Source organism: Halochromatium salexigens, from assembly GCF_016653295.1.
Lineage (GTDB): Bacteria > Pseudomonadota > Gammaproteobacteria > Chromatiales > Chromatiaceae > Lamprobacter > Lamprobacter salexigens.
In genome coordinates, this window is the sequence record NZ_NHSF01000018.1 from 1 (window position 1) to 45318 (window position 45318).

Annotated in this window: 49 protein-coding genes, 1 tRNA gene, 1 other RNA gene and 1 pseudogene; 10 read left to right on the forward strand and 42 right to left on the reverse strand. The window is 64.1% G+C overall.

The window, feature by feature from the left end:
- Positions 1 to 196: 196 nt before the first annotated feature.
- On the reverse strand, positions 197 to 379 hold the full coding sequence (locus CCR82_RS03075; RefSeq protein WP_201243893.1) for a hypothetical protein: 183 nt from the start codon (positions 377 to 379) through the stop codon (positions 197 to 199).
- A 180-nt stretch (positions 380 to 559) separates the two neighbouring features.
- Here CCR82_RS03075 and CCR82_RS03080 point away from each other — a divergent pair, with 180 nt between their 5' ends.
- Both CCR82_RS03080 and CCR82_RS18430 read left to right on the forward strand, forming a co-directional pair.
- On the forward strand, positions 560 to 1096 hold the full coding sequence (locus CCR82_RS03080) for a hypothetical protein (RefSeq protein WP_201243894.1): 537 nt from the start codon (positions 560 to 562) through the stop codon (positions 1094 to 1096).
- A gap of 168 nt (positions 1097 to 1264) precedes the next feature.
- Positions 1265 to 1711, forward strand: a pseudogene (locus tag CCR82_RS18430) (SanA/YdcF family protein); the annotation flags it as partial.
- A 177-nt stretch (positions 1712 to 1888) separates the two neighbouring features.
- Here the strand turns inward: CCR82_RS18430 and CCR82_RS03085 are convergent.
- On the reverse strand, positions 1889 to 2068 hold the full coding sequence (locus CCR82_RS03085; protein WP_201243895.1) for a PLDc N-terminal domain-containing protein: 180 nt from the start codon (positions 2066 to 2068) through the stop codon (positions 1889 to 1891).
- A 41-nt stretch (positions 2069 to 2109) separates the two neighbouring features.
- Between CCR82_RS03085 and CCR82_RS03090 the strand changes: the two genes are divergently transcribed.
- The 3 genes from CCR82_RS03090 to CCR82_RS03100 all read left to right on the forward strand — a co-directional run bounded on the left by CCR82_RS03090 (position 2110) and on the right by CCR82_RS03100 (position 5999).
- Complete coding sequence (locus tag CCR82_RS03090; protein WP_201243896.1) at positions 2110 to 3018, forward strand: diacylglycerol/lipid kinase family protein; 909 nt, start codon at positions 2110 to 2112, stop codon at positions 3016 to 3018.
- Positions 3019 to 3112: 94 nt separating this feature from the next.
- On the forward strand, positions 3113 to 4510 hold the full coding sequence (gene sthA, locus CCR82_RS03095; protein ID WP_201243897.1) for a Si-specific NAD(P)(+) transhydrogenase: 1398 nt from the start codon (positions 3113 to 3115) through the stop codon (positions 4508 to 4510).
- 1 nt (position 4511) lies between these two features.
- Positions 4512 to 5999, forward strand: coding sequence for a 2Fe-2S iron-sulfur cluster-binding protein (locus tag CCR82_RS03100; RefSeq protein WP_201243898.1), 1488 nt, complete (start codon positions 4512 to 4514; stop codon positions 5997 to 5999).
- A 75-nt stretch (positions 6000 to 6074) separates the two neighbouring features.
- On the opposite strand, the gene CCR82_RS03105 is transcribed toward CCR82_RS03100, so the two are convergent.
- Together CCR82_RS03105 and CCR82_RS03110 are read right to left on the reverse strand one after the other, a co-directional pair.
- Positions 6075 to 6263, reverse strand: coding sequence for a hypothetical protein (locus CCR82_RS03105; RefSeq protein WP_201243899.1), 189 nt, complete (start codon positions 6261 to 6263; stop codon positions 6075 to 6077).
- Between the two features lie 378 nt (positions 6264 to 6641).
- Positions 6642 to 6726, reverse strand: a tRNA-Leu gene (locus tag CCR82_RS03110).
- A gap of 160 nt (positions 6727 to 6886) precedes the next feature.
- On the opposite strand from CCR82_RS03110, the gene CCR82_RS03115 reads away from it, so the two are divergent.
- Together CCR82_RS03115 and CCR82_RS03120 are read left to right on the forward strand one after the other, a co-directional pair.
- A complete protein-coding gene (locus CCR82_RS03115) occupies positions 6887 to 7618 on the forward strand; it encodes a hypothetical protein (RefSeq protein WP_201243900.1) in 732 nt (243 codons plus the stop codon).
- Between the two features lie 162 nt (positions 7619 to 7780).
- Complete coding sequence (locus tag CCR82_RS03120) at positions 7781 to 8644, forward strand: SDR family NAD(P)-dependent oxidoreductase (RefSeq protein WP_201243901.1); 864 nt, start codon at positions 7781 to 7783, stop codon at positions 8642 to 8644.
- Between the two features lie 75 nt (positions 8645 to 8719).
- On the opposite strand, the gene CCR82_RS03125 is transcribed toward CCR82_RS03120, so the two are convergent.
- The 30 genes from CCR82_RS03125 to orn all read right to left on the reverse strand — a co-directional run bounded on the left by CCR82_RS03125 (position 8720) and on the right by orn (position 37727).
- A complete protein-coding gene (locus CCR82_RS03125) occupies positions 8720 to 9505 on the reverse strand; it encodes a TatD family hydrolase (protein WP_201243902.1) in 786 nt (261 codons plus the stop codon).
- 41 nt (positions 9506 to 9546) lie between these two features.
- Positions 9547 to 9903: a PilZ domain-containing protein gene (locus CCR82_RS03130; RefSeq protein WP_201243903.1), complete on the reverse strand. Its 357-nt coding sequence runs from the start codon at positions 9901 to 9903 to the stop codon at positions 9547 to 9549.
- A 15-nt stretch (positions 9904 to 9918) separates the two neighbouring features.
- The gene (locus tag CCR82_RS03135) at positions 9919 to 10995 is read right to left on the reverse strand and encodes a DNA polymerase III delta subunit-related protein (RefSeq protein ID WP_201243904.1); all 1077 of its coding nucleotides are present in this window, start codon (positions 10993 to 10995) and stop codon (positions 9919 to 9921) included.
- A gap of 6 nt (positions 10996 to 11001) precedes the next feature.
- A complete protein-coding gene (gene tmk, locus CCR82_RS03140; RefSeq protein ID WP_201243937.1) occupies positions 11002 to 11697 on the reverse strand; it encodes a dTMP kinase in 696 nt (231 codons plus the stop codon).
- Positions 11698 to 11705: 8 nt separating this feature from the next.
- Positions 11706 to 12797, reverse strand: a complete 1092-nt coding sequence (gene mltG, locus CCR82_RS03145) for an endolytic transglycosylase MltG (protein WP_201243905.1) — start codon at positions 12795 to 12797, stop codon at positions 11706 to 11708.
- Positions 12794 to 13645 (reverse strand): aminodeoxychorismate lyase, encoded by an 852-nt coding sequence (gene pabC / locus CCR82_RS03150; RefSeq protein ID WP_201243906.1) that lies wholly within the window; start codon positions 13643 to 13645, stop codon positions 12794 to 12796. Before pabC ends, mltG begins: the two co-directional genes overlap by 4 nt.
- A gap of 19 nt (positions 13646 to 13664) precedes the next feature.
- Positions 13665 to 14903, reverse strand: a complete 1239-nt coding sequence (gene fabF / locus CCR82_RS03155; RefSeq protein WP_201243907.1) for a beta-ketoacyl-ACP synthase II — start codon at positions 14901 to 14903, stop codon at positions 13665 to 13667.
- Between the two features lie 152 nt (positions 14904 to 15055).
- Complete coding sequence (acpP, locus tag CCR82_RS03160; protein ID WP_200240133.1) at positions 15056 to 15292, reverse strand: acyl carrier protein; 237 nt, start codon at positions 15290 to 15292, stop codon at positions 15056 to 15058.
- Positions 15293 to 15425: 133 nt separating this feature from the next.
- Positions 15426 to 16169, reverse strand: coding sequence for a 3-oxoacyl-ACP reductase FabG (gene fabG / locus CCR82_RS03165; RefSeq protein ID WP_201243938.1), 744 nt, complete (start codon positions 16167 to 16169; stop codon positions 15426 to 15428).
- Positions 16170 to 16173: 4 nt separating this feature from the next.
- Positions 16174 to 17112 carry an ACP S-malonyltransferase gene (fabD, locus tag CCR82_RS03170; RefSeq protein ID WP_201243908.1) on the reverse strand — a complete coding sequence of 313 codons (939 nt, stop codon included), beginning with the start codon at positions 17110 to 17112 and terminating at the stop codon, positions 16174 to 16176.
- A gap of 21 nt (positions 17113 to 17133) precedes the next feature.
- Entirely contained in the window at positions 17134 to 18093 is a 960-nt protein-coding gene (locus CCR82_RS03175) for a beta-ketoacyl-ACP synthase 3 (RefSeq protein ID WP_201243909.1), read from the reverse strand.
- On the reverse strand, positions 18090 to 19145 hold the full coding sequence (gene plsX, locus CCR82_RS03180) for a phosphate acyltransferase PlsX (protein ID WP_201243910.1): 1056 nt from the start codon (positions 19143 to 19145) through the stop codon (positions 18090 to 18092). The genes CCR82_RS03175 and plsX overlap by 4 nt, the downstream gene beginning before the upstream one ends.
- A gap of 134 nt (positions 19146 to 19279) precedes the next feature.
- The gene (gene rpmF, locus CCR82_RS03185; RefSeq protein ID WP_201243911.1) at positions 19280 to 19456 is read right to left on the reverse strand and encodes a 50S ribosomal protein L32; all 177 of its coding nucleotides are present in this window, start codon (positions 19454 to 19456) and stop codon (positions 19280 to 19282) included.
- A 23-nt stretch (positions 19457 to 19479) separates the two neighbouring features.
- Positions 19480 to 20079 (reverse strand): YceD family protein, encoded by a 600-nt coding sequence (locus CCR82_RS03190; protein ID WP_201243912.1) that lies wholly within the window; start codon positions 20077 to 20079, stop codon positions 19480 to 19482.
- Between the two features lie 41 nt (positions 20080 to 20120).
- Positions 20121 to 21254 carry a sodium ion-translocating decarboxylase subunit beta gene (locus tag CCR82_RS03195; RefSeq protein WP_201243913.1) on the reverse strand — a complete coding sequence of 378 codons (1134 nt, stop codon included), beginning with the start codon at positions 21252 to 21254 and terminating at the stop codon, positions 20121 to 20123.
- 4 nt (positions 21255 to 21258) lie between these two features.
- Complete coding sequence (gene oadA / locus CCR82_RS03200; RefSeq protein ID WP_201243914.1) at positions 21259 to 23070, reverse strand: sodium-extruding oxaloacetate decarboxylase subunit alpha; 1812 nt, start codon at positions 23068 to 23070, stop codon at positions 21259 to 21261.
- 46 nt (positions 23071 to 23116) lie between these two features.
- On the reverse strand, positions 23117 to 23371 hold the full coding sequence (locus CCR82_RS03205; protein ID WP_201243915.1) for an OadG family protein: 255 nt from the start codon (positions 23369 to 23371) through the stop codon (positions 23117 to 23119).
- 46 nt (positions 23372 to 23417) lie between these two features.
- Positions 23418 to 24713, reverse strand: a complete 1296-nt coding sequence (locus CCR82_RS03210) for an adenylosuccinate synthase (RefSeq protein WP_201243916.1) — start codon at positions 24711 to 24713, stop codon at positions 23418 to 23420.
- 31 nt (positions 24714 to 24744) lie between these two features.
- Complete coding sequence (locus CCR82_RS03215; protein ID WP_201243917.1) at positions 24745 to 25938, reverse strand: ATP phosphoribosyltransferase regulatory subunit; 1194 nt, start codon at positions 25936 to 25938, stop codon at positions 24745 to 24747.
- Between the two features lie 10 nt (positions 25939 to 25948).
- Positions 25949 to 26134: a DUF2065 domain-containing protein gene (locus CCR82_RS03220; RefSeq protein ID WP_201243918.1), complete on the reverse strand. Its 186-nt coding sequence runs from the start codon at positions 26132 to 26134 to the stop codon at positions 25949 to 25951.
- A 180-nt stretch (positions 26135 to 26314) separates the two neighbouring features.
- Positions 26315 to 27244, reverse strand: coding sequence for a protease modulator HflC (gene hflC / locus CCR82_RS03225; RefSeq protein ID WP_201243919.1), 930 nt, complete (start codon positions 27242 to 27244; stop codon positions 26315 to 26317).
- Positions 27244 to 28413 carry an FtsH protease activity modulator HflK gene (gene hflK / locus CCR82_RS03230; protein WP_201243920.1) on the reverse strand — a complete coding sequence of 390 codons (1170 nt, stop codon included), beginning with the start codon at positions 28411 to 28413 and terminating at the stop codon, positions 27244 to 27246. Before hflK ends, hflC begins: the two co-directional genes overlap by 1 nt.
- 218 nt (positions 28414 to 28631) lie before the next feature.
- Positions 28632 to 29990: a ribosome rescue GTPase HflX gene (gene hflX / locus CCR82_RS03235; RefSeq protein WP_201243921.1), complete on the reverse strand. Its 1359-nt coding sequence runs from the start codon at positions 29988 to 29990 to the stop codon at positions 28632 to 28634.
- Between the two features lie 78 nt (positions 29991 to 30068).
- Positions 30069 to 30320 (reverse strand): RNA chaperone Hfq, encoded by a 252-nt coding sequence (gene hfq, locus CCR82_RS03240; RefSeq protein WP_201243922.1) that lies wholly within the window; start codon positions 30318 to 30320, stop codon positions 30069 to 30071.
- A 214-nt stretch (positions 30321 to 30534) separates the two neighbouring features.
- On the reverse strand, positions 30535 to 31467 hold the full coding sequence (gene miaA, locus CCR82_RS03245; RefSeq protein ID WP_201243923.1) for a tRNA (adenosine(37)-N6)-dimethylallyltransferase MiaA: 933 nt from the start codon (positions 31465 to 31467) through the stop codon (positions 30535 to 30537).
- Positions 31467 to 33473 (reverse strand): DNA mismatch repair endonuclease MutL, encoded by a 2007-nt coding sequence (mutL, locus tag CCR82_RS03250; RefSeq protein ID WP_201243924.1) that lies wholly within the window; start codon positions 33471 to 33473, stop codon positions 31467 to 31469. The genes miaA and mutL overlap by 1 nt, the downstream gene beginning before the upstream one ends.
- A 42-nt stretch (positions 33474 to 33515) precedes the next feature.
- Positions 33516 to 34826, reverse strand: a complete 1311-nt coding sequence (locus CCR82_RS03255; protein ID WP_242513222.1) for an N-acetylmuramoyl-L-alanine amidase — start codon at positions 34824 to 34826, stop codon at positions 33516 to 33518.
- Between the two features lie 201 nt (positions 34827 to 35027).
- Entirely contained in the window at positions 35028 to 35558 is a 531-nt protein-coding gene (tsaE, locus tag CCR82_RS03260; protein ID WP_242513223.1) for a tRNA (adenosine(37)-N6)-threonylcarbamoyltransferase complex ATPase subunit type 1 TsaE, read from the reverse strand.
- Positions 35555 to 37141, reverse strand: a complete 1587-nt coding sequence (locus CCR82_RS03265; protein ID WP_201243926.1) for an NAD(P)H-hydrate dehydratase — start codon at positions 37139 to 37141, stop codon at positions 35555 to 35557. The genes tsaE and CCR82_RS03265 overlap by 4 nt, the downstream gene beginning before the upstream one ends.
- 40 nt (positions 37142 to 37181) lie before the next feature.
- Positions 37182 to 37727 (reverse strand): oligoribonuclease, encoded by a 546-nt coding sequence (orn, locus tag CCR82_RS03270; protein ID WP_201243940.1) that lies wholly within the window; start codon positions 37725 to 37727, stop codon positions 37182 to 37184.
- Between the two features lie 117 nt (positions 37728 to 37844).
- Between orn and CCR82_RS03275 the strand changes: the two genes are divergently transcribed.
- From CCR82_RS03275 to CCR82_RS03285, 3 genes are read left to right on the forward strand one after another with little or no spacing between them, the layout of a single operon-like run.
- A complete protein-coding gene (locus tag CCR82_RS03275) occupies positions 37845 to 38132 on the forward strand; it encodes a cytochrome c (protein ID WP_201243927.1) in 288 nt (95 codons plus the stop codon).
- A 33-nt stretch (positions 38133 to 38165) separates the two neighbouring features.
- On the forward strand, positions 38166 to 39185 hold the full coding sequence (gene rsgA / locus CCR82_RS03280; protein WP_201243928.1) for a ribosome small subunit-dependent GTPase A: 1020 nt from the start codon (positions 38166 to 38168) through the stop codon (positions 39183 to 39185).
- 34 nt (positions 39186 to 39219) lie between these two features.
- Positions 39220 to 39696, forward strand: a complete 477-nt coding sequence (locus tag CCR82_RS03285; protein WP_201243929.1) for an EVE domain-containing protein — start codon at positions 39220 to 39222, stop codon at positions 39694 to 39696.
- On the opposite strand, the gene minE is transcribed toward CCR82_RS03285, so the two are convergent.
- From minE to ffs, 8 genes are all read right to left on the reverse strand, one after another.
- A complete protein-coding gene (gene minE / locus CCR82_RS03290) occupies positions 39693 to 39959 on the reverse strand; it encodes a cell division topological specificity factor MinE (RefSeq protein WP_201243930.1) in 267 nt (88 codons plus the stop codon). The two genes, CCR82_RS03285 and minE, sit on opposite strands and share 4 nt — an antisense overlap.
- 3 nt (positions 39960 to 39962) lie before the next feature.
- Positions 39963 to 40772 (reverse strand): septum site-determining protein MinD, encoded by an 810-nt coding sequence (gene minD / locus CCR82_RS03295; protein WP_201243931.1) that lies wholly within the window; start codon positions 40770 to 40772, stop codon positions 39963 to 39965.
- Between the two features lie 70 nt (positions 40773 to 40842).
- Positions 40843 to 41628, reverse strand: coding sequence for a septum site-determining protein MinC (gene minC / locus CCR82_RS03300; RefSeq protein ID WP_201243932.1), 786 nt, complete (start codon positions 41626 to 41628; stop codon positions 40843 to 40845).
- Positions 41629 to 41681: 53 nt separating this feature from the next.
- Complete coding sequence (locus tag CCR82_RS03305; protein WP_201243933.1) at positions 41682 to 42026, reverse strand: histidine triad nucleotide-binding protein; 345 nt, start codon at positions 42024 to 42026, stop codon at positions 41682 to 41684.
- A gap of 30 nt (positions 42027 to 42056) precedes the next feature.
- Positions 42057 to 42653 (reverse strand): recombination mediator RecR, encoded by a 597-nt coding sequence (gene recR / locus CCR82_RS03310; RefSeq protein ID WP_201243934.1) that lies wholly within the window; start codon positions 42651 to 42653, stop codon positions 42057 to 42059.
- Between the two features lie 37 nt (positions 42654 to 42690).
- Positions 42691 to 43014, reverse strand: a complete 324-nt coding sequence (locus CCR82_RS03315) for a YbaB/EbfC family nucleoid-associated protein (RefSeq protein WP_201243935.1) — start codon at positions 43012 to 43014, stop codon at positions 42691 to 42693.
- A gap of 59 nt (positions 43015 to 43073) precedes the next feature.
- Positions 43074 to 44852, reverse strand: coding sequence for a DNA polymerase III subunit gamma/tau (gene dnaX, locus CCR82_RS03320; RefSeq protein ID WP_201243936.1), 1779 nt, complete (start codon positions 44850 to 44852; stop codon positions 43074 to 43076).
- A gap of 76 nt (positions 44853 to 44928) precedes the next feature.
- Positions 44929 to 45025: signal recognition particle sRNA small type (gene ffs / locus CCR82_RS03325), an RNA gene on the reverse strand.
- Between the last annotated feature and the right edge of the window lie 293 nt (positions 45026 to 45318).

The window sequence follows — 45318 nt, forward strand, 5'->3', positions numbered from 1 at the left end:
CGCATCAAGCAGCGCTTTGAAGCGCGGCTCTTCCTCGTGCGCGACCGGGCGCAGGGTGATGTCGTGCACGTTCACGCCGCTACCTCGCCAACCAACAGTGGCGGGCAGTTTGGACCAGACGAAGGGAATTGTCCAGAATCGAGGGTAAATCCCTCAACTGCTGGTCAGTCAGAGTCAGAACGGTTTCGCCCTGCAGTCAAATCGCCGACCGAGAGACCAAACGCGCTTTAGGCACATCCGGTGTCAGAATATCCGACGGTACGCCCGGGTGTTGCATCAACGTCGTCTCGGTCACCTCCACCACCAGCGCCGGGGGCGAGCGCTGGCCACGGGGCAGCGCGTCCATCACCAACTCGGCGAAGGCCAACACGAGCGACAAGACATCGCTCAGTCCTATCAGATGTCGTTACAATGCAGCATCGAACAGTACGAAGATTGCGGAACAGCCGCACAAGGAGCACCGATGCCTCAGCCACAGCGCCAGCGCTTTCAGCCAAACGACGTCCTTCAGAAGCGCGATAGGTCTCTAGCCCGCCGAGCGCGCGAATCCTCCTGGCTGTTGGCACCGGTCGCATTCCTCGTCGTGCTTATCGTCACGCTTGGCGGCTGCGCGACCGAGGGCAAGGTCACCGATCCGTCGGTCTACATTGGCAACCCTTTTCACCGTCCTACGGAGTCTGGCTTTCGGGACATGGCACGAGCCGGCTGCGGTTCGATGAGTATCGGCGACAGCACGGTCGGCGCCCTGCTTGGCAAGAACCAGGCCTTCGACGGGCTGATCAGTGCACTTTATCAGGGTGATATCTCTAACGATGAGTTTATGAATCAGGTGTTGCTCCAGCATCCAGCCGCGGATGCCAACATCCACGCAACCGGGTGCATCATGGACCAGCTCGCCCAATGCTTCGCCGAGACCTGCAAGGCGGAGGCGGCGGTTGAACGCCAGAGCGAGGAGGCGGAAAACGACACGGAAGCCGAGAAGATCCGCAGCGCGGTCACGATCGACCCTAGCGAGCTGCCCACGGAAGACTTGCCAGAGATCGACGGGATGATCGAGCAGTCCAAGGAAGAAGATGGTCCGAAGCCGCTCCCCTAGAGACAGTCGCGCTACTTGCCGCCAAGCATGCCCGAGCATGGGCCTCGACCAGCTGGCAAACCGTTAATACCCGGGACCAACCGCGCGCGCCTGCTCAGGAGACCGGTAAAGGGCTGGCGCCAATGGCTGCGTCGCGGCCTGCTGTTCCTGGTGCTTGGCCTCGTCGGGATGCTGGCAGCGCTTGTTTTGGTCGATCTCAGGATCTCCCTCGCAACCCGCGACGCAATCACCGAGACCCTTGACGAGGTCGAGCCGACCGAGGTCGCATTGATCCTCGGCACCTCGCGCGGGCAGCGCGGCAAACCAAACCGCTTCTATCAGGCCCGCATTGAGGCTGCGGCCGCGCTCTACCACAGTGGGCGGGTGCTCGGCATCCTGGTCAGCGGCGACAACGCGACCCGCTATTACAATGAGCCGATCGCCATGCAGAGGGATCTGATGGCGCTCGGCGTGCCCGGCGAGCACATCACGCTCGATTATGCCGGCTTCCGCACCCTAGATTCGATGGTGCGGGCCAAGGAGGTCTTCGGCTTGGATCGGGTGCTGGTGGTCAGTCAGCGCTTTCACTTGGCGCGGGCGATCTTTCTGGCCCGGCGCTTCGGGCTCAACGCGCACGGCTTTGCTGCAGCCGATCCGCCGCATCTCGGTTATGTCAGGGTGCGCGCCCGCGAGATCCTAGCCCGCAGCGCCGCAGTGCTCGACCTCCTCACCGGCCAAGGCCCGCGGTTTCTCGGGGCACGCGAAACGGTGCGTCTCCAGGGGGAACCGCAGCACGACTTCCCTGCTAGCGACTCAGCTCGGTCCAAACAGCAACCAGATGATCAAACCGACGAGCGGCAGCAAGAGGATCACGACGATCCAAAGCACCTTGGCCAAGGTGCCAGCGCCGCTCTGGACGATCTTGATAAAGGCGTAGATCACAACGATCAGGTGTAACAATCCAAGCAGGCCGCCAACTTCAATACCAAGCACCTGTCTGTCTCCAGTCGATTTAAGAACCCAAGCATTAAACCATGTCTCAGGCCGTCATCGTCGTCAACCACCGCGCGGGCGCCGGCGCCCCTCAGGTCGCCGCCCTCGCCGATCGCCTCAGCGAGCACCTGAGTGCCCAAGGGCTGAGCGTCAGCACGATCGCCTTTGGCGATGACCAGGCGGCTCCCCCCTGGCGGCAACGCTTGCAGGCCGCACTGGCGGCGGGAAGCGAGCAGGTCTTTGTGCTCGGCGGCGACGGCACGGTCCTAGCCGTCGCCTCGCAGCTCTTTGGGCATTCGGTCCCGCTCGGCATCATCCCGCTTGGCACGGCCAATCTCCTGGCTCGGGATCTCGACATCCCGCTGCAGCCCGAGGCTGCGGTTGACACGTTGGCCGATGACCCGGCGATCACCGCGATCGATGTCGGCTGGGTCAACGGTGAGCCGTTCCTCTGTGCCTCGATGATCGGCCTGACCACGGCGCTGGCGCGAACCCGCGAGGCGATGCGCGGCCGTGGGCCGCTATGGGCTACCTTGCGATTCTTGCGCAAGGCGCTACTCTTGCTCTGGCGTTATCCATACCACCGTCTGCGCATCTGGCTCGATGGCGAGCAGTTGAATGTCGAGACGCGCGCGCTGGTGATTACCAACAACCCGATCCGCTCGATCGTCCGGCCCCACCCAAGCCGCGACCGCCTCGACGCCGGCCAGCTCGGCCTCTACGGAGTTCACCAAGGGCCGCTGTGGGAGCTTCCGCGACTCGCGTTGCGGCTGATGCAAGGCGACTGGGCGCATGATCCGCGCATCTTCCAACAACAGGCGCGGGCACTGCGTGTCGAGACCCGGCACGAGCATGAGCTGGTGGTGATGAACGATGGCGAGCGCCTGCGACTCAAGACCCCGCTCCTGTACGAGATTCAACCCGCCGCCTTGTGCGTGCTTTCGCCGTAGCAAAAGCGCTTGGCGGCCTGCCGAGCCAAAGGCCTGTGCTAACCTGAGCGTTTACGGCAGGCCGCGCCCCATAAGGCGCCGAGGTAGAGGCAGCATGGCAGTACGAACCTTCGACAGCATCGTGATCGGTACCGGACCGGCCGGCGAAGGCGCGGCGATGAAGCTGGCCAAGGCCGAACAGCGCGTTGCCGTGATCGAGGCTCACGACCAGGTCGGTGGTGGCTGCACGCATTGGGGCACCATCCCGAGCAAGGCCTTGCGGCATTCGATCCAGATGCTCGCTGATTATCGCCGCAATCCGCTGTTCCAACATACGCGCGATCAGGTCGAGGTCGCCTTCCCCGATCTGCTGCACGCGGCCGATTCAGTCATCGACCATCAGGTGCAGACCCGCTACCGCTACTATCAGCGCAATCGTGTCGAGCTGCTGTTCGGCCAGGCCCGCTTCGTCGATCCGCACCAGATCGAGGTGCGCCGTCCGGATAGTGTCGTCGAGCGGATCGAGGCCGAGCACATCGTCATCGCCACCGGTTCGCGCCCCTATCATCCACCGGATGTCGACTTCAGCCATCCACGTGTGCTCGACAGCGACTCAATCCTGCGCCTGCCGTACACCCCGCGCAGCCTGACCATCTATGGCGCTGGCGTTATCGGCTGCGAATATGCGTCGATCATGGCCTGCTTGGATGTGAAGATAAACTTGGTCGACACCCGCGAGCGGCTGCTCTCTTTCCTTGACAACGAGATCACCGACGCGCTCAGTTATCACTTGCGCGAGCAAGGTGTAGTCATCCGCCACAACGAGGCCTACGAACGCGTTGAGCCTAGTGACGAGGGCGTGGTCTTGCACTGCCAGTCCGGCAAGAAGCTCAAGACCGATATCCTGCTCTGGGCCAATGGTCGCAGCGGCAACACCGAGGCCTTGGACCTGGACGCGATCGGGCTAACGCCCAACAGCCGCGGCCAACTCGAGATCGACCAGTCCTATCGCACCGAGATTGCGCACATCTTCGCGGTCGGCGATGTTGCTGGCCCGCCCGCACTAGCCAGCGCCAGTTACGATCAAGGCCGTTTTGTCGGCGCCGTGATCGCCGATGGCCACTGTGACTGGTCGCTGATCGACGAATTCCCAACCGGCATCTACACGGTCCCCGAGATCAGCTCGATCGGTCGCACCGAGCGCGAGCTGACCGCCGAGAAGGTGCCCTACGAGGTCGCCCAAGCCCATTTCAAGAGCATCGCCCGCGCCCAAATCACTGGCCACACGGTCGGCATGCTCAAGCTCTTGTTCCACCGCGAGACCAAGGCCATTCTCGGCATCCATTGCTTCGGCGAGCAGGCTTCGGAGATCGTCCATATCGGCCAGGCGATCATGTCGCAGCCTGGCAACGCCAACACCCTCGAATACTTCGCCGAGACCACCTTCAACTATCCGACCATGGCCGAGGCCTATCGGGTCGCGGCCCTGAACGGACTCAACCGGTTGTTCTGAGATGACCGAGCTGCTTAGCCTCTCTCGCGCCGCACGCCTCGCCGGCGTCACCCGCGCCGAGATCCAAAAGCGCATCCGCCACGGCGAGATGCAGACCTTCGAGGGTCAGGTCGCGATCAGCGATCTGCTGCGCGTCTATCCCAGCGTCAGCCTCGAGAAGAGTGATGATTTCGAACGGGTCGAGCAGATCAAGGCCGAGGCCTTACCGCAAAGCCATGACGAGGAGACGCGCCTGCCAAGTCAGGAGGTGCTGATCACGCGCATCAAGGCGCTGGCCGAGGCGCTAGTGCAACGTGTCGCGCGCGTCGAGGCCCTAGAGCAACTGCTCGATGAGGTGCGCACACGGCTCGACGACCTTGCGCTCGGCACTGGCGATCAGCCTGGTACTCCAGACCTCTCAGCCGAGACTGTGCGCGACCTCGGCGCATGGCTGCAAACGCGTCGCACGGCCCTTGCCGAGAGCGCGGTCGAGGCGGCACAGACCCAACTCCTTGCGAAAGACAGCTTCCTGCGCATTATGTCAGCTAGCGTGCAGATGATCCCCTCCGGGCACGAGTTCTTTGTCGATGGCAACGAATCCATTCTCGAAGCTGCGGTCCGCTCGGGTCTGCTGCTGAACTACGGCTGTGCTAGCGGCAACTGCGGCGAATGCAAGGCGCGCTTGGTCACTGGTGAGGTCTATCGGCTACGCGAACACGACTATGTACTGAGCGAGCGCGAGAAGCAGATGGGTTATCTGCTCACCTGCTCCCACACCGCGGTGACCGATCTGCAGCTGGAAGCCGCCGAGGCGCATTCGCCAGCCGATCTGCCGGAGCAGAAGATCCAAGCCCAGATCCGCAAGCTGGAACCGCAGTCCGGCGGCCTAATGCTGCTCCATGTGCAGACACCGCGCACCAATACCCTCAGATTCATGGCCGGTCAGCGCGCCCGGCTACAGCTTGCGAATGGCGTGATCAACGAGCTGCCGATCGCAAGCTGTCCCTGCAATGGACGTAACCTATTATTTACGGTCCGGCAAGGCGACGACGCTTTCAGCCAAGCCGTTTTCGAGACCGTCACGCCGCGTCAGCCGGTGACCCTGACGGGCCCTTACGGGGACTTTGTACTTGTCGAGGATGCTACCGAGCCGGCGGTGTTTATCGCCCTCGGGGATGGCATCGCGCCGATCAAAAGCCTGATCGAGCATGCGGTCTCGATCGATAGCATCGAGGCCTTCCATCTGTACTGGTCGGTGTCGGCGCCGCGCATACACAACCATCAGCCTTGGTGCCGGGCGCTGCGCGAAACGCTTGATAACTTCGCCTTCACGCCGCTGGTCGACGCGGTCTGTGACGACCTGCTGGCGCTGCTGGAATCCGATCTCGAGAACCTCCAAGGCAATCGCTACTATGTTGCCGGTCCGAGTAGCGCCATTCAGGCCGTCGTCTCGGCGCTGCTTGAGGCTGGGGTGCCCGAAGCGCGCGTCGCTAGCGAGGAACTGGACTGAGCCTTGAGGGCTCGGCAGGGGGGTCAGTCGGGCGCGGCCAGATGCTGGCTAGTCTCTGGCTGGCTGGTCTCTGGCTCAGGCCGCTGCGCTATTGAGCATCCGATTCTGGCGGGGCGGCAGGAACACGGTGCCCTTGCCGAAGCGATTGACCGCCTCGTTGCGGACCCACGCCGGCGCATCGGCGTAGAAGCGGACATAGGTAAACCCGCAATCACCCCGTTCAAGGCTGGCGACCCACTCGTTGAAGCTGTTCGTGTCGTTCATTTGCACTCCTTTTCGGCCCGTTGACGGGCTCGCGTGTCACCTAAGCCTGGTGGCTCTGTGACCTGTTGTTGTGAGGACGCGATCACGTTGGATCGATCCTGATTATTGTGGCCCGACTCCTCGAAGGCTACTTTCCTTGCGATTCCTCATGGACATTTACACGCCAGAATCGACAGCGATCGACTTTACCGCCGATCCGAAACCTAAGGCAGCTTCTGTTTCGACAGTTGAGGGTCGAGAAAGTGCCATCAAGACAGAGGGCGCATCTGAACCGAGACCAATCGGCAGGGGGCTATTAGGGAGAGCGGCGCTAGAGAAATCAAGGGATGGAACAGGGGATCGATCTTGGGGCATGGTGCCGCCACGACGTTTTTGTTTTGGTGCGCGAGGGGGGACTCGAACCCCCACGGGATCACCCACTGGAACCTAAATCCAGCGCGTCTACCAATTCCGCCACCCGCGCGAGAAAAATGGCCGCACAGGTCCGACCATGGGGTTAAGTTTACCGGCTTTTATGCCCAGTGGTCACGTCCGGCGTCAATGCTGCGCGCCGTCGGTCCTAGGCTTGCTTTTTGTTCGCGAACATAGGATGGTCTTGCGCTCATTTTCACTTGGAGATCGAGATGCGTACCCTGCGTTTGTTCTGCGTGCTGGCCGTCGCGTTTGCGCTCACCGGCTGTTTCAAGATCGACCAGACCCTGACCCTGAACAAGGACGGCTCCGGCGTGCTGGATATGCGCTATGGCATGTCCGGGCAAGCGCTCGCTCAGCTCGAGACGATGGAAAAGATGGCGGAGGCGATGGGCGAGGATAGCGGTAAGGCAATGGAGATGGACGCCGATACCCCGTTCGACATGAACTTTGACGAAGCCCAGGTGCGCGAGGAGTTCGAAGCCAAGGGGCTCGACGGCGTCGAGCTCCTGTCCGCAACCTCGGAAACCATCGACGGCTGGCGCTATATGGACATCAAAATGGCCTTCGATAGCCTCGCGGCGCTCCAGCAGACCGACCTCTTCGAGAGTAATGAGGTCTCCCTGGCCAGGAATGCCGAGGGCAACTATGTGTTAACGCAGGCCGGTGGCGACGCCAATGCCAGCGAGGATGACGTCGACAGCGAGATGGAAACGCAGATGCTGCAGCAGATGGCGACCATGTTCGCCGGTATGCGAATTGCCAGTCGGGTCGTGGTCCCGACCGAGATCATCGAAACGGATGCCACCGAGGTTGATGGTCGCACCGCCGCGTGGATCTACGATATCGAAGAGAACCCGGACGTCCTCACCGAGCTGCAGAACATCAACATGCGGGTTGTCTTCTCGGGCGAGGGTGTCTCGATTGACGCCGATCAACAATAGACAATGCGACCATGATCGGCATCATGCGATAACGCGTTTTCATTCCGGCGGCACCCCGTCAAGCCGCCGCCTCTGCCCGATGGCATTGACCTGGAGACAGCAAGACCGACATCCGCAGCTAAAGACAGCCTACTCGACTGACCGACCGCAAGAGGATCTTCGATGGATCTAGCAGAAAAAACCGCCCTCGTAACAGGCGCTAACTCCGGCCTTGGCAAGGCGGTCTCGCGTGCGCTCGCGGCGAGGGGCGCACGCGTGCTGATGGTCGTCCGGGACCCGCGGCGCGGCGAGGCAGCCCGCGCGGAACTCGAGGCCGCCACTGGCAACACGCACCTCGAGCTTTTGCTCGCGGACCTAAAGTCGCAAGCCCAGGTCCGTAAACTCGCCGCCGAGGTCAGGGAGCGCGCGCCGACACTGGATTTTCTGGTCAATAACGCCGGCACCGCCTTTCCGAAATACTGCCTGACCGAAGATGGCATCGAATGCACGCTGGCCGTCAATCACCTAGCGCCGTTCCTGCTGACGAATCTACTCTTCGATCAACTCAAGGCCGCCGCGCCCGCCCGGATCGTCAACGTGGGGACCCGCATCAATGAGGCCATGGAACTCGGCGATTTGAACTGGGAGGGTCGACCGTTCCGCATGATGCGCGCCTATGTCGAGTCGAAGCTCGGGATGCTGCATTTCACACGCGAGTTCGCTAAGCGCATCAAGGGCAGCGGCGTCACCATCAACTGCGTGTTTCCCGGCGTGTTCAAATCCAACCTTGGCGGTACCGACGGCGCCCAGGGACTGTTCTGGCAATCGGTCAGTCTGCTGGTTGGCTGGGCGCTGGCACAACCTGAGCAAGCCGCCGAACGCGTGATGTACCTGCTTGAATCACCCGAGGTGGCTGAGATCAGCGGTGAATACTTCGGCGATTGCCGCGTGATCACGATGCCGGCTCAGGTGCGCGATCCAGCCGCTAACGCGCGCGTCTGGGAGATCAGCGAACGCCTCGCAAATCTCGACGACGCTACGCCGTGAGCCCCGTTGTGAAGCCTTCGCCGTGAGCGCCATGCGGGCTGTCAATCAAGCATCGACCGCCCTTCAACCGCGTGACTACTCGGCGGGCCGAGCAGCACGAAAGAGCCTGAAGAAGTTCTCGGTGGTGATCTCGGCGAGGGTCTCGACCGAGAGACCGCGTAGCGTCGCAATCCGCGTTGCCACATGGGAGACGAAGCGCGGCTCATTCTTCTTACCTCGATACGGCACTGGCGCTAGGTAGGGAGAATCGGTCTCGATCAACAGGCGCTCAAGAGGGACCGACTGCGCAACCTCGCGCAACGCATCGGCGTTCTTGAAGGTGAGGATGCCGGAAAAAGAGATATAGAACCCCAGATCCAGAGCCTGTTTGGCCATGTCCCAGGTCTCGGTGAAGCAGTGCATGACGCCACCGGCCTGCTCGGCGCCGGCGGCGCGCATCAGCGCGATGGTGTCCTCGCGGGCATCCCGGGTATGGATGATCAGGGGCTTTGCGAGTCTGCGCGCGGCTTCGATATGGGCCTCGAAACGCTGACGCTGCCAGCCGAGGTCGCCATCATTGTAGTGGTAGTCGAGTCCGGTCTCGCCGATCGCGACCACGGCTGGATCGGCACCAAGCCGAACCAGCTCATCGACGGACGGCTCTTGGCCGCCCTGTTCGTTTGGGTGGACGCCGAGCGAGACCGAGATATCCGGATAGTCGCTCACGCGCTGGCACATCGCCTCGTAGTGCTCAAGGTCGATGCAGACGCAGAGCATGTGTTGCACGCCCTCCTCGCGGGCCTGCATCAGCATCGCATCGAAATCGCCTTGATAGGGGGTCAAATCGACCCGGTCGAGGTGGCAATGAGAATCAACGAACATCAATGAATCACCTTGGGGAGAGCAGGCTGTGGGGCATGTCCTCACAGCGTATGAGTCGGGCGTTGGGTATCGGTTCCTTCAGACAGGCATTGCTCGAAAGCCTGGCAAATATCATTTTTATCCTGCACGTTGAACTGGATACCAACGCCAGTGGCTCGATTCCCCTCAGCCCCTACCGGTGTCACCCAGACCACCTTGCCGGCGATTGGGATACGGTCTGGCTTATCCAAGAGCTGCACGAGTAGAAACAGCTCGTCACCGAGCTGATAGGGCTTGCTCGTCGGTACGAACAGCCCTCCGTTCTTGATGAACGGCATGTAGGCGGCATGCAGCGCCGGCCGATCCTTGATGACCAGGCTCAGGATGTGGCTTCGCCTATCGACCTGCTCGGCTGACATCGCTCTGTTCTCGATCTAGACCTCGGCGCGGAATCTGTTATGCCCCCGCATCCATGCGAGCTGAGCCCAGCGTACCAACAGGGCCTCGAACAGCAGTTGCTTGTTGACCGGCGCCTCGACAATCGCGCGGGCCTGAAGCAACCGCTGCAACAGCCGGTGTCCGGCGGCTGGCTCGATTCGCTCGGCTAGCGCGTTCAGTGCGCGCCGCGCATCTGGATTGATCAGTCGCGTCAGTGTCGGATCGACCGCCACGCGCAAGAGGTCGGTCAGCCAATCGGTCATGGCCGCGAGCACCGCCAACGCATCGAGCCGTTGCCATTCATTGGCCACGGCGAGTGGATCATGCTCGCCCCGGGCCACGCCCATGATGTCATCGATGAGCCGCTGGCGCAGCGCCAAGGCCTCCGTCGTCGCCAGCGACAGGGCGCGAAACGGTGCCCCATGGGCCAGCGCGAGACAGTGCGCGGCATGGGGCGCGGCATGCGGCATTGGCGCCTTGGCCTGCTCGGCAAGACGCGCCTCCAGCCAGGGTAAGGCCGCTGATTCGGCCGGCACCGGGAGGTTGACCCGCTGGCAGCGACTGCGGATGGTCGGGCTCAGGCGCTGCGGCTGCTCGGTGACGAGCACCCAGACGGTCGACGCTACCGGCTCCTCCAAAGTCTTCAAGAGGCTATTGGCGGCAAACGGATTCATCGCATCGGCCGGCACCAGCGTCAGGACTTTCACCGCACCCCGCGTCGGCGTCAAGGTTTCGCGCGCGCAGAGTTGACGGATCTGCTCGGCGCGAATCTCAGCGCTGGCGGCCTCGGCATCCGGCGCCAGCAGCAGATGATCCGGGTGATGGCCGGCACGCAACAGCACACATTCGCGACACAGGCCACAGGGGCGGGCATCGAGGTCATCCGCGCGACAGAGCAGCAATCCCGCCAGGCGCTCGGCGAGCCGTCGCTTACCGACCCCCAGCGGGCCGGTGATCAACAACGCTTGCCCGAGCCGTGCCTGATGATGCGCGCGCGCCAAGCGTTGCCAGACCGGCTCCAGCCAGGGCGGTAATGGCTCCGACAACGGATCAGATGGGGGCGTTTGCGCCATCTCCAATCAGCGGCCCGCGAGCAGGCGTTCGGCGAGACAGGCCCGCATCTCGGCGGCGACCGCCTCCTCACTCTGATCGGCGCGGATCAGACACACGCGCTCGGCGCAGCGCTCGGCGATCTCCAGGTAGGTCGCTCGCACACGCTCGAAGAAGGCCAGATCCTCGACCTCGAACCGATCCGGGGTCGAGCGCCGGTGCGCGCGCGCCAGTCCACTGGCCACGGGCAGATCGAGGATCAGGGTCAGATCGGGCCGCAGCCCGCGTTGGACGAACCGCTCGAGTTCAGCGATCCGCGCCTGCTCTAGCCCGCGCCCACCCCCCTGATAGGCGTAGGTGGCATCGGTGAACCGGTCACAGATCACCCACCGGCCGGCGCTGAGCGCGGGCTCGATACAGTGCGCCAGATGATCAGCCCGCGCCGCGAACATCAGCAACAGTTCGGCCTCGGTGCTCAGCCCGGTTTGGGCGGCATCGAGCAGCAATCCGCGAATCCGCTCCGCCGCCGGGGTTCCGCCGGGCTCGCGGGTGACGACAGGATCGATCCCCTGTCCTCGCAGCCAGTCGACCAGGCGCGCGAGCTGCGTCGACTTACCGGCACCTTCGCCGCCCTCGAGCGTGATGAACCGACCGCGATCCTTGGCCCCGGAAGCACACGGCGAGGCGTCGAGCGACGCGTCGGATCTGGATGCGCCGGCGTACATGTCGGTCATCAGGGCGCCTCCTCGATCAGGTGGCAGCGACCCCCAAGCTGATATTGGCGCACGGCGCAGTTGTGCTCCTCGAGCGTGGGCGAGAAATGATGGCTGCCATCGCCGCGCGAGACGAAATAGAGCGTCTCGCCATCGGCCGGGTGCAGGGCGGCATGGATGGCTTCGCGCCCGGGCAAGGCGATGGGAGTCGGCGGCAGGCCGTCGATCACATAGGTGTTGTAGGGCGTTGCTCGACGCAGATCGGCGCGGCGGATGTTGCCGTCATAGGCCTCTCCCATGCCGTAGATCACGGTCGGATCGGTCTGCAGGCGCATCCCGCGCTGCAGCCGGCGGACGAAGACGCCGGCGATGTCCGGGCGTTCCTCGGCCAAGCCGGTTTCCTTCTCGATGATCGAGGCGAGGATCAGGGCCTCGTAGGGCGTCTCGAGCGGCAGCCCTTCGGCGCGCTGCTCCCATTCCTCGTTCAGCACCTGTTGCATCCGCTCGTGCGCGCGCTTCAACACCGCGACATCGGTGCTCGCGCGCGCGACCAGGTAGGTATCGGGAAACAGCCAGCCCTCGGGATGCGGCTCGTCGATGCCTATTCGCTGCATGATCTCGCTCTCCGAGAGATCTGCCAGCGCGTGTTGCAGTTTGTCATGATCGGCAAGGCTCTCCACCGCCTCGCGAAAGGTCCAGCCCTCGATCAGGGTGACCGGGTACTGGATCGAACGGCCACGGGCGAACAATCGCAGCAGCTCCAATGGCCGCATGCCCGTGGTCAGCGCATATTCACCGGCCTTGATCTGCCCCTGAAGCTGCTCTTGATAGGCCAGGGCGATGAAGAAATAAGGATCATCGATTAGTCCCTCATCGCGCAGCCGATGGGCCAGCTCGTGCAACCGGGTGCCGAGGCGGATCTCGAAGACCCGTGGCCCCGTCTGTGCTTCGGCCCGTGCCGCGCCCGATGTCTCGCCCAGTACCTGCGATGGCGGCGCGGCGCCAAGCTCGATTGGGCGCGCCAGGAACCGTTGATACTCGAACCAGAGCACCCCGAAGAGGGCAACGCCGACCAGGATCAGGGACAACACAGCCGCAAAAAAGGCTCTCACCACTCAAGCTCCGGTTGCAAAAGCCGAGCGTGGACGCGTTCGAGCAACGTCCAGGGCAGCCGGGACAGCTCGAACGCATGCTCCTCGACGGTACGGATCGGCCAGATGCCGATCACCGCATTGGTCAGGAAGGCCCCGCGCGCGCGAACCACATCGGTCAGTGCGAGGCGCCGCTCGCGAACCTCGAGGCCCGCCGCGCGGGCGTCGTCGAGGACGCGCGCGCGCGCCGTCCCGGCGACGCCACAGCGGTCGATCAGCGGGGTCTGCAAGACACCGTCCTCATCGATCAGGAACAGGTTGCTCATGGTACCGCAGACCAGCCTGCCCTCGGCATCCAGCATCAGGCCTTCATCGGCGCTGGCATCCGCCCATTCCGAGCGCGCCAGCACCTGCTCGAGCCGATTCAGGTGCTTGAGACCGGCGAGTTGGGAATTGATTCCGAGCCGGGTCTGACAGACGCGGACGCGGGCCGCGCGGTCGCTGATCCTGGCCTCGATGCTTGGCGGCGATTGCTCAGTGAGCATCAGGATGCGCGTGGGCTTGGGCTCAGGCGGCGGTCGGTATCCGCGCGCCGCAGGGCCGCGGGTGAGGATGATCTTGAGGATGCCGCATTCGACACCGTCACCGAGCCGGGTGGCTTCCTGCTTCAGCCGGGCCGGGGATGGCACCGGCAGCCCAAGCCGCACGGCACCGCGCGCGAGCCGATCGAGATGAGCGAGCCAACAGCAAGGGCGACCGGCGCGGATCGCGATGGTCTCGAACAGGCCGTCTCCATAGGCGAGGCCCCGATCCGAGACATCGAGATCCGCGCGCGCCTCGCCATTGACGAGGCAGCGGTGGCGAGGCAACGAACGCGACGGCGCCCGACTAGAGCCGTTTGAAGGCGAGGGTGCCGTTGGTCCCACCAAAGCCGAACGAATTGCTCAGCGCGAGATCGATCTTCATCTCGCGTGCGGTGTTCGGGACATAGTCCAGATCGCAGTCCGGGTCCGGGGTCTCGTAGTTGATCGTCGGCGGCGCCACCTGATCGCGGATCGCCAGCACCGTGAAGATCGCCTCCGCGCCACCGGCCGCACCCAGCATGTGTCCGGTCATCGATTTGGTCGAACTCACCGCCAACTGATAGGCCCCATCGCCGAAGGCACGCTTGATGCCCTTGGTTTCAGCGATATCGCCCGCTGGCGTCGAGGTGCCGTGGGCATTGATGTAATCGACCGAGGATTGATCCATCCCCGCATCGGCGAGCGCCATCAACATGCATTCGCTCGCGCCCTCGCCGCTCAGCGACGGTGCGGTCATGTGATAGGCATCGGAGTTCATGCCGACACCGACGAGTTCAGCGTAGATATGCGCATTGCGCGCCTTGGCGTGCTCATATTCTTCCAGCACCATGACACCGGCGCCATCACTGAGCACGAAACCATCGCGGTCCTTGTCGAACGGACGGCTGGCGTGCAGCGGATCATCATTGCGCGTCGAGAGTGCTCGCGCGGCCGCGAAGCCGCCCAAACCCACGGGTGAGGTCGCCATCTCGGCGCCGCCGGCGAGCATCGCGTCGACGATGCCGCTGCGGATCATGAAGGCCGCGTCGCCAATATTGTGCGTGGCGGTGCTACAGGCGGAGACGATCGAGTAATTCGGCCCCTTGAGCCCGTACTTGATCGAGAGATCGCCGGCAACCATGTTGACGATATTGGCGGGCACGAAAAAGGGTGAGATCTTGCGCGGCCCGCCCTCGAGGAAGGCACCGTAGTTGTTCTCGATCCCCGTGATGCCGCCGATACCGGAGCCGATCGCCACACCGATGCGCCGACAGTTCTCCTCGGTGATCTCCAGGCCCGCATCCTCGATCGCCTGGCTCCCGGCGCCGATCCCGTAATGGATGAACGCATCCATCTTGCGTGACTCCTTCTTGGAGACGTACTGGGTGACGTCGAAGCCATAGATCGGGCCGCCAAAACGGCTACTAAAGGAGCTCACGTCGAAGTGGGTGATGGGTTGGATGCCACTCCGTCCCGCTAGGATGCTCTCCCAAGCGGACGGGATGTCGAGACCCACCGGAGCGACGATGCCGAGTCCGGTGACAACGACCCTTCTGCCTGACATGAATGACCCCTCAAATCTAGATAGCGACAGACAGCCGCCAAACATCACAGGCCCAGTGCCGGATCACGCAAAGGCATGACAAACCCGGCGTAGGAACCCAAAAGATCACGGCTGACGCGCCTGGGCGCGCCCGGTGATCATGAACAGGCGACTCAACCGAGATGCGCGTTGACGTAATCGACGGCCTCTTTGACCTTGGTGATCTTCTCGGCATCCTCGTCCGGGATCTCGGTCTCGAACTCTTCTTCGAGCGCCATGACGAGTTCGACCGTATCCAATGAGTCAGCGCCTAGGTCGTCGACGAATGACGCATCCATGGTCACTTCTTCTTCCTTGACGCCCAGTTGCTCGACAACGATCTTACGCACCCGCTCTTCAACGCTACTCATGATTGTTAAACCCTCAGGATGTGGAGACACGTCACCCTCTCGATGAGAGGCCGCGCCATTTTAGAGACAAACAACGGCGGGCGAAAGCTCGACGAAGGCCAAGCCAGCCCATCCAACGATGATGATTTGTTTTTCAAATCATCAGCATCCCACCATTGACATGAATGGTTTGGCCGGTCACATAGGCCGCCGCCGGCGAGGCCAGGAAGGCCACCGCGGCGGCGATCTCCTCGGGCGCCCCCAGCCGGCCGAGCGGAATACTGCCGAGCAGCGCCTCGCGCTGTGCCTCGGGCAGTTCGCGCGTCATATCGGTATCGATGAACCCGGGCGCGACCACATTGACGGTGACCCCGCGCGGACCGATCTCGCGCGCCAGCGACTTGCTAAAGCCGATGAGACCGGCCTTGGCGGCGGCATAGTTGCACTGCCCGGCATTGCCGCTGACCCCCACCACCGAGCTGATGTTGATGATGCGCCCATGGCGCGCCTTGGTCATCGAGCGCATGCAGGCCTTGCAGAGGCGAAAGACCGACGAGAGATTGGTGTCCAGGATCTCGTCCCACTCCTGTTCTTTCATGCGCATCAGCAGATTATCGCGCGTGATCCCGGCGTTGTTGACCAGGATGGTCGGCCGCCCGCCGAGCTGCTCTTCGACCGCGGTGAGCGCGGCCTCGATCGAGGTCGGCTGCGTCACATCCAGGCAGAGGCCAATCCCCGCGCTATCGGCGTCGGCAAAACGCGCGGCAATACGAGATGCGCCACCCTCGGTGGTCGCCGTGCCCGCAACCTTGGCGCCGAGTCGCGACAGTTCGCTGGCGATGGCCGCCCCGATGCCACGGCTGGCGCCGGTGACCAGGGCGATCTCTGCGTCGAGCATGGAATCAGACATGAGCGCTCGCCTCGAGTGCATGTGATAAACCGTCTGGATCGAACACGGGCAGGGTCGTCAGACGTTTGTCGATCCGTTTGTTCAGACCGGCCAGCACCTTGCCTGGACCGGCCTCGATGGCCAGTGACACGCCCCGCTCGGCCACCGCTTGCACGGTCTCGACCCAGCGCACCGGACTGAACAGTTGTTGCGCCAAAAGGCTGCGGATCTGCGCGGGCGACTCGGCCGTCTCCACGGTCACATTATGGATCACCGGGATCGACGGCAGGTGCAGCTCGGTTCGCTCCAACCGCGCGGCAAGGTCCGCGGCGGCATCCTGCATCAGCGCGCAATGCGAAGGCACGCTCACCGGCAGCAGCACCGCGCGTTTCGCGCCAGCGGCCTTGGAGGCCTCGATCGCTCGCTGTACCGTATCACGCTCTCCCGCAATCACCACCTGTCCGGGCGCGTTGAAATTGACCGGCGCCAGCACCTGCCCCTGGGCCTGGGTCCGACAGAGGTCGCCGACCGCCTCGTCATCCAGGCCCAATAGCGCCGCCATCGCGCCCGCCCCTTCTGGGACCGCTGCTTGCATCAAACGCGCTCGCTCGGCCACCAGGCGCAGCGCATCCTCAAAGGTCAGTGCGCCCGCGCAAGAGAGCGCACTGTACTCGCCAAGACTGTGCCCGGCCATGACCGAGGGCATTGCACCGCCCTGCTCGCGCCAGACGCGCCAGACCGCGACCCCCGCGGCCAGCATCACCGGTTGCGTGTTCGTGGTCTGATCCAGGGCCTCCTTGGGCCCCTCTTGGGCGAGCTGCCAGAGGTCGCGACCCAGGATCTGCGAGGCCTCATCGAAGGTGGCCTGGACTTGCGGATGGGCGCCCGCGAGTTCGGCCAGCAGGCCGAGCGCTTGCGAGCCCTGTCCGGGAAAGAAGAAAGCGGGATGCATGCTGATCGATCGCTCCAATGGTCAGTAGCGCAGTAACGCCGAGCCCCAGGTAAAGCCGCCGCCAAAGGCCTCCATCAGCACCGTCTGCCCGCGCTGGATGCGCCCATCGCGCACGGCCCGATCGAACGCGAGCGGGATCGAGGCCGCCGAGGTGTTGCCATGGTCAGCCACCGTGACGACCACCTGCTCCATCGCTAGATCGAGTTTGCGGGCGGTCGCCTGGATGATGCGCAGATTGGCCTGATGCGGAACCAACCAGTCGATATCGGCGCGCGTCATATGATTCGCCGCCAAGGTGTCGTCGACGATCGCCCCCAGGGTGGTGACCGCAACGCGGAACACCTCGTTACCCTTCATCTGCATGTACGGCGAGCCATTGCCGCCATTGCCGATGCCAGCCGGCACCTGCAACAGCTCCCGATAGGCGCCATCGGCATGCAGGTGCGTCGAGATGATTCCCGGCTCATCGGCGGCACCAATGACCACCGCCCCAGCCCCATCGCCGAAGAGCACACAGGTCCCACGATCGGTCCAGTCGAGGATACGGGACAGGGTTTCGGCACCAACCACCAGGGCGCGCTTGGCGCTGCCGGTGGCAATGAACTTCTCAGCCACGGCCAAGGCGTAAATAAAGCCAGTGCAGACGGCCTGCACATCGAACGCGGGACAGCCATGGCTCTCTAGGCGCTCTTGCAGCAGACAGGCGCTGCTCGGAAAGGTCTGATCCGGGGTGGTCGTCGCCACCACGATGAGATCCAGCTCCGAGGCCGCGACCCCGGCGGCCTCCAAGGCCGCGCGTGCCGCGCGCTCCGCCAGATCGACACAGGTCTCATCGTCCGCGACGATGTGGCGTTGTCGAATACCCGTGCGTTCGCGAATCCAGCGATCGGAGGTGTCGACCAAGCGCTCCAGTTCCTGGTTGGTCATGACCTTGGCTGGCAAGGCGCTGCCGGTGCCGAGGATGCGCGTATACCGGCTCACGCCGACACCCGCGCGGATGGTTGCAATGACAGCGCGCGCGCCTCGCCTAAGTGCGCCTCGACCTCGCGCTCGATGCGCGCGATAACCCGCGAGCGAACCTCTTGATCCGCGATGCGCAACGCATGTTCGAACGCCAGTTCGTCGGCACCCCCATGGCTTTTGATCACGATCCCACGCAGTCCAAGCAGGCTCGCCCCATTATAACGGCGCGGATCGACATCAGTGCGGAATCCGCGCAGTACGGGCAGTGCCACCAAACCGGACAGACGACTCAGCAGGTTGCGGCCGAAACGACGCTTGAGCATCTGCGCAATGAGCGTGGCAACACCTTCGCTGGCCTTCAACGCAACATTGCCGACGAAGCCATCGGAAACGACGACATCAACCTCGCCGATGTAGATATCGTCACCCTCGACATAACCGACATAGTTCAATGAACTTGCGGCAAGCAGCTCATGTGCCGCGCGCACCTGATCATTGCCCTTGATCTCCTCTTCGCCGATGTTGAGCAGCCCCACGCGTGGCATCGTCAGCCCCTGCACGGCGCGCACGAACTCACTGCCCATGACGGCAAATTGGAACAGGTGCTCGGCGGTGCAATCCACGTTCGCACCCAGATCGAGCATGTGCGTTTGTCCCTCGAGCGCCGGAATGGCCGTGATGATCGCGGGCCGATCGATATGCGGCAAGGTTTTGAGCACGAATCGCGCGGTTGCCATCAACGCGCCCGTATTGCCGGCACTGACACAGGCATCGGCTTCACCCTGCTTGACCAGATCGATGGCGACCCGCATCGATGAATCCTTCTTGCCGCGCAACGCCTTCGAGGGAAGCTCGTCCATTGCCACCTCTTGTGAGGTATGGCGAATGAGTACGCGCTCGTCATGCGCGGCCCAACGCGGCAGATGCTTAGCAATCGCATCTTCCCGGCCAACCAGGATCAAGCGGCAATCCTGGCGCTTGCCAAGAAAGCGCATCGCGGATGGCACCACCACCTCGGGACCATGATCGCCACCCATGGCATCCAACGCAAAGGTCTGTGGAACAGCCAAATCGGTGTCTCCTGAGGGATCGTGCCTGCTTGCAAACGCGCTGGACGCGCTAACAATGATCGCGACGCAGCCGTTCGACGGGCCTAGCTAGCCAACAGCCAACCCGGATGCGTCAGGCAAATGAGCGGAGGACCTCAACCGTCCTTATCGATCACCTTGCGACCGCGGTAGAAACCGTCCGGAGTCACATGATGACGGCGGTGGATCTCACCGGTCGTGCCATCTTCGGAGAGGGTTGGGCGCGCGAGCGCGTCGTGCGAGCGGCGCATACCGCGCTTCGAGGGGGTCTTGCGATTTTGTTGAACGGCCATTTCGATCTCCGCGTGGGTCGCGATTAGTCCTGACTTTCAGTGTCGTCTCGTTGTGTCTTCAGCGCCGCCAAGGTTGCAAATGGATGCCGCTGGCGATCCGTCCGCGACGAGCGTCCGTCGCGCTCGATATCGGCCAATGGGGCGACCGTGCTCGGCACCGGCGGTGGCTCGCACTGGCCCTCCGGATGTCGAGGTATCGCTGGAACGGCCAAGATCAGCTCGTCTTCGATGAGATCGGAGGCGCGCATCAACCGATCCTCGATCATGAGCGGCTCGTACTGCGCTGGCAGGGCCTTGGCCTCGTCGAGGCCCTCGACCAGGGCGAGACTAACCGCTGTATCGACAACAAGGTCGTAGCGCTCGAAACACCGCTGACAGCATAATGGCAGCTTAGCGGCGACCTGGCCTAGAACACTCGAACGTCCATCGGCGTCGCGACCGAACTCGAACCGATAATGCACCGCATTCAATGCCTTCGCGCTGCTCGATGCCCGCGAATCCTCACCTTGCCAAAGCAGCTTGGATAAACGGGGCAGGCGCACCATCGCCATCTCGCCCTCGAACACCGAGCGCTGTGCAACCGCTTTTCGGGGGTCGAGAAGATCCGGAAAAGAGACCGACATAAGCCTTCAAATATAAAACGGGGAGCGTAGCGCTGTCAAGATCAGCCTCCTGTCAAAGCAAGCAGGACACCGGCCGCAACAGCCGAGCCGAGGACACCGGCCACATTCGGCCCCATCGCGTGCATCAGCAAGAAGTTGTGTGGATTGCTCTCGAGACCGACCCGATTGACCACGCGCGCGGCCATGGGCACCGCCGAGACACCTGCGGCACCAATCAAGGGATTCACCTTACCGCCCGTGGCCCGGTACATGATCTTGCCCATCAACACGCCAGCGGCGGTGCCGATCGAGAACGCCAACGCCCCCAGCACCAAGATCCCCAAGGTCTCGATGGCGAGGAATTTTTCCGCCGAGAGCCGCGAGCCGACCGCGAGTCCGAGCATGATGGTAACCACGTTGATGATCTCGTTCTGCGCCGCCCGGCTGAGGCGCTCCACCACGCCGCTCTCGCGCAGCAGATTGCCGAACATCAGCATGCCAATCAGCGGCGCCGCCGAGGGCAGCAGCAGCCCGCAGAGGATCATCACGACAAAGGGGAAGAAGATGCGCTCCAGGCGTGAGACCGGGCGCAACTGCTCCATTACCACGGCGCGCTCCTTCTTGGTGGTGAACAAGCGCATGATCGGCGGCTGGATGATCGGCACCAAGGCCATGTACGAATAGGCCGCGACCGCGATCGCCCCGAGCAGATCGGGCGCCAGCCGCGAGGCCAAAAAGATCGCCGTCGGCCCGTCGGCGCCGCCGATGATCGCGATCGCCGAGGCATCCTGCAACGTGAAATTGAACCCGGGCAAGGCATTCAACGCCACCGCCCCGATCAGGGTGGCGAAGATCCCGAACTGCGCCGCCGCACCGAGCAGCAGGGTCGAGGGCCGCGCGATCAAGGCGCCGAAATCGGTCAGCGCGCCAACGCCCATGAAGATCAGCAGCGGAAAGATACCGGTCTGGACACCGACACTGTAGATCATCCCGAAGAGACCATCGGGGCCGCCGATCCCGGCCACCGGGATATTGGAGAGCACGGCGCCAAAACCGATCGGCACCAGCAGCAAGGGCTCGAACTTCTTCGCGATCGCCAGGTAGATCAGCCCGCAGCCGATGACGACCATGAGCGCCTGCTGCCAACCGAGGTTGGCAACGCCGGTCGACTCCCACAGAGTGAGCAATGCATCCATGGACTCAGCCCAAGGCGAGCAACGGCGCGCCGAGCGCCACCGCGTCACCCTCCTTGATGCGGATATCGCCGACCCGGCCCGCCGATGGCGCGCGCACCTCGGTTTCCATCTTCATCGCCTCGAGCACCAGCAGCACATCGCCCGACGCGACAGTCTGATCGACGCGCACCTCGACGCGCACGATGGTCCCGGCCATCGGCGCGGTGACCACGCGCCCCTCGGTGATGGTCGAGACCTCATCGGCGGTCTCGGTGGAGCGCACACGCTCGACCGCTCCCTGTGGCGACACCGTGACATCGTAGCCCTTGCCATTGACCTCGACGTGATAGCACTCGGGCTCGGTGCTGGCCGCCGGCGCGCCAGCCGGCGTCGCGGCGGGAGGCGCCGCAGGGGCCGGTGCCGGTGCTGCGTCTTCGATGTCCCAGGGTGGCGGCTCGAAGGCCGAGGCATCACCGCGATGCTCGAGAAACTTCAGCCCCACCTGCGGGAACATGGCATAGATCAGCACATCGTCGACCGCCGCCTTGGCGAGCTTGATGCCGTGCTCCTTGGCAATGCCACCAAGCTCCTTGGTCAAGCGCTTCATCTCCGGTGCCAAGTCATCGGCCGGCCGGCCGCTGATCGGCTCCTCGCCATCCTTGAGCACGCGCGCGCGCAGCTCGGCGTTGACCGGCGCGGGCGTGGCGCCATAGGCACCGCGCAGCACGCCGGCGGTCTCGTTGGTGATGCTCTTGTAGCGCTCACCCATGAGGACATTGAGCACGGCCTGACTGCCGACGATCTGCGAGGTCGGCGTCACCAGCGGGATGAAGCCCAGATCCTCGCGCACCTGTGGGATCTCGGCGAGCACCTCATCCATGCGTTCGGCGGCGCCCTGCTCGCGCAACTGATTCTCCATGTTGGTGAGCATGCCACCCGGCACCTGGGCGACCAGGATGCGCGAATCGACGCCCTTGAGCGAGCCCTCGAAGCGCGCGTATTTCTTGCGCACCTCACGGAAATAGGCCGCGATCTCCTCGAGCAGCATCAGGTCGAGGCCGGTGTCGCGCGGCGTGCCATCGAGGATGGCGACCAGCGACTCGGCCGGCGAATGGCCGTAGGTCATGCTCATCGACGAGATCGCGGCGTCGACCACGTCGACGCCAGCTTCGGCGGCCTTGATGTAGGTCGCGGTACTCATGCCGGTGGTGGCATGGCAATGCAGCGCGATCGGCACCGCGCAGTGTTCCTTGAGGCGGGTGATCAGCTCCTCGCAGACGTAGGGCCGCAGCAGCCCGGCCATGTCCTTGATGCAGATCGAATGGCAGCCGAAGTCCTCGAGCCGCTTGCCCATCTCGACCCAATAGTCGATATCGTGCACCGGACTGACGGTGTAGGACATGGTGCCCTGGGCATGGGCATCGGTCTCGAGCGCGGCGCGAACGGCCTGCTCGAGATTGCGCAAATCGTTCATCGCATCGAAGATGCGAAACACATCAACGCCGTTCTTGGCCGCGCGCTCGACGAAGGCTGTGACCACATCGTCGGCATAGTGGCGATAGCCGAGCAGATTCTGGCCGCGCAGCAGCATCTGCTGGCGCGTGTTCGGCATCGCCGCCTTCAAGGCGCGCAGGCGCTCCCAAGGGTCCTCGCCGAGATAGCGGATGCAGGCATCGAAGGTCGCCCCGCCCCAGGTCTCCAGCGACCAGTAGCCGACCTGATCGAGCTTGGGCGCGATCGGCAGCATATCCTCGAGTCGCATCCGCGTCGCCAACAAGGATTGGTGGGCATCGCGCAGCACGAGATCAGTGATGCCGAGAGGTGTCGGTTCGCTCATGAGCCTAGGTTCCAGGTTGGATTCCACGTCAGGTTGGATGCCGGAGTCATGGCCGCCACCGCGATCGATAGCGGGTGACGGCGGCCGTGATCACCGCAATCAGCTCCGCGTCCGCCGCCTGCTCAGTCATCGGCGCCATCGGCGTCGCTGGCAGTGTTTGCGCCTCCAGCGGAGACAAGCGATGCGCCAGCCAGGACATGATCCGGAGTAACAAAACCAGCAACAGCAGGAAACTGAAGACAGTCCCCATGCCGATCGCCATCAAACTGAGGCTTTCTTTGACCAGGGTGGTATCGAGCATCGCTGCGCTCCGCTAGGGACATGACCGGGCGCCGAGGCGGCCGCGTTCAATCATCGAAGGAATCACGAATCATCAGGGTCTGAGCACGATCGGGCCCGGTCGAAACCAGATCGATCGGCACGCCGCCGAGTTCGGAGAGGGCGTCCAAATAGGCCCGCGCCTCTTTCGGCAAGGCGTCGAGCGACTCGGCGCCGACCGTCGAGGTCTGCCAACCCGGCAGCTCGATGTAACGCGGCGTGCAGCGCTCGAGTTCATCGGCGGTGATGGGCGGCGCCTCCAGTTCCCGGCCGTCGAGTTCGTAGGCGACGCAGATGCGTAGCCGCTCCATGCCGTCGAGCACATCGAGCTTGGTGATGCAGAGCCCGGAGATGCTGTTGACAATGAAGGCCCGTCGCAGCGCCACCATGTCGAGCCATCCACAGCGGCGTTTGCGCCCAGTGGTAGCCCCAAACTCATGCCCGCGCGCGCCGAGCTGCTGACCCTCGGCATCATCCAACTCGGTCGGGAAGGGGCCACCGCCGACACGGGTGGTGTAGGCCTTGACGATCCCGAGCACATAGTCCAAGTCGAGCGGACCGACCCCGCTGCCGCTGGCCGCGCCACCGGCGGTGGTGGTCGATGAAGTCACATAGGGATAGGTGCCATGATCGATGTCCAGCAGCGATCCTTGGGCGCCCTCGAACAAAACGTGGGCCCCTGCGGCGCGCAGGCGCGCAAGCTCGCCGCTGACATCGGCCATCAACGGCAGGATCTGCTCGCGTTGAGTCATAGCCTCGTCCAGACTGTGCTGGAAATCGATCGGCTCCGCCGCGAATTGCCGCTGCAGCACGAAATTGTGCTGATCCAGCACCTCGCGCAGCCGTTCCTCGAACAGCGTGGGATCGGCCAGCTCGCCGAGACGGATGCCGCGGCGCGCGATCTTGTCTTCATAGGCTGGGCCAATACCGCGCCCGGTGGTGCCGATGGCCTTATTGCCGCGCGCCTTCTCGCGCGCGGCATCGAGCGCGATGTGATGCGGCAAGATCAGCGCGCAGGCGGGGCTGATGCCGATGCGCTCGCGCGCCGGGATCGCGCGTTGCTCGAGCATCGCGAGTTCGGTGAGCAATGCCTCGGGCGAGAGCACCACCCCATTGCCGATCAGGCAACGCACGCCTGGGTGCAGGATGCCCGAGGGAATCAGGTGCAGGATGGTCTGCTCGCCATCGATGACCAACGTGTGGCCGGCATTATGGCCGCCCTGGAAGCGCACCACCGCATCGGCGCGCTCCGTCAACAGATCAACGACCTTACCCTTGCCTTCGTCACCCCATTGGGTGCCGATCACGACGACGTTCTTACCCATGGATTCCTCTTCTTCTCCTCGCGGGACCGTCTCAAAGGGCCTCGTCTGGCACCAGTTGCCAGACGCCATCGACCTGAGCCAGTCGCTCGCAACAATTGTAGTCACGCGGGGTCCCGCGCTGCCCGGGCAGCTCATGGAGCACCTGGCGGCCTTGCGCGCGTAAGTGCTCGACCGCGCGCTGCAGGGCGGGATCGGGGTCCCAAGGCACGAGCACGGCGCCCGGGCGGGCCTCATCATCCGCAGCCCGGGCCGAGAGTGCAATCAACCCCTTGAGATCGGCGCTGAAGCCCACGGCCGGCCGGGCCCGGCCGAAGACCTGTCCGATGTCGTCATAACGCCCACCGCGCGCGATCTCCAGGCCCCAACCCGGCGCGAAGGCGGCGAACACCACCCCGGTCTTGTAGGTGTAACCGCGCAGCTCGGCCAGATCAAAATGCACCGGAAGCCCCGGCAGCCAATGCGAGAGTTCCTCGGCCACCGCCTTCAGCCGCTCGAGCGCCTTGAGCACTTGCGGATCAGCCGCGCGCAAGGCTGAACTCGCGCGCGTCAAGGCGTCCTCGCCATTGAGTTCGACGAGCGACAGCAGCATGCCGCCGACCGGTCCAGCGACCCCAGTCTCGGCAATGATCGCCTCGATCTCGGCGCTGGCCTTGCGCTGCAGCGCATCGAACAAGCGCAGCTCGTCGGCGCGCGTCAACCCCGCCTGCTGGATCAGTCCGCGATAGATGCCGACGTGGCCGAGATCCAAGTGCGGCGACTCTATCCCTGCGGTCTCCAGGGTGCGGACCAAGAGGCGCAACACCTCGACATCGCTCGCGGGCCCATCGTGGCCATAGATCTCGGCACCGATCTGCAGCGGACTGCGGGTGCCGGCGAAACCATCGGTGCGCGTGTGCAAGACCGTGCCGAGATAGCAGAGCCGGGTGGAAATCTCGCGGCGCAGATGATGGGCGTCGATGCGCGCGACCTGCGGGGTCATATCGGCGCGCACCCCGAGCATGCGCCCGCTCAGCTGATCGGTCAGCTTGAAGGTCTGCAAATCCAGATCCCGCCCGGTGCCGGTCAGCAAGCTGTCCAGATAATCGATGAATGGCGGGATGACCAGCTCATAGCCCCAGCGCTGATAGAGGTCGAGCAGGCAGCGCCTGAGACGCTCCAGTTCGGCCGCCCGCGCGGGCAGCACTTCTTCGATGCCAGTCGGCAACAGCCAACGCTCGTCGTTCATGGGATGAGGCTCAGTTGACCAAGTAGAGGAGTGCGACGCCGCTGAGCATGCTCAGGAGTCCCGACAGGCGCAGCTGGCGGGCATCCTGTGCAGCAACCTGCAACAACAGCCGGCGGAAACCATTGGGAGCGAGAAAGGGCAATAACCCCTCGATGACGAGCATCAGGGACAGTGCCAGCAGCAAGGCATGCCACATGGATCAACCGGTGCGGTAGCGAACGTCGTGGAAATGAAGAATCGCGCGATGATTGCAGAACCATGTCGAGCTGTCCATGCGGCGGGTCAGATCGAGGGGGGGCGCAATCCCGATGGGCGGGACAAAAACAAGGCCCGGCAGCTCGGCTACCGGGCCTGTCGACCGCCATCCGGGAGCGGATCAAGGCATGGTCGAGCCCGTTCCCGGGAAGTTGACCGCACCGCTCAAGGCGGCCGCGGCACCTGGATCTTGGGAGTTGAAGAAGCGGAAGAACTCCGAGTCCGGCGACAGCACCAGCGTGCTGTCTTTCTGGGCAAAGGTCCGACGGTACGCGTCCAGACTCCGATAGAAGGCGTAGAAGTTCGGATTGCGCTGGTAGGCCGTGGCGTAGATCTCCGCCGCCCGACCATCACCTAGACCTCGGGTCTCCTCGGCCTCGCGATAGGCATCGGCGATGATGACCGTGCGCTGGCGATCGGCGTCGGCTTGAATGCGCTCCGCGGCCTCGGCGCCCTTGGCGCGCAGATCACGGGCGACACGTTCGCGCTCGGCGCGCATGCGGTTATAGACCGACTCGCTCACCTCGGGAGGCAGGTCGATCTTCTTCACGCGCACATCGAGCACCTCGACGCCCAGCTCGGCGGCCTGGGTATCACTGACCTTGGTCAGCGCCTTCATCAGCGCGATGCGGTCCTCGGTGACCACCTCCTGGATGGTGCGCTTACCGAATTCGTTGCGCAGCTCGGTGTTGACGCGCTCCGAGAGCAGCCGCTCGGCACGCGCGCTGTCGCCCCCGGTGGAGCGGAAGAACTGGGCCGCGTTGTTGATCCGCCACTTGGTATAGGAATCGACGATGACGTCTTTCTTCTCGATCGTCAGGAACCGTTGTGGCCGCGAGTCGAGGGTCTGGATACGCGCATCGAAGCGCATGATGTTGTTCAGCACCGGCACCTTCAGATGCAGGCCGGGATCATAGTCGCTCTTGACGATCTCACCGAGTCGCAGCTTGATCGCCGTCTCCCACTGCTGCACGGTAAAGACCGACGCAAAGACAATCAGCGCCAGCAAAGCGACGGCGATCGGGGTCAAAATCTTCTTGATGTCATCCATCAGCGCGAACTCCGGTCGCGGGACACGTCACGCATCTGAGACGACGTCGACCGCGAGCTATCTTGATTCGAATCGGCCCCATCGAGCATCGAGGTGCGAGGCGACGAGGTCGTTGCCGACTGTTTTCGCATGATCTGGTCCAGTGGCAGATACATGAGACTGTTGCCCTGCGGCACATCGATCAGCACCATGTTGCTGCCGCTCAGCACGGATTCGATCGTCTCTAGATAAAGACGCTCGCGCGTGACCTCCGGCGCTTTCTCGAATTCGGAACGTATCGCATTGAAGCGCGAGGTTTCACCTTCGGCCGATGCGATAACACGATCCCGATAGGCCTTCGCCTCGGCAGTGGCCCGCGCCGCCTCACCACGCGCTTGTGGCAGGATCTCGTTGGCGTAGGCCTCGGCCTTGTTCTCAAGACGCTCCTTGTCCTCGCGCGCCTTGATGGCATCGTCAAAGGCGTCCTTGACTTGCTCCGGCGGTTTCGCCGGCTGCATGTTCACTGAGGTGACGATCAGCCCAGTCTTGTACTCATCCACCAGGCTTTGCACGCCCTGCTGAATCATGTCAGCTACCGCGCCGCGCCCCTCGGTGAGGATAAAATCCAATTTGGCGCCGCCGACAGTCTTGCGCACCACGGTCTCGGTCGCGTCACGCAGGGTCTTCATCGGGGCCTGGTCCTGGAACAGATAGTTCGAGGCGTCCTGGATACGTGATTGCACCGTGAGTTCGACGTCGACGATGTTTTCATCGCGGGTCAACATCGCGGCCTTATGGCTGAACGAGGAGATCTCGTCCACATTGACGATCTCGACGCGCTCGATCGGCCAGGGTATACGCCAATGCGGCCCCGGAGCGGTGGTCTTGACATAGGCGCCGAAACGCAACACGACACCACGCTCGGCTGGGTCGACGATATAGATACCGGTCAAGAGCCAGGCGACAAAGAGGCCGGCGACGACGATACCGATCACCTTCAGGCTGAGGTCGCGGGGGCTTGGGCCACCGCCTCCACCGCTCGGACCTTTGCCCCCGAACAGGCCACTGACCCGTTCCTGAAGCTTGCGCACGATCTCGTCGAGATCAGGCGGCCCGCCCTGATTGCCAGGGCCGCCCTGGTTGTTACCCCAGGGGTCCCGGTTGCCACCTCCCGGTTCATTCCAGGCCATACTTGCTCCGATTACGCTCTGTTGTGTCGTGAGGCCGGCGGGAGCACACCAGGTCACCGGTGCGTCCATTGCCAGCCGACGATTGACGCCGCTGTTAAGAAAGTGCCGCCCCCTCCTTGCTTATCAAGGAAGGGAACCAAACCAAAACCGAGCATTGTACGTGGCCACAGCCATATCCGACAACGCCGGGCGCTCAGCCACGGATGAGCCTGCGCCCGTTAGCCACCGCTAACCTGATCCAAGACCGCATTCGCGTCCGCTCGTTCCGTTGCCGATGCTGACGCGCCGTCCTGGGGCTCGAGCCGGCACCGCCACCAGCGCGCATCGCCTTGCAGCGAGCGCTCGAACTGCTGACGCGAAAGCTCGACATCCATGCGCCAACCGCCCTGCTCGGTCCCCGCATCTTGCAGGACGCGGGCGTGCTCGAACAACCAGGCGCGCAGGGCGCCATCACTTGGGCCAAGCAGCAGGGATTCATGCACCAGCTCACCGCGCAAGCGTTCGCTCAGGGCCTGCATCAGCAGATCCACGCCCGCGCCGGTCTGCGCCGACATCCAGACGCGCCAGACCTGTCCCTTGGCATCGCGGTCCAAGCGCGGTGGATGATCCGCAACCAGATCGATCTTGTTGTAGACCAACAATTGCGGACAGTCTTGCACACCGATCTCGGTCAAGACCGTCTCGACATCCCGGATACGGCGCTCGCGCTCCGGCGAAGCGACATCGATTACCTGTAACAGGAGTGTCGCTTCACGCGTCTCCTGCAGTGTCGAACGAAAGGCAGCGACCAGCTCATGCGGCAAGCCGTTGATGAAGCCAACGGTATCGGCCAGCACCGCCGCCGGACCATGAGGGAGCGGCAACCGGCGCAGTGTCGGGTCGAGGGTGGCAAAGAGTTGATCGGCCTGGAAGACCCCGGCCTCGGTCAGGCGATTGAACAGGGTCGACTTGCCGGCGTTGGTATAGCCCACCAGCGAAATCGTCGGCACCTCGGCGCGATCCCGGGCGCGGCGGCCCTGTTCGCGCTGGGTCTCGACATGGCTGAGCCTGTCGTTGAGCAGTGCGATGCGCCGACCCAGGAGTCGGCGGTCGGTCTCGAGCTGGGTCTCACCGGGTCCGCGCAGCCCGATGCCACCCTTCTGCCGCTCCAGATGGGTCCAGCCGCGCACCAGCCTGGTCGACAGATGCTTGAGCTGCGCCAGCTCGACCTGCAGCTTGCCGTCGGCCGAGCGCGCGCGCTGGGCGAAGATATCCAGGATCAGCCCGCTGCGGTCGACCACGCGACAGGCGAGCAGGCGCTCCAGATTGCGCTCCTGAGCCGGGCTCAGCGCGTGATCGAAGATCACCAGCTCGGCCGCCGTGGCCGCGACCAGCGCGCGCAGCTCATCGGCCTTGCCCGAGCCGATGAACAGGCGTGGATCCGGCGTCTCGCGGGAGCCGCCCAAGGTGCCGACGATCTCGGCCCCGGCCGCCTGGGCCAGGAGCCGAAACTCCTCGACCGCATCGGCCTCGACGCTCTGGCCCATCGCGATTTGGACCAGCAGCGAGCGTTCACCCGCCTTGGGGCGCTCAAACATGCGGCCACCCAGAGGCAGGCAGCGCCAGACCCAGCCGGTGGCGTGAAAGCGGTGGGCGTGGCTGTGCAAAGGGCGCGATCAGTCTTCGTCCTCCTCAATCGCATCCTCTTGCGGCTGCGGAAGCTTGACGTTACGGGTTGGCACCACGGTCGAGATCGCGTGCTTGTAGATCATCTGGCTAACGTTGTTCTTCAGCAGCACGACGAATTGGTCGAACGATTCGATCTGTCCTTGCAACTTGATACCATTCACCAAAAAGATCGAGACCGGAACGCGTTCTTTGCGCAAGGCGTTCAAATACGGATCTTGCAGACTCTGCCCCTTGGACATGGGCGCTTCTCCTTGTTGTTGTCATGGACCGGCGTCACCACGGCGGCGCATGAGACGAACCCGGTAAAGTCATGGAAGATAGCACAGAGCCGAAAGCCCGTGCTGCGGCAAACCGCAACCGGGTAAGACGCCTCCACGGCCGATCGTCTCGGTGATTTTTTCTGAGCGGCCTTTCTGAGCGGTTTGGCAGCGCCACGCTCCTTATCAACCGCCGCTATTGCCGATCGAGAAAGGCCTCGACCAGCGCCAGCGCCTCCTGCTCGACCTGCGCGCCATCCCAGAGCCACTGCCCCTCCGACTCTGCTCGCAGCCAGGTGTATTGGCGCTTGGCCAACTGTCGCGTCGCGACCAGCGCCCTCTCGCGCATCTCATCCCAGCTCAGCGCGCCATCGAGATAGGCCCAGAGCTGGCGATAGCCCACCGAGCGCAGCGCGGGAAGCTCGGCATGGAGGTCGCCACGCGCATACAGGCGGCGCACCTCCTCCTCGAAGCCCGCCGCCCACATCGCCTGCAGGCGCGCGGCGATGCGCTGATGCAGGATCGCGCGCTCGGCCGGCGAGCGCACCAGGATCAACACCCGATACGGCAACGCGGCACCGCCCTCTCGGCGCCACAGCTCGCTCATCGGACGCCCGCTGACCAGGAACACCTCGAGTGCCCGTTGTACCCGCTGCGGGTCATTGGGATGCACCTTGGCCGCGCTCGCCGGGTCCACCTCGGCGAGCCAGGCGTGCATCGCCGCCGCCCCTTCACGCGCGTGGCGCTCGGCGAGGACCGCCCGGATCTCGGGGTGGGCGGCGGGCAACGTCGAGAGACCGCCGACGAGCGCGCGCCAGTAGAGCATGGTGCCGCCGACCAACAGCGGCACGCGCCCGGCGGCGGTGATCTCGGCCATTGCGCTCAGCGCATCCTCGCGAAAACGCGCCGCCGAATAGGCCTCGCTCGGGTCGCAAAGATCCACCAGCCGATGGGGCACGCGCGCCAGCACGCTCGAGCTCGGCTTCGCGGTGCCGATGTCCAGTCCGCGATAGACCATCGCCGAGTCGACACTGATCACCTCGCAGGGCAAGCGCTCGGCCAGCGCCAGCGCCAACGCGGTCTTGCCGGACGCGGTCGGGCCCGTGACGAAGATCGCCGGCGGTCGCATCAGCGCCCGCGCCAGAACAATCGGTCCAGATCCTGATGCGAGAGCTTGATCCAGGTCGGGCGGCCATGATTGCACTGATCGGCGCGCTCAGTGCGCTCCATCGCCCGCAGCAACGCATTCATCTCCGGCAGGTTCAGCTGTCGATTGGCCCGCACCGAGCCGTGACAGGCCATGGTCGAGAGCACCTGGTCGATCGCGGCGCGCAGGCGATCACTCGAGCCCTCGGTGAGCAGATCGGCCAGCAGATCGCGCAGCAGTTGCTCTGCATCGGCGCCACCGAGGATCGCCGGGATCGCGCGCAGCAGCAGGCGTTGCGGCCCGGTGCGATCGACACTGACGCCGAGCCTTGCCAGCAGCGCCTGCTGCTCTTCGACAAGATCGGCCTCGCGCGCCGAAACCGCGAGCGCGATCGGCACCAACAGCGGCTGTTGTTGTACCTCACCCTGGCTCCAGCTCGCCTTGAGCCGCTCATAGCCGATACGCTCATGGGCCGCGTGCATGTCCACTAGGATCAGCCCATCGTCGGCCTGTGCCAGGATGAAGATCCCGTTCAACTGCCCGATCGCATAGCCGAGCGGTGGCAGATCGGCGTCTTGGCTTGGATCCTGGTTTGGGCCAAGGCCATCCGCTTCATTGGCGGCCGGGTCGGATAATGAATCCGAGAAGGCGGTCGGCAGCGGGCTCGACAGCGGAGGATTGGCCTGCTGGGTATCCAGAAACCCTGCGGCATCGGCATCAGGCATCTGCAGGGCCAAGGCCGCCGCATAGGCGCTGCGACCATCGCTCACCCGCAAGGGCAGCCGAGACTGGCTCGGGGCGCGTGACCGAGGCTGACTCGGCGCCGGCGCGCTACTCGAGGGTGGCGCGCTGCTTGAAGGGTCGGCGGCGCGTCGCCCTGCGGGCCATTCCGGCAACCCGCTGTCGGCTTGCTCATGGCTCGGCGTCGCGCCCTCGGCGAGGCGCCGATGCAGGCTGCGAAACAGGAAATCGTGCACCTGCCGCCCCTCGCGGAATCGCACCTCCTGCTTGGCCGGATGGACGTTCACGTCGACCTGCCGTGGATCGAGCCGCAGATCGAGGACATAGGCCGGATGGCGCGCATGATGCAGCACATCCTGGAACGCCTGGCGAACCGCGTGCGAAACCAGCTTATCGCGCACCATACGGCCATTGACGAAGAAGAATTGCAGATCGGCCTGGCTGCGCGAGAATGCCGGGCGCGCCACCCAGCCGCTCAGCCTCAGGCCCTCGGCCTGCTCGTCGATGCGCAGCGCCTGCTGCACGAAGGCTGCGCCGAGCAGGGTTTCCAGGCGCTCGCCGCAGGCACCAGCGAGCAGCGGCGAGGTCTCGGTAGCCGGCGACGGCGCGGTGGCAACCGACAGCGACGACGCCTCGGCATCGGCGCGCAGATCGAACAGTTCGCGACCGTTGTGCTGCACGCGAAAGGCGACATCGGCACGAGCCAGCGCCATGCGCCGAATCAGCTGCTCGATGTGGCCGAGTTCGGTGCGCTCGGTGCGCAGGAACTTACGCCGCGCCGGGATCCGATAGAACAGATCCCGGACCTCGACCGAGGTGCCAACCGGATGCGCGGCCGGCTCGGGTGCCTCAAGTGTATCGGTGCCATCGGTGCGCAACCGCCAACCATGCTCGGCTCCCTGAGCGCGCGAGATCAGCTCGAGCCGCGCCACCGACGCGATACTCGGCAAGGCCTCGCCGCGAAACCCGAGACTCGCGACGGCCTCGAGATCCTCCAGGCTGCTGATCTTACTGGTGGCATGCGGGGAGACCGCTAGGATCAGATCCTCGTGCCCGATGCCGTCGCCGTCATCGCGTACCTGGATGCGCTTGATCCCGGCCTGCTCGAGTTCGACCTGGATCACGCGCGCGCCGGCGTCGAGGCTGTTCTCGAGCAACTCCTTGACCACCGAGGCCGGGCGCTCGATGACCTCGCCAGCGGCGATCTGATTGATCAGGAGCGGTGGTAATAGATGGATACGTGACATGCGCCGATGGAAGCAGAAACCCGGCGGCACGGCAAGCCGCACTCAACTACCCGGGATGATCAGCACCTGGCCGGAACGGATCTGGTCGCCCTGGAGCTGGTTAAGATCGCGCAGAACGCTCAGATTGACGTTGTGATTGCGCGCGATTTCGGAGAGGGTGTCGCCGGACTGGATGCGATACCGCTGAGCGCTTGCCATTGCCGCCTTCGAGAGCGCGCTCGGGGGTGACTTAGCGAAGCGTGTGCCAGGTGGTGGATACTCGCCGAAATATTCAACGATGCCTTCCAGGATGGCTGCGGCCAGCTCGTTCTGGTAGTTCGTATCGCGCAGGCGTTTCTCTTCATCTGGATTCGAGATGAAGGCCGTCTCGACCAGCATCGATGGAATGTCCGGCGACTTGAGCACCGCAAAGCCCGCTTGCTGAATGCGCTGCTGATGGACCTCGCCGAGCCGTTGCAGCTTGGCCAAGACCTTGGCGGCCGCGATGCTGCTGAGTTCGATGGTGGCGTTCTGACTCATCTCGATCAGCACTGAGGCGAGCAGGTCATCGCGTTGCTTGAGATCAACGCCGCCGATGAGATCGGCGCGGTTCTCACGCTCGGCCAGCCAGCGCGCGGCCTCGCTGGTGGCCCCACCGGCCGAGAGGGTGAAGACCGAGGAACCGCGCACGCGCCGATCATGGAAGGCGTCGGCGTGAATCGAGACGAAGAGATCTGCTCTGTGCTTGCGCGCGATCGCGATACGCTGCCGCAGGCGGATGAAACGATCGTCGTTGCGGACCAGCACCGCGCGCATGCCAGGATGGTCATCGATGCGGGTGGCGAGCTTGCGCGCGATGGCCAGGGTGATGTCTTTCTCGCGCGTCCCGTTCGGCCCGACAGCGCCCGGGTCCTTGCCGCCGTGGCCGGCATCGACGGCGATGACCAGATCGCGCCGCGCCGGCCGCTCAGCGGGGAGCGCTTGTTGCGCGCTCGCCGTCCTAGCGCGCGGCGATAGATCGATCACCAGGCGGTGACCGTACTCCTTGTTCGGTGCCAACTCAAAGCTCTTCGCGCGCACCGGCTGCTTGAGATCCAGCACGATGCGCAGATCATCGCCCGCGCGCACCCCACTGCGCAGACCGGCGACCACCCGATCATCGCCAGCGGGCGCGGGGAGGTCCGATTCGAGACGGGCATCGATCAGATCGACGACGAGCCGATGCGGATTCTCCAGCGCGAAGACCTTGTGCTCGATCGGCCCGGCAAGGTCGACGACGAAGCGCGTGTACTCAGGCCCGTTCCACATGCGCGCGCCATCGACACCGACCTGCTCGCCAAAGGCCAAGCCGCTCAGACCCATGAGACTGATCAAAAGACTGTATCGAACCAGCATCCAAAGCATGCGTGAGGTACCCATCCGTCGTCGCGACCACCTGGTGTAAGGTGGCATTTTTACCTCTTAGAGCATAGTCGTCGCGCGCGACTTTTCCAAGTCTGAACGGTTGCTTGGAAGGGGTTCTTGACGACGTCTCGAGTTCGCTGTCGCGCTGATGCCACTGGACGTGAGCGCCGCTCAATCGGCGTGCGCCAAGGCCGCCAGCAGGGGCGCCCATTGCGGGCACGCGGTGAGCCTGATCCGACGACGCTCACCAGCCTGTCCGCCTGCATACTCGTCGGTCTGCTCGCCGCCAGCCCCCCCGGCATACTCGATGAACAACGCGAGATCCGCCGGTGGCAGCGCGCCCGCACCCCGCTCGGGCCATTCGACCAGGATCAAAGCGGGGCGCTCGAGCAGGTCGCGCAGACCGAGATAGTCGAGTTCCTCGGGATCGGCCAGGCGATAGAGGTCCAGATGCACCACCGGCGGTTCGACGACCTCATAGGGCTCGATCAGGGTATAGGTCGGGCTGCGCACGGGCGCCTGATAACCAAGCCCGCGCAGCAGACCGCGCACCAAGGTGGTCTTGCCGGCGCCCAACTCACCGTGCAGATAGATCACGCCGCGATACGCCCGAAGCAACGTAGCGAGGCGTGCGCCGAACTCGAGCTGCGCGGCCTCGCCGGCCACCTCGACTGTGATCGGAGTCTGTGTGTGGCGCATCATCGTCGCTCGGCCTGTCTGTCGGCCCCTCTCTCGGCGGCCCCTCTCTCGGCCAACCCGAGCAGGGGCTGCAAGGCGGCGATCAGGTCGCTCGCGATCAGGCCGCGCTCACCCGGCTTGGCCGCCCGATCGCCAGCCGCCGCGTGCAAGCAGACACCCACCTCGGCGGCCAGGACCGGCTCCAGCCCCTGACCGAGGAGGGCGGCGATGATGCCGGTGAGCACATCGCCCATGCCGGCGCTGGCCATGCCTGGGTTGCCATCGATACAGAGCGCGCTCGGGCGCGGCCCGGGGCCCTGGATCAGGCTGCCGGCGCCCTTCAGCACCACGACGCCGCCATAGCGCGCCTGCAGTTGCCGCACCGCGCCCAGGCGATCGGCCTCGACCTCGGCGACCGAGCTGTCCAGCAGTCGCGCCGCTTCACCGGGGTGCGGTGTCAGCACCCAGTGCTCGCGACGCTGTGGCGCCTGGGCGAGCAGATTGAGGCCGTCGGCATCCAGGACCAGCGGCAGGTCGGCTGCGAGCACGCGCTGATAGAGCGCCTGCCCCCAGGCCCCCTGCCCCAGACCCGGCCCGAGCGCGACCACGCTCGCGCGCGACAGGGCGTGATCAAGCGCGGCCTCAGGCGCAGTGGCGGACGCAGCCTCAGCCGCGTCCGGCTCGGCAATCCCTTGCACCATCAGTTCTGGTCGGCTCAGGTTCAGCACCGCCGCATGCGCTGGATGGGTCGCGATGGCGACGCGACCGGCACCCGTGCGCAAGGCCGCCTCCCCCGCCAGGCGGGGCGCGCCGCTCATGCCGGCATCGCCGCCGACCAACAACACGAAGCCCAAGGCTCCCTTGTGCGCGCTGCGCCGCCGTGGTGGCAACAACCGCTGTTGCTGCTGCCAGTCGATGCGACGCGCGGCCGGAATCTCGCTCGCGTAGATCAGCGCCGGCACCCGCAGCGCATCGAAACAGACCTCGCCGCAATGATCGGGACCACGGCCGGTGAAAAGGCCACACTTGAGGCCAATGAAACTGATGGTGACCGCAGCCTCGAGCGCAACACCCAGCACGCGACCACTATCGGCATGCAAGCCGGACGGCATATCGAGCGCCAGGACCGGCGCCCGCGCCGCATTGCACTGCGCCACCGCATCCGCCCAGCGCCCGGTGACGGGCCGCTCGAGACCGGTGCCGAGGAGGGCATCGACGATCAGCTCGGCATCGGGCGGCAAGCGCGTGAAGGGCTCGACACTGCCGCCTGCGTCGCGGTAGGCACGCGCGGCGGCCAGCGCCGGGCCGCTGAGATGTTCATGCTCACCCAGCGTCAGCAGGCGCACCCCGAGCCGATGCTGATGCGCGAGCCGGGCGAGTACATAGCCATCGCCGCCATTGTTGCCAGCCCCGGCGAGGACCACGATCGAGCCCGCTTGCGGCCAGCGCGCGCGCAATACCGAGAAGGCCGCAGCCCCGGCCCGCTCCATCAGTGCCTCGGCGCCCACCCCTTCTTGCTCGATCGCGGCCTGATCCAGGGCCCTGACCTGCGCGGCGCGATAGAGCGCCCGGGGAAGCTGCTGCCTGTCGGGTAACGCACGCGTCATGTCATAGCCTTCCAGCGCCAGGATGACAAACCGCCCCCCATCAGAGCCGCAAGAGCGCCGCGCGATAGTGCGCCAGTTCGTCGATCGACTCCTTGATATCGGACAGCGCCCGATGGGCACCTTCCTTCTTGACCGCCTCGGCCACCCGTGGTGCCCAGCGCTGCGCTAGAATCTTCACCGTGCTGACATCGAGGTTGCGATAATGGAAGAAGGATTCGAGTTGCGGCATCCAACGGGCCAGGAACCGGCGATCCTGACAAATGCTATTTCCGCACAGCGGCGAGGCCCCGGCCTTGCACCAGACCTCGAGGAATGCCAATGTCTGGCGCTCGGCCGAGCGCTCGTCCTCGCTGCTCGCGCGCACCCGCTCGAGCAGGCCTGACTGGCCATGATGGTCGCGGTTCCACTCATCCATCGCCGCCAACACATGCTCGGGCTGATGGATGGCGATCACCGGCCCCTCGGCGAGGATGTGCAGATGGGTGTCGGTCACCAGGGTGGCGATCTCGATGATCTGGTCGCGCAACGGATCGAGCCCGGTCATCTCCAGATCGATCCAGATCAGGTTCTCTTCGTGTACCACAATCGCTCCCCAGGGTTTGAAAGGCGGCTCGATGCCGCACTTGCATCAGTGAGCCTCGATCGCTCACAGTCTCATTGCCCAACGTCACAGTATCGATCACCGAATCTCGCGGAGAATCCCATGATCCAAGCGTCCATGCCGAGCCTTGTCCTTGCAACCCTCCTGACGGCCAGTCTCGGGGCCCAGGCCGAAGAGGCGATCGACGCGCAAGCCCTGGTCGACCAGAATTGCACCGGCTGTCACGGCTCCGAGGTCTACACGCGTGACGAGCGCCGCGTCGAGTCGCTCGACGCCTTGCACGGCCAGGTGCGGATGTGCGAACAAAACCTCGAGCTGACCTGGTTCGATGACCAGGTCGATGCCGTCACCACACTGCTCAACCGCGAATACTACAACTTCGAGCCTTGAGCCGAGAGTCGAGCGCGAACGGGCGGCTCGCACATGCCTCGGCGGCGTCTCTCGGAGCGACAGCTCACGCGCATCCAACGCATTCAGGAGCGCCGCCGCAGTAAGGTCGAGGCGCGCGCCGCGCTCGCGCTCGATGCGATCGACGACGAGGCCGCGCGCGATGGTCTCGTCGTCGTCCGCCACGGTGCCAACCTGATCGTCGAGGATCAGCAAGCGCACCGCCACCAGTGCGTGACCCGACAGCACATCGGCCATCCCGTCTGCGGAGATCGGGTCGTTTGGCAACCCTGTGGCCCACGGGCCGGCGTGATCACCGCGATCCACCCGCGCGATACCCTGCTCAGCCGTCCCGACGCCAGCGGCGCCGAGAAGCCGCTCGCCGCCAATATCGACCTGCTGGTCATCGTCGTGGCGCCACAGCCACCTCCAACCGGATTCTTGATCGACCAGTATCTGGTCGCCGCGGAGCGCATCGGGGTCGCGGCGCTGATCCTCTGCAACAAGATGGATCTGCTCGATGAGACAGCGCGCGCGCCCTTTCTCGATGCGCTCCAGCCGTATGCCGAGATCGGCTATCCGCTGCTGCCCTTGAGTCTGAAGCACGACCCCAGCCTTGGCCCCCTGCGCCAGCGCTTTGCCGGCCAGTGCGGGATCCTGGTCGGCCAATCCGGGGTCGGCAAGTCCTCGCTCATCCAGGCGCTGCTGCCCGATCTCGAGGTCCAGGTCGGCGTCTTATCCGGCGCTACCGGGCTCGGCCGACATACCACCTCGGCGGCCACCAGCTACCGGCTCGAGTCGGGCGGCCGGCTCATCGATTCGCCCGGCGTGCGCAGTTTTCGACTCGGCGCCCTCGAACGCGCGGAATTGGAGCAAGGATTTCCTGAATTTCGGCCCTTCCTCGGGCGCTGCCGCTTCAGCGATTGTCAGCACCACCAGGAACCCGATTGTGCCATCCTCGCTGCCAGTGCCGCTGGTGCCATCGCACCGACACGGTTACGCGCCTTCCATCAACTTGCAAAGACCGTCCCACACGGTTTCAGCGGTGCGCATTAAGACCCGTTCCAACCATTAGCAACCGGAGAGGTGCATGGCCTACTGGTTATTCAAATCAGAGCCCGATACCTTCGGCATCGACGACCTCAGGTCTCGACCCAAGCAGACCGAGCCCTGGGATGGAGTCCGCAACTACCAGGCGCGCAACATGATGCGTGATCAGATGCAGGTCGGTGATCTCGGCTTTTTCTACCACTCCAACGTCAAGGAGCCCGGCATCGTCGGCCTCATCGAGGTGGTCAGCGTCGGCTATCCAGACCCAACCGCCTTCGATCCAAACAGCCACTATTACGACCCGAAGAGCGATCCCGACAATCCACGCTGGTATCTTGTCGACGTCCGCTACCGGCGTCATACTAAGCGCAACATACGCTTGGCCGAGTTGAAGCAGTATGCCGAGGATGTCCTTGCGGATTTTCCGCTCGTTCGACGCGCCAACCGCTTATCCATCATGCCGGTGATGCCCGAACACTGGGACTTGATACTCGGCCTCGAAGAGGCTCCGGATTAAGGTGGGCTTTCCGGCAAGACGATGTTGACTTCCAGGATCTCTTGGCTGTCCTCTTGCTCGTAGTTCACCGAAACCGCGTCATTATCGACAGCGACATATTTGCGGATCACCGCCACAATTTCCTCTTGGAGTTTGGGCAGGTAGAAAGGCCGATCACGGGCGGCGCGATCGTGTGCAACGAGGATCCGCAGCCGCTCTTTAGCAACGGAGGCCGATCCTTTATTGGGACCGGCCGCGCTTCGGAAATAGTCGATGAGCCCCACCAATCACCCCCTAAATAGTCGGCTGAACAATCCCTTCCGCTCTGGATCCAAAAAGCGCATCGGCCGTTCCTCGCCTAGATAGCGGGCCACCATGTCGCTGTAAGCGATACCGGCATCGGACTCCTGGTCCAGGATCACCGGATTACCGGCATTGGATGCATTGAGGACAGACTTGGATTCAGGGATGACCCCAAGCATGTACAGGGCCAGGATCTCCTGAACATCCTCAAGCCCGAGCATCTCACCCCGCGCAACCCGTTCCGGTGAGTAGCGTGTTAACAATAAGAACTCTCGGATCGGCTCCTCGCCCTGGAGCGCTCGTCGCGACTTGCTTGACAGGATACCCAACATGCGATCGGAATCGCGTACCGATGAGACCTCAGGATTGGTCACCAACAACGCATCATCGGCGTAATACATCGCCATCAAGGCGCCGTGCTCGATCCCGGCCGGCGAGTCGCAGACGATGTACTCATAGGTCTTACCAAGCTCTTCCAGGACCTGACCAACCCCTTCCAGGGTCAATGCCTCCTTATCCCGGGTCTGCGAGGCTGGCAATATGAACAGGTTCTCGCAGCGTTTATCGCGAATCAACGCTTGATTCAGATTTGCTTCACCGTTGATGACGTTGGCGAAGTCATAGACCACTCGCCGTTCGCAACCCATGACTAGATCAAGGTTGCGCAGCCCGACATCGAAATCGATGACCGCCGTGCGATGTCCGCGCTGCGCGAGGCCCATGGCCATGGCCGCGGCGGTCGTGGTCTTACCGACGCCCCCTTTTCCCGAGGTAATGACGATCGTTCTGGCCAAGTGGGACTCCCCTTCGTGTGTTGATTCTATTTCTAAAATCGCTCGTGACCGGTGGCCACCGAACGCCTAGCTAAAGCGGCTCGATGCGCAAGACCTGGTGATCCAAAAACACCTGGATGCGGCGGCCTTTGAGCGTGGCCGGAATCTTGTCGCTCACCCGATAGTGACCCGCAATGGAGACGAGTTCAGCCTGGAGGTCGGCGCAAAAGATCCTGGCATTGGTATCACCGTGCAATCCGGCCATGGCACGGCCGCGCATGGGCGCATAGACATGAATATTGCCATCGGCCATGAGTTCGGCCCCGGAATTGACTGGCGCAAGCACGGTCAGATCACCGCCAGCGGCATAGACTCGCTGCCCAGAGCGCACCGGCCGATCGATGAGATGCGACCCAGTCTCGATGCCGACCGGTGGCTCATCCGTCTGTCCGGTCACTGGTAACTCATCGACCTTGACCTCGGTCTCGCGCGCGGCTTGATACGGTTTTACGCTGTCCGCCAAGATCGCAAGCTCCATCGCCTTGGCCGCTTCATGCTGGGCGCTACCGCCGCCCCGAACCCCGACCGGAATCATACCCAGCCCGCGCAAGAGACCGACCAGTTGCGGAAAGCCAACGTCCTCTTCCACCGAAGGCAAGGCACTGAGTTCGATGACCACCGGTGTGTGCTCGAAAAAGCCCGGCGCTTGCTGAACCTTCGGCGTCAGCTCCGCCTCCACCGCATCCATATCCAGTCGCAACAACCGAATCACGGGTAAGGTAAACGCGGCAGCCTTGAGTTCAAAGGCAGGCCCGACACCGCTGGACCCAGCGCTCGGCGCTCGGTCGTCCACCGGTGAATCATGGGTCAATGACATGGTCTCAAGGATACTCCTTTAGGATTTCAGTCGGCGCGTCCCGGCTCGGTCGTTCAACCTGGAGGCCACTGCAGGGCTCGCCCACCGATCAGGTGAACATGCAGGTGATAGACGGTCTGCCCGCCGCCAGCGTTGCAGTTGATGACCGTTCGGTATCCATGCTCGGCGATGCCCTCCTGCTCGGCGATCTTGGCCGCGGCCAACAGCAGACGGCCAAGCAGCTCGGCGTCATCCGGTTCGGCATCATTGAGCGTCGGGATCGGCTTGCGCGGGATCACCAAGATATGCACCGGCGCCTGAGGATGGAGGTCGCGGAAGGCCACCACCGCCTCGTCCTCATAGACGAGGTCCGCTTCCACCTCAGCGTTCGCGATCTTGCCGAAGATCGTATCGGACATGGTTCTTTTCGCCTCTTGGGTTGGGTTCGGTCAAAGCCCCTGGCGGCCGGCGAACGCATGCGCCAGCGTGCCACCATCCACGAATTCGAGTTCGCCCCCGAGCGGCACGCCATGGGCGATCCGGCTCAGCCGCAGACTCGAGCAACGCGCCAACTCGCTGATGTAGTGTGCTGTGGCCAGCCCTTCGACCGTTGGACTAATGGCCAGGATCGCCTCATCAAGCTCGGGTTCGTTGAAGCGCGCCTCGAGCCGATCGAGGCCGAGTTCCTCGGGACCGATGCCATCGAGCGGAGACAAACGCCCACCAAGCACAAAATAGAGCCCGTCGTAGTCCGCTGCCTGCTCGATGGCAACGATATCCGATGGCTGCTCGACGATACAGAGCAGGCTGACATTGCGGCGCGCGTTCGCGCAAATCTGACAACGGGTGTGCTCGGTCAGGGTGCGGCAACGCTCGCAACGCCCGATGCGTTCCATCGCCGCGTCCATCACCCGCGCCAACTGGCGTCCCGCGTCACGATCGCGCTCCAACAGATGAAAGGCCATGCGCTGCGCCGATTTTGGCCCGATCCCGGGCAAACACCGGAGCGACTCGATGAGCTGATTCAGCAGGCTTGAATCGGACACCGGGGATAACCGCCAATGACACCAGCCAGCGACCGACTCAGAACGGCAGCTTCATCCCGGGTGGCAACGGCAGGCCCTCTGTTAGCTCCGCCATGCTCTCCTGCGCCTTCTCGGCCACACGCCGCGCCGCGTCATTGAAGGCCGCGGCCAGCAGATCCTCAAGCATGTCTTTGTCGTCGCCCATCAACGTCGGGTCAACCTCAACGCGCTTCACCTCATGGCGGCCGTTCATAGTGATCTTGACCATTCCCCCGCCGGACTCGCCGATCAACTCCTCGTTCGCCAATCGCTCTTGCGAGTTCTTCATATCTTCCTGCAGCTTCTGAGCCTGCTTTAGCATCCCACCCAATCCATTCTTCATAATTCAACCCTCTCGTTGGTGATCAAAAAATCGGGCTCGACAGCGCCGCAGCGATGCCGTCATCCACTCTCCGCTCCGGCGCGCAAGGCCGTTAGCGTACCGGGTATCCACTCGCCATCGAAGCGTTCGCGCAACTGCTGCGCAACCGGGTCCGCCGCCAGGGTTTGTTGCGCCTCGACCATTTGCCGCGCTTCATCGCGCGCTCGCCGCTGCGCCGGGGTGTCCGCGGTTGGCGCATCCGTCGCGATCTCCAAGCGTAGGTCATCGCACGCCAAGGCCGAAGCCAAGGCCGCCCCGAGCCGCTGTTCGGCACCGGTGGTACGCAGATGCAGATGGCCTGGATCGAGCACGAGCCGCAGCCGCGTTCCATCCCAGGCAGCGAGTGCGCAATGGCGTGCCAATTCCAACGCTAACCCCCCTAGGTCCATGCCAGCGACCAAGCGCGCCCAATCATCGTCCGACTGCAACCCCTGCGAGCGAGGCAACGCAGAGGGTAACGGCGGTGCCGAGGACGAACTCGGCAGCAGATCAAGTCGAGCCTCCGTTGCGCCCTGAGCGGTGGACTGGCTACTATCGACAGCAGTGCTCGCGGCATTGCTCGCAGCCCGGCCTTGGGAGACCGACCTGATCTCGGACGACGCCCCGGAGCGCGAGCCGGTCGCGGGCGACGACGGCGGAGCTGTCGAAGACGACACCGCAGACGATGACGGCGCCATTGACGAGGAAGGCGGCGGCGAGCCACTCTCCCCGACCACGGCCGGGCGAAACGCCAACGCGCGCAGCAGCACTATCTCGAGCCCGGCGCGTGGATCGGGCGCCAGGGCGAGATCACCCTGCCCGGTCAGCAGGACTTGGTAATAGAGCTGCACATCCTCGCCGGCAAGCTGCCCGGCCAGGGTTTCCAGACGCTGGTCGTCGGGGTCATCGCCCTTGAGCGTCGCTGGCACCTGCTGCGCCAATGCGATCCGGTGCAAGGCCGCGAGCAGATCCGCGAGCACGCTGGAAAAATCCGGCGTCAGCTCGGCGATGCGGCCGATCTCGGCGAGTACCCGCGCGCCATCGGCCCGCGCCAGCGCCTCCAGCAGATCGAGCGTCAGCTCACCGCCACCGGTGCCGAGCATCGCGCGCACATCATCGACCGCCACCTGACCGGCGCCAAAGGCGATGGCCTGATCCAACAGGCTCAGCCCATCGCGCATGCTGCCGTCGGCCGCGCGCGCGAGCAGGCGCAACGCCGGCGGCTCGAAACCGATGCCCTCGGCCTCGAGCACGCCGACGAAGTGCTCCTGAATCTGCTCCGGCAACAGCCGCTTGAGGTTGAATTGCAGACAGCGCGAGAGCACCGTCGCCGGCAACTTCTGCGGATCGGTGGTGGCGAGCACGAACTTCACATGCGGCGGCGGCTCTTCCAGGGTCTTGAGCAGCGCATTGAAGCTGCTCGCCGAGAACATGTGGACCTCGTCGATCAGATAGACCTTGTAGCGACCGCGCACCGGTGCGAAGGGGACGTTATCGAGCAGCTCGCGGGTCTGGTCGACCTTGGTGCGCGAGGCGGCATCGACCTCGAGCAGATCGACGAAGCGCCCGGCATCGATCTCGGTGCAGGCCGAGCAGACTCCACAAGGGGTGGGACCGACGCCTTGCTCGCAGTTGAGCGTCTTGGCGAGGATGCGCGCGAGCGTGGTCTTGCCAACGCCACGGGTGCCGGTGAACAGGTAGGCGTGATGCAACTGGCCACGCTCGAGCCCATTGATCAGCGCGCGCACCACATGCGCTTGGCCGACGAGATCGGCGAAAGACCGGGGACGCCACTTGCGCGCGAGGACCTGATAGGCCATGAGATCAGTTGCGGACGAGCCTGAGCACAGAGGACCATCCACGGCCGTTCAGCGGCGGGCAGGGATGGGTGGCGAGCCGCGCCAGCCACACCCCGGCACACACTTCCACCGCTGCGGCTGCTCCCTTCCGGGCCTGACCGAGTTCACGGTTTCGCGTTGCGAGGGGACCGGCGAAGCCCACCATTGACGGATGCCAGCGGCCAACGGCCGGCAGCAAGCGCATCAAGGTAGCAGTCACTGCCCGCTGCCGCAAGCGTCGAGATGCGAATCCGGCAGGGCGAAACCGTTCTGACTCTGACTGACCAGCAGTTGAGGGATTTACCCTCGATTCTGGACAATTCCCTTCGTCTGGTCCAAACTGCCCGCCACTGTTGGTTGGCGAGGTAGCGGCGTGAACGTGCACGACATCACCCTGCGCCCGGTCGCGCACGAGGAAGAGCCGCGCTTCAAAGCGCTGCTTGATGCG

Coding starts and splice junctions, on each gene's coding strand:
- CCR82_RS03090 (WP_201243896.1), top strand. CDS start 2,110: ATGTCTCAGGCCGTCATCGTCGTCAACCACCGCGCGGGCGCCGGCGCC.
- sthA (WP_201243897.1), top strand. CDS start 3,113: ATGGCAGTACGAACCTTCGACAGCATCGTGATCGGTACCGGACCGGCC.
- CCR82_RS03100 (WP_201243898.1), top strand. CDS start 4,512: ATGACCGAGCTGCTTAGCCTCTCTCGCGCCGCACGCCTCGCCGGCGTC.
- CCR82_RS03105 (WP_201243899.1), bottom strand. CDS start 6,263: ATGAACGACACGAACAGCTTCAACGAGTGGGTCGCCAGCCTTGAACGG.
- CCR82_RS03115 (WP_201243900.1), top strand. CDS start 6,887: ATGCGTACCCTGCGTTTGTTCTGCGTGCTGGCCGTCGCGTTTGCGCTC.
- CCR82_RS03120 (WP_201243901.1), top strand. CDS start 7,781: ATGGATCTAGCAGAAAAAACCGCCCTCGTAACAGGCGCTAACTCCGGC.
- CCR82_RS03125 (WP_201243902.1), bottom strand. CDS start 9,505: ATGTTCGTTGATTCTCATTGCCACCTCGACCGGGTCGATTTGACCCCC.
- CCR82_RS03130 (WP_201243903.1), bottom strand. CDS start 9,903: ATGTCAGCCGAGCAGGTCGATAGGCGAAGCCACATCCTGAGCCTGGTC.
- CCR82_RS03135 (WP_201243904.1), bottom strand. CDS start 10,995: ATGGCGCAAACGCCCCCATCTGATCCGTTGTCGGAGCCATTACCGCCC.
- tmk (WP_201243937.1), bottom strand. CDS start 11,697: ATGTACGCCGGCGCATCCAGATCCGACGCGTCGCTCGACGCCTCGCCG.
- fabF (WP_201243907.1), bottom strand. CDS start 14,903: ATGTCAGGCAGAAGGGTCGTTGTCACCGGACTCGGCATCGTCGCTCCG.
- acpP (WP_200240133.1), bottom strand. CDS start 15,292: ATGAGTAGCGTTGAAGAGCGGGTGCGTAAGATCGTTGTCGAGCAACTG.
- fabG (WP_201243938.1), bottom strand. CDS start 16,169: ATGCTCGACGCAGAGATCGCCCTGGTCACCGGCGCCAGCCGTGGCATC.
- fabD (WP_201243908.1), bottom strand. CDS start 17,112: ATGCATCCCGCTTTCTTCTTTCCCGGACAGGGCTCGCAAGCGCTCGGC.
- rpmF (WP_201243911.1), bottom strand. CDS start 19,456: ATGGCCGTTCAACAAAATCGCAAGACCCCCTCGAAGCGCGGTATGCGC.
- CCR82_RS03190 (WP_201243912.1), bottom strand. CDS start 20,079: ATGTCGGTCTCTTTTCCGGATCTTCTCGACCCCCGAAAAGCGGTTGCA.
- CCR82_RS03195 (WP_201243913.1), bottom strand. CDS start 21,254: ATGGATGCATTGCTCACTCTGTGGGAGTCGACCGGCGTTGCCAACCTC.
- oadA (WP_201243914.1), bottom strand. CDS start 23,070: ATGAGCGAACCGACACCTCTCGGCATCACTGATCTCGTGCTGCGCGAT.
- CCR82_RS03205 (WP_201243915.1), bottom strand. CDS start 23,371: ATGCTCGATACCACCCTGGTCAAAGAAAGCCTCAGTTTGATGGCGATC.
- CCR82_RS03210 (WP_201243916.1), bottom strand. CDS start 24,713: ATGGGTAAGAACGTCGTCGTGATCGGCACCCAATGGGGTGACGAAGGC.
- CCR82_RS03215 (WP_201243917.1), bottom strand. CDS start 25,938: ATGAACGACGAGCGTTGGCTGTTGCCGACTGGCATCGAAGAAGTGCTG.
- CCR82_RS03220 (WP_201243918.1), bottom strand. CDS start 26,134: ATGTGGCATGCCTTGCTGCTGGCACTGTCCCTGATGCTCGTCATCGAG.
- hflC (WP_201243919.1), bottom strand. CDS start 27,244: ATGGATGACATCAAGAAGATTTTGACCCCGATCGCCGTCGCTTTGCTG.
- hflK (WP_201243920.1), bottom strand. CDS start 28,413: ATGGCCTGGAATGAACCGGGAGGTGGCAACCGGGACCCCTGGGGTAAC.
- hflX (WP_201243921.1), bottom strand. CDS start 29,990: ATGTTTGAGCGCCCCAAGGCGGGTGAACGCTCGCTGCTGGTCCAAATC.
- hfq (WP_201243922.1), bottom strand. CDS start 30,320: ATGTCCAAGGGGCAGAGTCTGCAAGATCCGTATTTGAACGCCTTGCGC.
- miaA (WP_201243923.1), bottom strand. CDS start 31,467: ATGCGACCGCCGGCGATCTTCGTCACGGGCCCGACCGCGTCCGGCAAG.
- mutL (WP_201243924.1), bottom strand. CDS start 33,473: ATGTCACGTATCCATCTATTACCACCGCTCCTGATCAATCAGATCGCC.
- tsaE (WP_242513223.1), bottom strand. CDS start 35,558: ATGATGCGCCACACACAGACTCCGATCACAGTCGAGGTGGCCGGCGAG.
- CCR82_RS03265 (WP_201243926.1), bottom strand. CDS start 37,141: ATGACGCGTGCGTTACCCGACAGGCAGCAGCTTCCCCGGGCGCTCTAT.
- CCR82_RS03275 (WP_201243927.1), top strand. CDS start 37,845: ATGATCCAAGCGTCCATGCCGAGCCTTGTCCTTGCAACCCTCCTGACG.
- rsgA (WP_201243928.1), top strand. CDS start 38,166: ATGCCTCGGCGGCGTCTCTCGGAGCGACAGCTCACGCGCATCCAACGC.
- CCR82_RS03285 (WP_201243929.1), top strand. CDS start 39,220: ATGGCCTACTGGTTATTCAAATCAGAGCCCGATACCTTCGGCATCGAC.
- minC (WP_201243932.1), bottom strand. CDS start 41,628: ATGTCATTGACCCATGATTCACCGGTGGACGACCGAGCGCCGAGCGCT.
- CCR82_RS03305 (WP_201243933.1), bottom strand. CDS start 42,026: ATGTCCGATACGATCTTCGGCAAGATCGCGAACGCTGAGGTGGAAGCG.
- CCR82_RS03315 (WP_201243935.1), bottom strand. CDS start 43,014: ATGAAGAATGGATTGGGTGGGATGCTAAAGCAGGCTCAGAAGCTGCAG.
- dnaX (WP_201243936.1), bottom strand. CDS start 44,852: ATGGCCTATCAGGTCCTCGCGCGCAAGTGGCGTCCCCGGTCTTTCGCC.